Source organism: Comamonas thiooxydans (genome assembly GCF_000964545.1).
Classification (GTDB): domain Bacteria; phylum Pseudomonadota; class Gammaproteobacteria; order Burkholderiales; family Burkholderiaceae_C; genus Comamonas; species Comamonas thiooxydans.
The window spans coordinates 1-52,389 of the sequence record NZ_BBVD01000022.1; the positions used below are offsets into that span (position 1 = coordinate 1).

Annotated in this window: 43 protein-coding genes and 1 pseudogene; 33 read left to right on the forward strand and 11 right to left on the reverse strand. The window is 62.7% G+C overall.

Going from position 1 to position 52,389, the window contains the following annotated elements:
* The coding region (locus Cth01_RS22155; protein ID WP_045840437.1) for a diguanylate cyclase domain-containing protein at positions 1–301 on the forward strand (301 nt) is incomplete at its 5' end.
* Positions 302–859: 558 nt separating this feature from the next.
* Here Cth01_RS22155 and Cth01_RS22160 read toward each other — a convergent pair.
* The 4 genes from Cth01_RS22160 to Cth01_RS22175 all read right to left on the reverse strand — a co-directional run bounded on the left by Cth01_RS22160 (position 860) and on the right by Cth01_RS22175 (position 8,972).
* Positions 860–1,315, reverse strand: a complete 456-nt coding sequence (locus Cth01_RS22160; protein ID WP_045840465.1) for a DUF5990 family protein — start codon at positions 1,313–1,315, stop codon at positions 860–862.
* Between the two features lie 1,055 nt (positions 1,316–2,370).
* Positions 2,371–5,025 (reverse strand): TrlF family AAA-like ATPase, encoded by a 2,655-nt coding sequence (locus Cth01_RS22165; protein ID WP_045840439.1) that lies wholly within the window; start codon positions 5,023–5,025, stop codon positions 2,371–2,373.
* Between the two features lie 88 nt (positions 5,026–5,113).
* Positions 5,114–8,371 carry an Eco57I restriction-modification methylase domain-containing protein gene (locus Cth01_RS22170; protein WP_045840440.1) on the reverse strand — a complete coding sequence of 1,086 codons (3,258 nt, stop codon included), beginning with the start codon at positions 8,369–8,371 and terminating at the stop codon, positions 5,114–5,116.
* A gap of 16 nt (positions 8,372–8,387) precedes the next feature.
* On the reverse strand, positions 8,388–8,972 hold the full coding sequence (locus tag Cth01_RS22175; protein WP_045840441.1) for a recombinase family protein: 585 nt from the start codon (positions 8,970–8,972) through the stop codon (positions 8,388–8,390).
* Positions 8,973–9,443: 471 nt separating this feature from the next.
* Here Cth01_RS22175 and Cth01_RS22180 point away from each other — a divergent pair, with 471 nt between their 5' ends.
* Positions 9,444–9,722 (forward strand): hypothetical protein, encoded by a 279-nt coding sequence (locus Cth01_RS22180; RefSeq protein WP_045840442.1) that lies wholly within the window; start codon positions 9,444–9,446, stop codon positions 9,720–9,722.
* Between the two features lie 58 nt (positions 9,723–9,780).
* Positions 9,781–10,644: a hypothetical protein gene (locus tag Cth01_RS22185; RefSeq protein WP_045840443.1), complete on the forward strand. Its 864-nt coding sequence runs from the start codon at positions 9,781–9,783 to the stop codon at positions 10,642–10,644.
* A 39-nt stretch (positions 10,645–10,683) separates the two neighbouring features.
* Here Cth01_RS22185 and Cth01_RS22190 read toward each other — a convergent pair whose 3' ends face one another.
* From Cth01_RS22190 to Cth01_RS22200, 3 genes are all read right to left on the reverse strand, one after another.
* Complete coding sequence (locus Cth01_RS22190) at positions 10,684–12,048, reverse strand: DUF3987 domain-containing protein (protein ID WP_055477430.1); 1,365 nt, start codon at positions 12,046–12,048, stop codon at positions 10,684–10,686.
* On the reverse strand, positions 12,045–13,262 hold the full coding sequence (locus Cth01_RS22195) for a YagK/YfjJ domain-containing protein (RefSeq protein ID WP_169749776.1): 1,218 nt from the start codon (positions 13,260–13,262) through the stop codon (positions 12,045–12,047). Before Cth01_RS22195 ends, Cth01_RS22190 begins: the two co-directional genes overlap by 4 nt.
* Before the next feature lie 199 nt (positions 13,263–13,461).
* Positions 13,462–13,842, reverse strand: a complete 381-nt coding sequence (locus tag Cth01_RS22200) for a helix-turn-helix transcriptional regulator (RefSeq protein ID WP_082085704.1) — start codon at positions 13,840–13,842, stop codon at positions 13,462–13,464.
* 516 nt (positions 13,843–14,358) lie between these two features.
* On the opposite strand from Cth01_RS22200, the gene Cth01_RS22205 reads away from it, so the two are divergent.
* The 7 genes from Cth01_RS22205 to Cth01_RS22240 all read left to right on the forward strand — a co-directional run bounded on the left by Cth01_RS22205 (position 14,359) and on the right by Cth01_RS22240 (position 21,406).
* Entirely contained in the window at positions 14,359–14,730 is a 372-nt protein-coding gene (locus Cth01_RS22205) for a membrane protein (protein ID WP_045840444.1), read from the forward strand.
* Positions 14,731–14,821: 91 nt separating this feature from the next.
* Positions 14,822–15,814, forward strand: a complete 993-nt coding sequence (locus Cth01_RS22210; RefSeq protein ID WP_045840445.1) for a DUF932 domain-containing protein — start codon at positions 14,822–14,824, stop codon at positions 15,812–15,814.
* Between the two features lie 137 nt (positions 15,815–15,951).
* On the forward strand, positions 15,952–17,016 hold the full coding sequence (locus tag Cth01_RS22215; protein WP_045840446.1) for a YqaJ viral recombinase family nuclease: 1,065 nt from the start codon (positions 15,952–15,954) through the stop codon (positions 17,014–17,016).
* Between the two features lie 334 nt (positions 17,017–17,350).
* Entirely contained in the window at positions 17,351–18,508 is a 1,158-nt protein-coding gene (locus Cth01_RS24380) for a recombination directionality factor (RefSeq protein ID WP_072248300.1), read from the forward strand.
* A gap of 72 nt (positions 18,509–18,580) precedes the next feature.
* On the forward strand, positions 18,581–18,934 hold the full coding sequence (locus Cth01_RS22230) for a helix-turn-helix domain-containing protein (protein WP_072248299.1): 354 nt from the start codon (positions 18,581–18,583) through the stop codon (positions 18,932–18,934).
* Positions 18,935–19,103: 169 nt separating this feature from the next.
* Positions 19,104–20,417 carry a hypothetical protein gene (locus Cth01_RS22235; RefSeq protein WP_052703443.1) on the forward strand — a complete coding sequence of 438 codons (1,314 nt, stop codon included), beginning with the start codon at positions 19,104–19,106 and terminating at the stop codon, positions 20,415–20,417.
* Positions 20,418–20,635: 218 nt separating this feature from the next.
* Positions 20,636–21,406, forward strand: a complete 771-nt coding sequence (locus tag Cth01_RS22240) for an oxidoreductase (RefSeq protein WP_233425259.1) — start codon at positions 20,636–20,638, stop codon at positions 21,404–21,406.
* Between the two features lie 232 nt (positions 21,407–21,638).
* On the opposite strand, the gene Cth01_RS22245 is transcribed toward Cth01_RS22240, so the two are convergent.
* Positions 21,639–22,538, reverse strand: a complete 900-nt coding sequence (locus Cth01_RS22245) for a LysR family transcriptional regulator (RefSeq protein ID WP_045840447.1) — start codon at positions 22,536–22,538, stop codon at positions 21,639–21,641.
* A 213-nt stretch (positions 22,539–22,751) separates the two neighbouring features.
* Between Cth01_RS22245 and Cth01_RS22250 the strand changes: the two genes are divergently transcribed.
* The 22 genes from Cth01_RS22250 to Cth01_RS22355 all read left to right on the forward strand — a co-directional run bounded on the left by Cth01_RS22250 (position 22,752) and on the right by Cth01_RS22355 (position 50,525).
* Positions 22,752–23,690, forward strand: coding sequence for an alpha/beta hydrolase (locus Cth01_RS22250; RefSeq protein ID WP_082085705.1), 939 nt, complete (start codon positions 22,752–22,754; stop codon positions 23,688–23,690).
* A 289-nt stretch (positions 23,691–23,979) separates the two neighbouring features.
* Positions 23,980–24,792 (forward strand): enoyl-CoA hydratase/isomerase family protein, encoded by an 813-nt coding sequence (locus Cth01_RS22255; protein ID WP_045840472.1) that lies wholly within the window; start codon positions 23,980–23,982, stop codon positions 24,790–24,792.
* 759 nt (positions 24,793–25,551) lie between these two features.
* Positions 25,552–26,658, forward strand: coding sequence for a porin (locus Cth01_RS22260; protein ID WP_045840449.1), 1,107 nt, complete (start codon positions 25,552–25,554; stop codon positions 26,656–26,658).
* A 261-nt stretch (positions 26,659–26,919) separates the two neighbouring features.
* Complete coding sequence (locus tag Cth01_RS22265; protein WP_045840450.1) at positions 26,920–27,888, forward strand: Bug family tripartite tricarboxylate transporter substrate binding protein; 969 nt, start codon at positions 26,920–26,922, stop codon at positions 27,886–27,888.
* Positions 27,889–27,991: 103 nt separating this feature from the next.
* Positions 27,992–29,476 carry an aldehyde dehydrogenase gene (locus tag Cth01_RS22270; RefSeq protein ID WP_045840451.1) on the forward strand — a complete coding sequence of 495 codons (1,485 nt, stop codon included), beginning with the start codon at positions 27,992–27,994 and terminating at the stop codon, positions 29,474–29,476.
* A gap of 12 nt (positions 29,477–29,488) precedes the next feature.
* Positions 29,489–30,970 carry an aldehyde dehydrogenase family protein gene (locus Cth01_RS22275; protein ID WP_045840452.1) on the forward strand — a complete coding sequence of 494 codons (1,482 nt, stop codon included), beginning with the start codon at positions 29,489–29,491 and terminating at the stop codon, positions 30,968–30,970.
* An 86-nt stretch (positions 30,971–31,056) separates the two neighbouring features.
* Complete coding sequence (locus Cth01_RS22280; RefSeq protein WP_045840453.1) at positions 31,057–32,532, forward strand: aldehyde dehydrogenase family protein; 1,476 nt, start codon at positions 31,057–31,059, stop codon at positions 32,530–32,532.
* Entirely contained in the window at positions 32,463–34,034 is a 1,572-nt protein-coding gene (locus tag Cth01_RS22285) for an aldehyde dehydrogenase family protein (RefSeq protein WP_233425260.1), read from the forward strand. The genes Cth01_RS22280 and Cth01_RS22285 overlap by 70 nt, the downstream gene beginning before the upstream one ends.
* A gap of 4 nt (positions 34,035–34,038) precedes the next feature.
* Positions 34,039–35,667 (forward strand): GMC family oxidoreductase, encoded by a 1,629-nt coding sequence (locus tag Cth01_RS22290; RefSeq protein ID WP_045840474.1) that lies wholly within the window; start codon positions 34,039–34,041, stop codon positions 35,665–35,667.
* 38 nt (positions 35,668–35,705) lie between these two features.
* Complete coding sequence (locus Cth01_RS22295) at positions 35,706–36,833, forward strand: ABC transporter substrate-binding protein (RefSeq protein ID WP_045840454.1); 1,128 nt, start codon at positions 35,706–35,708, stop codon at positions 36,831–36,833.
* Between the two features lie 41 nt (positions 36,834–36,874).
* Positions 36,875–37,945, forward strand: coding sequence for a zinc-dependent alcohol dehydrogenase family protein (locus Cth01_RS22300; RefSeq protein ID WP_045840455.1), 1,071 nt, complete (start codon positions 36,875–36,877; stop codon positions 37,943–37,945).
* Positions 37,946–38,018: 73 nt separating this feature from the next.
* Entirely contained in the window at positions 38,019–39,152 is a 1,134-nt protein-coding gene (locus tag Cth01_RS22305) for an ABC transporter substrate-binding protein (RefSeq protein ID WP_045840456.1), read from the forward strand.
* Positions 39,153–39,246: 94 nt separating this feature from the next.
* Positions 39,247–40,140 (forward strand): branched-chain amino acid ABC transporter permease, encoded by an 894-nt coding sequence (locus tag Cth01_RS22310; protein ID WP_045840457.1) that lies wholly within the window; start codon positions 39,247–39,249, stop codon positions 40,138–40,140.
* A gap of 4 nt (positions 40,141–40,144) precedes the next feature.
* Positions 40,145–41,023 (forward strand): branched-chain amino acid ABC transporter permease, encoded by an 879-nt coding sequence (locus tag Cth01_RS22315; RefSeq protein WP_045840458.1) that lies wholly within the window; start codon positions 40,145–40,147, stop codon positions 41,021–41,023.
* On the forward strand, positions 41,020–41,787 hold the full coding sequence (locus Cth01_RS22320; protein ID WP_045840459.1) for an ABC transporter ATP-binding protein: 768 nt from the start codon (positions 41,020–41,022) through the stop codon (positions 41,785–41,787). The genes Cth01_RS22315 and Cth01_RS22320 overlap by 4 nt, the downstream gene beginning before the upstream one ends.
* A gap of 5 nt (positions 41,788–41,792) precedes the next feature.
* Entirely contained in the window at positions 41,793–42,539 is a 747-nt protein-coding gene (locus Cth01_RS22325) for an ABC transporter ATP-binding protein (RefSeq protein ID WP_045840460.1), read from the forward strand.
* A gap of 10 nt (positions 42,540–42,549) precedes the next feature.
* A complete protein-coding gene (locus Cth01_RS22330; protein WP_045840475.1) occupies positions 42,550–44,187 on the forward strand; it encodes a GMC family oxidoreductase in 1,638 nt (545 codons plus the stop codon).
* Between the two features lie 19 nt (positions 44,188–44,206).
* A complete protein-coding gene (locus tag Cth01_RS22335) occupies positions 44,207–45,646 on the forward strand; it encodes an MmgE/PrpD family protein (RefSeq protein ID WP_045840461.1) in 1,440 nt (479 codons plus the stop codon).
* 28 nt (positions 45,647–45,674) lie between these two features.
* On the forward strand, positions 45,675–47,147 hold the full coding sequence (locus Cth01_RS22340; protein WP_045840476.1) for an aldehyde dehydrogenase: 1,473 nt from the start codon (positions 45,675–45,677) through the stop codon (positions 47,145–47,147).
* A 98-nt stretch (positions 47,148–47,245) separates the two neighbouring features.
* Complete coding sequence (locus tag Cth01_RS22345) at positions 47,246–48,661, forward strand: MmgE/PrpD family protein (protein ID WP_045840462.1); 1,416 nt, start codon at positions 47,246–47,248, stop codon at positions 48,659–48,661.
* 17 nt (positions 48,662–48,678) lie between these two features.
* Positions 48,679–49,521, forward strand: a complete 843-nt coding sequence (locus Cth01_RS22350; protein WP_045840463.1) for an acid phosphatase — start codon at positions 48,679–48,681, stop codon at positions 49,519–49,521.
* Positions 49,522–49,544: 23 nt separating this feature from the next.
* Positions 49,545–50,525 (forward strand): Bug family tripartite tricarboxylate transporter substrate binding protein, encoded by a 981-nt coding sequence (locus Cth01_RS22355; RefSeq protein WP_045840464.1) that lies wholly within the window; start codon positions 49,545–49,547, stop codon positions 50,523–50,525.
* A gap of 9 nt (positions 50,526–50,534) precedes the next feature.
* Here Cth01_RS22355 and Cth01_RS22360 read toward each other — a convergent pair whose 3' ends face one another.
* Both Cth01_RS22360 and Cth01_RS24530 read right to left on the reverse strand, forming a co-directional pair.
* Positions 50,535–50,768: a hypothetical protein gene (locus Cth01_RS22360; protein WP_052703445.1), complete on the reverse strand. Its 234-nt coding sequence runs from the start codon at positions 50,766–50,768 to the stop codon at positions 50,535–50,537.
* A gap of 3 nt (positions 50,769–50,771) precedes the next feature.
* Positions 50,772–51,676 (reverse strand): annotated as a pseudogene (locus Cth01_RS24530) (CaiB/BaiF CoA transferase family protein).
* On the opposite strand from Cth01_RS24530, the gene Cth01_RS22375 reads away from it, so the two are divergent.
* Entirely contained in the window at positions 51,567–52,283 is a 717-nt protein-coding gene (locus Cth01_RS22375; protein ID WP_211267699.1) for a LysR substrate-binding domain-containing protein, read from the forward strand. The pseudogene Cth01_RS24530 and the gene Cth01_RS22375 overlap by 110 nt on opposite strands.
* Here the strand turns inward: Cth01_RS22375 and Cth01_RS22380 are convergent.
* Positions 52,268–52,389: 4Fe-4S dicluster domain-containing protein (locus tag Cth01_RS22380; RefSeq protein ID WP_156160286.1), on the reverse strand; the 122-nt coding region annotated here is incomplete at its 5' end. The genes Cth01_RS22375 and Cth01_RS22380 overlap by 16 nt on opposite strands.

Genomic DNA, 52,389 nt, shown 5'->3' on the forward strand with positions numbered 1-52,389 from the left:
CGAAGAATTTGTGCTGCTATTGGCAGACATAACGCCGGAAGATGCAGAACTCATTGCGCAGCGAATCCAGCGTGATCTCGGGTCAAGAAATACCGTTCTTCCAACCGGCCCCAAATTGACCATGAGCTTCGGAATTTCATTGATCACCAGGTCCTTCCAGTTTGAGCAAGCCATGAAGGAAGCCGATCGACTCCTTTACCAAGCCAAGAATGCGGGGCGTGATCGGGTTCATGTATCGGGGTTTTCCTATCCAGACATATCTGTAGAAACTCATCAGCTATGGAACAGGCATGCCGCTTAAAAGACTCAGATAACAAGAGCCGTTCAATTGCCCAACCTAACGCCAGCTACTGAACGGGTCTTGCCAGCTTGCGGGATATCCATAATCAGGCGCTCTTCAAGTCTGCTGCCTATTGCAGCCCCGATTCCACTTTCAAACCCAATGGTGTGGACACACCGCCCATTCAGTAAACGAGTGGGCTCGGCACACCAGTCTCGGGAACTGATGTGATCGCTTGTACGACCTGGATTGGTGCTGCTTGCGCGGCCTCCAAGGACGTAAAAGTGTGCACAGTGATCACTCTGAAGCGCTTCGTGCCGACCTTGCAATCTATCGCCTTCGTCAAGACGAACGTACCAGCCAGCTCGGCACCCTGCTGTCTGACTTCAGTCCACACCTGAAAGCCATCTACTTCACGATTGCCCATCGTCCTCTCCCTAGGCAAGTGCAGCGCACATGAAATAAAGCGCCCGCGTCAACAAACGCACTACTGAAAAATTTCACCACAACACCCCAGCCCGCCACGCGGGCTTTTCTCATAAAGGGAGAAAATATGCATGCAAAGATTGATCCCGAAGGCTAAGCAACATCGTGCGCAATGCCCCAGACGACTGCATGCGGCTTCAGCGAAGCGCAAACAGGGCCGCCGTCTCCCATCGTCCCTTGAACGCGTGCCTCAATGACTCCTCCAGAGGAGAGCGCGGCGTCAACGACTTCCTGGGGAATAGACGCCAGCTTCAGCTTGGCGCGACGAGTCCAGGGCGAGCCTGCCTGCCCCGCAAGGGTGCCGGAATTGATGTAAACGAAACGTTCGGAAGATGGGCCCTGAGCGAACTCACCCAAGAAATTGACTGCACCTGTCGAGAGGGGCAAACCCAGGCGAAGCGAGAACTCGAACCGAAGAGGCTCGTGCTGGCCATCCATTGGATCGAGCAAACCCGACCTGCCGCGTTGCACTGCGAACCGAACATCAAGCGGAGTATTCACCACCAGTATTCGTATACGAACGGACTGTGCGGAGTTGTCTTTGCTCATGACCACAAACTGCTTTCACTGCTGGATTTCAACGGTCTCTGAAGGCTCTCACTGTACATGCGTAAAGACGTAATGCAGCTGCCAGTTCATTCGGCAAACGGCAAAGGCCAGCGACTATGTGGGGACGTCGTTCAGCGCGGCTGAGCGCGAGGCCATCCTCAAGGCCTGCCGCCCCGACGAAAGGCCCATGCTCCAGTTTTGGTTTGAGACGGGCCGGCGCCCAGGCGGGCTGCAGGCGTTGCAGTGGAGCCACATCGATTGGGAACGAGCTATTGCCCGTATAGAACTCAATCAGGTCACAGGCGTAATCAAAGAGCCCAAGACAGCCGCCGGCATCTGAGATGTGGAGCTATCCGCCGAAGCACTCGCAGCGCTGCGCGCCCAGTGCCCTATCTCTGAGCTCAAGGACGAGCGTGTCTGGCTCAACCCTCGCACGGGAGAACCATGGAGCACCGACGCCCAGATCCGCAAGACGCTCTGGCAGCCGGCCTGCAAACGCACCGAGGTGGAGTATCGGAATCCCTATCAGGTCCGTCATACCTATGCCTCGGCCTTGCTGACGGCCGGCGCCAATCCATGGTACGTTGCCAGCCAGGTGGGGCAGAGGAAGTGGAGATGGTGTTCCGGACGTATGGCAAGTTCATCCAGGAGGACTACCAGAAGCCGAAACCGGCCCTGCGAGCTGTCAGCTGAGACCGGTGCATTCCGCGTGCACTTTCCGTGCATTCTTGCGCACCAGCCTGCACCATCTAGACAAAAGAAAACCGCCCTACACCTAGCATTTACTTGGTGTAGGGCGGTGGGCTGGCGTCTATCGAATCATGATCCCCGAACCCCATGGAATAACAATTTTATGAAAAATATCCATGCAATTGTTCCCCATGTTGTTCCCCCGCATAGCCTTAATTAAGCTTGAACTGCTTTGGAAAGAATGATTCAATTCCTAGCTGAATTGAATACTTGTATACATCTGACTACATCGCTTTTCTTTGCATTTAAACAGCTTCTAGGCAAAGAATCGACCTCAGCAATGTGCTGATCCACTTCACGACCACTTAGAACTCGTACTTCTCTTTTCGCTGGACGAAGGCGTCACGGCCGCCTTCCAGAATGCTGGCCACCTGATCTCGAATAACGGGAACGTCAATCGAGCCTTGTGCTTCCTGCCCGAGACAACCTTGGTTCTCAGCGGCCGTGAAAACGCCAATCCACTCGGCATCACCGAACACCGGGATGTTCGCGTTGTGTGTCGCGAACAAGAACTGCCGACTGGTTTTTGCCTCCCTCAACTCGGCGACGATCCGATCTGCGATGAAGGCGTTGTCAAGGTTGTCCTCCGGCTGATCCATGAGAAGGGGATCAACGCTCTCAAGCAATAGCATGTGCAGGATTGCAGTGCACTGCTGGCCCGTAGAAAGCTTGTTGAGCGGCCGGAATACCGCATCGGCTTGGCCGTGCGCGACATTCAAGAAGATGTCCACGCGATGCTCCAGCTCCAAGGCCTCCAACTCCATGAGCTGAGACGACTGGAGCTTGGTGAGTGCGTCGGCCACCATCTCCGTGACGCCCCAATCAAGCTGCACGTCGGCAGACCCTTTCTGAATCGACTGGGCCAGCGACAACGGGCTGATCGTCTCAGCATCCTCAATGAACGCAAGCCGCTTTTCACCTACGCCATCCAACTTGCATCCAAGCAGGAACGCCATCAATGGCGTGCGGTCAGCCTCCGGCACGATTTCCACCTTGAGCTTGCCCTCAAGTCGTCTGTTCAGCTTCTTCCCGGCCTTCTGCAACGCCTGTATGCGTTGCGCACGCAAATCAGACAGCTCGGCCAACAGGTTGCGCCGTTCCTGACGAAAGGTGTCGCGCTGGGACTCGTGCGTAGTCGCCCGCGACTTCATGGGCTTGATGCGCTCGATCTCCCCCATCAACTTCTGATAGGCAACACCGACCTCCTGCCCGCTCTTTCCAGCAGTGGCGGGCAACGTCCGCAGCGCCTTCTCCAACTCAACATCGTGCTCCTGAATCGCCTGCTGCCATGCGCCATGCTGGGTTGTGAGCTGTGCCGCCTTGTCATCAAGCAAGGCCTGCATGGCGGCCAGATGGTCGGTGAACCCCTGCCTGAGAACATCCAGCGCCGTGCGCATGGCGAGCAACTGAGCGGCGTCAGGCAACCCCTCAAGAGCCTCATCGTTGATGAAGTCAAGGTCAGGAACGCTGTCACGCAGGTCTGAAAGGGCGTCGCGAAAGCTCTGTACGCCCTCGGTCACGGTCTTGGCAATCTCTCGCTCGCGCGCGAGCAATGAGGTCTTGGCCAGCTTCTCCTTGATCCCCAGCTCGTCAAAACCGCGAAGCTGCTCTTCCAGCTTGGGCAAGCGCTCAAGCTGCGCATTCAGATCATCAAGATCGCTCAGGGACTTCGTGAGCTTCTGCTGGTTCTCCTTCAAACGCCTATGCACGTCGGAGCTCTTCGCCTCGTATTCCCCGTCTTGAGGAAGAAAGCGATCCAGCAACTGCACTCGGCTGGTTTCATCTTGGGCCAGCTCGTAAATCTCGTTCTGTCCATAAATGTCGATGCCCGGCAGCAAGTCGCGCGGAAGCAGGGTCGAGACGTTGCCATCCATGTCACGCACCATCGGCGGCTCGTTATGACGGCGCGAGATGGTGTACTGCTTGCCGTTCTGTGCAGAGGAAACCACTGTCAGCTCAACCCGGCCGGCCGAACGGCCAAGGTTCTCCTTGATGATCTCTTGGTGGAGCTTCTGCGCCTGTTTGCCTTTGGGTGGCAAGTCCAAGGCGAAGCGCAGACATTCGAGCAAGGTGGACTTACCCGTTCCACGGCCGCCGATCACCGTGTTGAGATGGTCGGAAAAATCCACCCGGATGCCATCCAGGTAGCCACCAGCCACCGTCATGCGTGCCACCTTGCCAATCGGGCTTTGGGCCTGCTGAGAGTTAAGGCGGATTCGCGATCCCGGATCGAGGAAGGCAACCTTGAACGCCGCGAAGTTGGGCCGCGTCATCTTGATAAGGCAAGTGGCACCGGGTTGCTCCAATTCATCCGGCTTTGCGACATCCTTGGCATTGATGACAGCTACGGGCCTCTCGCGCCGGTATGCATCATCCTTGTTCAGCAGCACCCTGCGGTAGAAGTCACTTTCCACTCCCGCCAAGTCATCTATCGACCCAGGAATCTGGGCTGCGCGGAGCTTGTGGAGCTTCCACACATGGTTGAGCCGATTTTTTAGAAGCCCACTGTCCGACGTACAGTGCGCAGCATAGATGAAGCCTCCGAGTTGATCGACCTTCTCAATCAGTTGCTCTGAACTCAATCGAGACGGGCGAACACCGTCTGTTGGATCAAGAAGATCTAGATTACCAAGATAGCGTTCGAGTTGCTGCCCCGTGGTTTCCTCGGAGAACAGACAGACGTAATGGGTCTTGTCGTTCGAGGCGATCTCGAAGCCAGGAAACACCACGATCCCGTGCGGCTGTAGCACCTGACGCAGAGCATCGACGCTGGCCACGCTGCCGTGGTCGGCTAAACCGACAACCTTGATGCCCAGCTTAAGGCACTTTTGGAGCAGCGCTTGGTTGTAGCCGCCCTCATCCAGCCCATGATCGCCTCCCCTGTAGGTGCCGTTGTAGCCAACAGGATTGACCTGTAGCGCGCAGAGCCAAAATCTCGCGTAAGTGTATTGATCGCTCATATTCCTCCCTGATTTCTACAGTTGCGATGCATGGCGACGCGCTACAGGACTATCGGCTGCACCTGCTATTGGTTTTCCGTCATCGAACTCATTGCTGGCGAAGTGCGATTTCAGCTTCAATGATTTCAGCAGCAGCAGCCCTGACCTTGGCAACGATATTGGCCCGCTTCTTAGAGTCATGCTCTTGATGGGCCTGCTTCACTAACTCAGCAAGCGCCTTATGCTCGGGCAAATTAGCGTCATACGCAGGCAGACTCACATGCTTGAAGATGTCGCCCATATTGGTTGCCACGTTGTGCGCCTCGATCATCTCCTTGACGATCTCCGAGTGCAGCAATCCGCACAAATAAAAGGCTGGCTCCGGTTGGTCGAAGTCGGCAAAGTAGAGCTTGTGGTCAGGAACATAAACACGCTGCCCGTAGCCCGGCACAGACCCAGACGCCACGACGGCCGCAGAAAAGTCGCCCGTCATCTCGGCCCAAATCACCTTATAGGGTGCGAAGGTGTAGTCGCCCACGTTGTAGATTGCGAAGAAAGGAGCTCCCTTCATGCGCGTCCTGAAGGTGGAACGCGACTCCAAAAATGACTTGTAGGCCTTGAAAAAATTGAATGTCTTAGGATTCGTGTGACTGCTGTAGCGCGCCGCAGCGCTGTCCAATGAAGCCCGATCAATGCCCTTATTCGGCACGAAAGCATAGAGCGTGTTCTCCGGCAGAAAATAGCATGGATGGAGGTCGCCTGCACCCTTTGCCAGGGGAAACAAGCTCTCAGCCTCAACCCAGAATTCGCGCGGCTGCCCCAAGTCGGTTTTGCCTTCATGTGGCCGAGTTCGCACCTTGACCGTCTTTGTTGCGGGGTTCGAGTCAATGACATCCACAAAATAGACGCCATTCAGGTCAGTCGTGATGCCCTTACGGCCGTTGACCCAAGTAGAGGGGCCAAACATCGGCTGACATGCGGCGAAGTGCCCCGGCTTCATGATGGCCCAAGGAGCCCCCTCCATAGTCTGCGAGACGGGATTGGCCTCCATCTGAATCACATCCACAAGATCAGTCACCTCTGCACGATGTAGACGTGGGTCGATTGCCTTCAAGCGAGCCACTTGACCGCCGCGCCCCTTCTTCGGATTGCCTGCTTTGTCGGTCTTGGGCTTGCCAAGCCAGACCCGGTAGTCCAACGGATAGCGGGTCGTCCCCCCTATCTTCTTCGTGAACATGGCGACAGCCGTTTTATTCGCCGCGTCTGGAAACGGCTTTAGCTCCTTCATGTCATCGATGGAGATAGGCACCAAGCGGTCGGTTGCATTGATACGGAAGCGCCGGAAGCCTTGCGACGAAGGCGACTGGAACACCGTCTGCGTGATGACAAACACCAACCGTCCATCTTCGACCAGCCATTTGTCAGCCGTCGTGTAGGTGATGATGGCGGAAATGTCTAACTCGTTGCCACCGTGGAATTTGGTGTCCGAGAAGATGGCGTACTTTTCGCAGGTCGGCTTAGCTCGGTTCCGGTATGCCTCTGGGAGATTCGACCATCGTACCCAAGGCGGATTACCAACAATGGCATCAAACTGTCCGGCAGTAGCTGACCAAAAGAAGTTGCGCACGATCCTGAACCAAATACCGTTCCAGTTCTGCCGATGCAGTGCGAGCACTTGGTCATAGGTCGTCTTGAGGTGGTCATTCCACTCATCGGCCTGCGCCTTGCTCAGTATCTTGGCTTTCACCAGCGCCTTAGAGACGGGCGGGAATTCAGTGTCGTTTTCAACCTCTTCTCCCATGAACTGGAATACTTTGTCGAGCAACACGCGATCACGCGCCAAGTCAGTAGGTAGAACAACTTGCAGATTTGCTTGCTGGCTGCCAATGCTGTACTCAACCACCTTTTGATCGCCGTCAGGGTGGGGGGCAGGGGAGTACACCGCATCAGCTAAGAGAACGGGAATCTCAACGTCTTTACCCTTGCACTGCTGCAACAAGTCTGCGATAGCGATCAGGAAGTTGACGCGAGAGGATTGCACAGCAAGCGGGTTGAGGTCGAAGCCCCAGACCGTCGTGGTCAGCATGTCCACGGTCTGCTCAGCAGTCCATCCCGCCGTCAGCGCTGCTCGGCGCTTCTGCTCAATAGCTTCCAGCAGGAACGAACCAGACCCACATGTCGGGTCAAGTAGCCGAGCAGCAAGCCACTTGTCTCGCTTGTAGCCGAGCTTTGCCACAGAGTGCTCGACCAACCAGTCCGGCGTGTAGAACTCGCCAAGGCTCTTGCGCAATTCCTCCGGCACCAAGTCCTGATAGAAGTCACGCAGAACATCGCGCGAGCGGCCGGTCTTCTTGATGGTATCGAAGCGATAGACCGAAAGCTGGGCCAGCAAGGTGCGAATCGCCAAGCACATCGACGTGCGAATCGCCTTCTTGGTTGTAGCATCCAGATACCAACTAAAGATGGCTTCTTCGACAAAGCCATGCAAGCCGACTGCGTTGAAGAACCCGCCGTTCTCGATATCCGAGCGTAGTGCCTCAATCAGGGCTTCGTCCGATCCGAGAGCCAGTAACTCATGGATCAGGGAAGTGCTTGACGCCATGCCATGTGCAGCCACGATCTCGGCCGCGATCAGCTTCATCAGCAGAGAATGAAAGGTGTGGGTAACGAAAAGCTTGGCTGGCAAGTCAATGGCAGCCGGGCCTGCGAAGTCAAATCCCAATGACCCATTGATCTTCTTGCGCTGTTGAATGCTGAGGTCAGCGGCCTGCCCATACAAGGTTGCCCATTCCTCGAAGAGCATCTTGATTTTGCGGTTGCCGGGCTGCCCAAGAGCGTCAGCAAGAGCATTGGACAGTTCCTGCATGAACTCGCAGCCTGTCTCGGATAGATGACCAAAGTCCTCGGCTAGGTTCTCCGATGTGATGGCTCGCCGGAAATTTGCTCTCAGCGCATCTACCACCATCTGGAAGGCAATGGTCGAGAACGGCATCAGTGGCTGGTGAACGATCTTTCCGCCTTGGACTTGGGCAAAGCCCACATGATCGCCGTCGATGGCAATACCGATGTAGTCCTTCTCATCCAGCCCTTGCTCAGCAGCCAAGCGGGGGATGTATTTCAAGAGGCGACCATCGGTCGCCTCAATGAACTTCGGACTTGTCTCACTCCCCTTGAAGAGACCGGGGCCTTTGAACTCGATGACGACGTTGTTGTAGCTAGAGTCGCGCTTGGCTCTCTCCGCGTCCAAGTCGATCTGCAAGGCCTCTTCAAGCCCCTTCATCCATGCGTGGCGTACTTCTTCCTCGTTGACCCACTGCTTGCGGCGGCGATTGATTAGGTCGTAGCCCCTCTTGGTATTGGTGTCCATCGTTGTCCTTCTGTTTTCAGTTCTGCCGCTTCGGCTCGGGCCGCCCAATAGGAGCTACCTTGTAAATTGTGGTTCGCGAGACACCGTACAGCTCGGCGATTCGACCTATGGGGAGCTTCTGCGCGTCCACCATCTCGTTGATCTCTTTGATCTGGGCCTCGGTGAGCTTCGGCTTCCGCCCGCCGGCGCGGCCCCTGGCGCGGGCTGCGGCAAGGCCTGCGCGGGTGCGCTCGCGGATCAGGTCACGCTCCATCTCGGCGAACATGCCGAACATCGCGTACATGGCCTTACCCATCGTCGAATCGTCGAACACGACTCGCGGCTGCAACAGCTCGATATACACGCCAGCAGCACGCAGCCTGTCGGCGATCTGCACAAGGTCGGAGAGAGAACGGCCCAGCCGGTCGAGCTTCCAGACCACCAAGGTGTCGCCACGCCGTAAGCGCCGCAGGCACTCGGCGAGCTGCGGCCGGTCAGCGTTCTTGCCACTGGCCGTTTCCTCGTACACGTCGTCGCACCCGGCTTGCCTGAGAGCATCCCTCTGCAAGTCCGGGTTCTGGTCACTTGTCGAGACACGCGCGTATCCGATGCGCTGCTCCATTGGCCGTCCCCGCCCTCAAGGCACAAAAAATGTCCAGCAAAGGTGTGTTTGCTGGACGTTGATAAGTTGACGCTGATTTTAACAGCCGGGCAGCACTTTGGACGGGCAAAAGCTCTCCTTGCGGCAACTGTCCAACAAACTACCGTTTTATGAACAACGATTTGACGTCGATCAGGGCATGGATGCCGCCTGGCTTTCCCACAGCCGTCGGTAAGCCACCTCATCGTCGGTCGGTTCGCGGTTGAGCTGCTCCAGCAGCCAGGCTGCGCCGGCGAAGTGCCCACGCGATAGATGATGGCGCCCTTCTTCGTGATGTTGTCGATCACCGGGACACGCGCGAGATTCGTCACGTCCTCGCCCTGAAGGGTAGCTGACAAAGCCGAGGAGCAAGACTGTTGAAAAGCGACAGTTGAAATTGGGAGATACTTATCATCCTGTTTTTTCTGCAGCTTTTAGAGCGACCAAACTGCGATGTCTGAAAACCTGAATAAATTCGAAGATGGTAGCGCCGAGAGCGAACGCTGGTACACACTTACAAACGCAACTGGACAAGCCTTCGGTTTCGCACTTGCTTACGCGTTTAACAACAGGCACCTTTTTAAACAAGAAAACGGCGCAAAGGAGTTTAGTGAAGCTCTCTACGACACATTCACTGACCACCTCCCAGTGCCACTGAGCAATGAATCGATCGCCGTTTTGCATGGCATCGTTGAAGGTATGACGAAAGCCAGTATTGCTGAGGATGAGTGATCTCTTGACTTGCTCCCGCGGATAGTTCCATTTCTGATGGATACAAACCCAGACTGCTATGTCCGCTGCAAAGCCAATCGAAAACGCGTTGGATTTCAAAGCGAACCTCGCCACTTCAGCCATGTACACCAGCCCAGGCACCCTTCTTGGCAAGCTCAAGGCCATTTGGATGCTGGCAGCTGATTTAGCTAGTGAGGCAGAAACCAAGCACAGCAAACTTATCAAGCTGCTTTGGGGGCCTTGTGCACATGAAAACTCTTCACTTGCACTCAAAGCACAATCGCTGCCCAAGCAGGAAAGCAAGCCAAAAAACACCCTGGTCCAAACCTATGCTGAATTGCTGCGCGAGGTAGCAGCAATCCACGATCGTGCCGTGCGTCTTCAACTTGATGCAAACACAGAAGGGTTCCAACTGCCTTTGGAAGATGCTGCGTTTATCACGACTCTTCTGACCTCAGAAAACCTCCGCTCCGAGTCGTTCCTGAACAAGGTTGTGCCGCATTTTTTTGCGCTGCAATTGCATTGCTACCGTCTCTACCAGATGCTGGACAGCCCACTGGGTGCACCTGCTGACCCTATCGCTAGACAAGGCAGAGCAAGCAAGGGAGGCAAGGCTAAAGCCGTTGGCGAAGATGTTCTGAAGTCTTGCTTCTCTGACTTTCTGGCATCCAAAGCTGGCAGTACATTCCCTTCATATATAGATTTTTTTGACAAATGTGAGACGCAGTTGGAAAGCACCCTAAAGGCATACCAGCGCGATCACCTCGGCAAACATCACCCGACCATCGGTCGAAAAATTGCCTCTGGCAAGGGACTGACAGTCGATGGTTTGGAGCGCAAGTTCCTAGAATGGAGGCGGAGCGACCCTACCTTCAAAGAAAGGTGGGAGAAGCTGGTTCCGCCCAAGAAAAAAGCCTCCTGACGCAGCGAGCATCTAGGAGGCTTGATCGGGTGTCTGTGACTAAGGGGTAAGGGGCCGTCCGAACTTCGAACCATTCAGGAAATCAGTGAGTTTTCGGCCAGGTACCGGTTGTACAGGTATCGCTTGTGCAGTTAAGTCAGGCGTCAGATTGAGGATCAACTGCTTGCGTGATCCTGGAGGGTTTGCCACCACTTTGCCATCCTGCAAAAGCTGGTCAGTAGCTAAGTTCAGGTTGGCAGCGTTACGGGTAGAAGCAGGACCATTGCACAGCAGATGCCCGCGCATAAAAGCGCCCTGCCCGAGCTCCTTGAATTTCCGCAGCATATAGGCGTAGAGTTCGTCGGCATAGCTCATTTGAAGAGCCGTTTCCGACTGCTCGCCAAACCCCATCAACGCCTGCTCCAAATGCCAGTCCATCAGTGTCAGTGCAGACTGCATATAGGGCTGGCCAATCACAGGTTGAGGGGCAGTGAACCACTGCAAAATAGCAGCGATGCGCATGGCATGCTCGCCTGCGCGTTGCACAAAGGGCTCCATGCCCACCCAAGCATCATCAGCGCCAGGCAATGCCTTCCAGTACTTGTCAGCCTGACGCCAAAGCTTCTCCGCCTCAGAAGACAAGCGGATCTGCGCCCTCTGCCCCGAAGTCTGCAGGATCGCACGGTAGTCATTCATCAGCTCCCGGACACGGTCGTGGAAACGATGAAGATTGGGATTCTGTGCTGCCTTGCCGAAGCTGATGTGCTGGACGGAATCTGTGGCGTACGACAGCAGCATGCGAGGCATCAGCCCAGAAGGGACCATCAACGCACCCTGCTTGCCTTTGAGCAACTGATCAAAAACAGCATCCTGGACCGTCATGCAAAAGGTGGTGCGCGTGTCACGTATCTGGATCATCTCGTGCTTACGCAAAAAGCGCAGATCATCCCCGTCGTAACGCTTGCACATGCCAGGAAGGTCGAGATGTTTTGCCAGCGCTCCACCTTCGTCCAGAACCATTGCCATCGCCTTGGCTCCACTGCCAAACAGCGCAATCACTCCACTTTCGGAAGCATCGTCCAAACGGTAAGGATGGCCCTGACTCGGATCAAAGCCTTCCTTGCCTGCAAAGCGTCCTTCGCAACCAGCCTCAAAGTCACGGAAGCCGTGGTATGCGCAGTTAACGCTTGCCGACTTGCCAAGACCAGAACCAGCGATCACGGACACATAGAGGCTGGTGGGCATCACCCGGTGGGTCGGGGTGTAGATGTCGAGCACGCCATGCACTGCCGATGCCATTGCGGAGAGCACCACAGGACCCACCAGCGCATCTTTCGTCTCCACGGTGCGGGCCACACAACTCGCAAAATCACCACCCAGTTCATGCAGGCAGTCAAGAGGATAGAGAGGAGGAATCCAGTTCATGCCTTGTACTCCTTCCACCCCATCTCTTCACTGAGTTCCTTCAACGGACGACGCACAGCCAACATATCCAGCTTGGGCATCTTCTTGCTACGCTTGGGTCCCTTTTTGGACGCGGTGATCTTCTTGAGTTTGGTGCAGCCAAAGCTGCGCATCTTGCCCGGAGCCCTGAAGCGGGTCAGGTAATCGACCTTGGTCAGGTAGTCGGAATAGCCACCCATGATCCGCCACAGCAGCGGATCGCTGTAGTTGATCACGCGCAGGATGGCCTCTTCGTGCTTTTGGCGAGTGCTCTGATTGCGAGTATATGCACCATCTGCCCTGGGCTTCTCATCCCACTTATGCGCGATCATGCGCGCAACGTTGATACGGTCCTGATACTTGGCTCCGTTGAGACCAATCAACCAATGAATGTGCAAACCCTTGATGGGAGCACATTCGATCTTCCAGGCAAAGAAAATAAGATCGTCCTTGAATATTTTGCGAAGAATCTTGAGCATTTTTTCTCGAACCTCACTGACCTGTTTAAAGCGCGCTTCATAGTCTTGCTGAGATGCAAACCTTGCACGCATATCCGGAACCCTGTAAGGCTCTCCCCAATCCAAACGGATCAGAAGTATCGAGTTATGCAGCTTCCATGACTGCTCACCCACCAGCATTAACTGCTTATAGCACTCCGTTGAGTTGCGTTTGAAACTGTGAAGTAGACCGTTCCCGCCAGCCTGCATCAAATTCTTATGCAAGAACAATGACAGGTCGTTGACTGCCTTTTTGATTTCCAGTTGAACGTCATCCGACTGTATGCGAAACTCGTCGAATGTCATCTCAAAAATCAGATGCATCACCCACTCATTCACTTTTTTATTCTTGGCTGTCAGCCACTCCTTCGTTCCTTCGAGCACTACCAACGCAGCGGGATTGATCTCTACATAGCATTCTGAAGAAATGTCGATATTTCTTCCAACAAGAGAGCTGACTTCATAGATCAGCTCAAAAATAGACTTCTGATAGACAACTATTTCATACTTATATTTTTGTTTGTTAATTTCCAGATTAAAAGGATAAACATGCGGTGTTCTCAGAGTCCATTCCACAACATTCTGAATCATGGAATTCAAAACCACACCATCAGCACCACGCATATACACAGGAGCTTCATCATCTTCTGTTGATGCACTCACATCAAGAGAAGAAGCTGATACATCCAGCTTCTTCATCATCATTCTCCTAGACAGTTGTTTACTGATATATTCAGATTCTTATACTCATCTATATATTCAGTTATTTAATTTCGAGATAAATAGGAGTATTTCAAGACAAAAATCAGCTGAGATCTTCGGGATATGGATGATTTCATCTCCCGTCTCAGGCAGGTATTTTTATTTCTCCAATATTCAGATATTTAGTACCCCGGAATTAAGCAATTTCTGCTTGATTGCGCAAATGCTCTATGTATGCGTGGACGTCCTCCAGAACCCATCCCTTCGCCTTCATGCCGAGGGGGATGGACTTGGGGAACATCGGGTCGTAGTACTTGGACTGCGGGTTGATACGCAGGTACACCGTGGAGCGAGACACACCCAGCATTTCCAGCAAGGTCTTTAAACGGATGACGCACTTGGGATCGCAAAGTGCACGCTCCAGCGCGGTCTTCGGCTGAGAGGTCTGCTCCTGGGCCTGTTTCGACAAAATTTGCTTGATCTCGGTATCCACCGGAACGCTGGTGGATTTCACATTCTTCGACTCACGAACATCGTTCTCGCTGGAACGATCAGGGGTGGCAAAAGATTGGTACATGGCGGCTTCGTGCCTGTGTTGAAAACAAGCCCATTGAACCGAAAGCACGCCAGAACAGCCACGCAGCTGCTAACCGCGACATCTCACGTTAAGCAGCTACGTTGACTAGATGCATGTTTTTTGATAGCTGCCTGACGCCGGATTTGGGCATACACAAAGGCTTGTTCTGCAATCCATGCGAACGTGCTAAAAGTCCGAACATTTAGTTCCACGCCCGAATGAAATCCACCTCCAGCAGCGTCATGCGAATCGGAAGCTTTTAGCACGCTCGATCATGCAAACGCGTGGCTCGATGACCTGGCAGCCGAGGTGCCCTCAAGCGGCCGATTGAGACGCTGACAGCCAAATTCGCAGAAAAGCAACAAGGCAAGGCAGCACTGCGAGCTGCGATCCACTTTTTTTCAACCACATATCACCGACCTGAGCAGACACCGGTCTGCCGTCCAGGTCGTGGTGATGCGCCTACCTCACGGCGCTCCAGCACCTGGCTTCTTGTCTTTCTTCCAAGGAGCTCTGATGCCTTTTTCCTCCATCCCTCCCACCTGCCCGCTGTGCCATAGCCCACGGGTCGTCTCCCGCAACTGGGCACGCAAGACTGCAGGTGCCATCGGCTGCGCTGCCGGTGCCACCGGTGGCTTTGTCGGCGCCCTGCGCGGGGCGCAGATTGGTATTGCCTCGGGCCTGATGACCGGCCCTGCGGGCTCAACCCTCGGTGGCATTGCAGGCGCGGTTTTGGGTGGCCTGGCTGGCACGGCCATTGGCTGCGAAGTCGGCACGTCGGTGGGTAAAACGATTGATGCCCGAATGCTGGACAACTTCAAGTGCCTGGAATGCAGGCATGTATTTGCCCGCCTGGAATCGACCTCCGGCTATGTCGATTCCGATTGAGCGATTCACCCGGCTCATTCGCATTCATTTCCCTCTTCCCCCTTATCTCTCCCTTTGGGTTTTTCGCTTCTCTTACTGAAGGAGTTTTCTCATGGCACATCTCATAGAAACCATGGCCTATGCCGGCCAAACCCCCTGGCATGAACTGGGCCACGCCCTGCCTGCCAAACAGAGCATCGATATTTGGGCACAAGCGGCCGGCATGGATTGGCGTATCCAGGAAACGCCGGTGCGTTATCTGGCGTCCCATGGTGCGTCGGGTTCTTCCGGGCTGTCCGGCCTGTATGCCGAGCCCAAGGAGTTTCCCGAACAGAAGGTGCTGTACCGCAGTGATAGCCAGGCCGCGCTGTCGGTGGTGGGTAGCCGCTACCAGGTAGTCCAGCCCCGTGAGGTGCTGGAGTTCTATCGGGACTTGACCGAAGTCGCCGGTTACGAGCTGGAGACGGCGGGCGTGCTCAAGGCCGGGCGCAAGTTCTGGGCCCTGGCCCGCACCGGCAAGTCCGCTGCCCTCAAGGGCAAGGATGTGGTCAACGGCTATTTGCTGTTGGCCACCTCCTGCGATGGGACTCTCGCCACGGTGGCCATGCCGACGACAGTGCGGGTGGTGTGCAACAACACCCTGACCATTGCGCTGCGCGATGGCGTGGGCGCCGTCAAGGTGCCGCACAGCACGGCCTTCGATGCCCAGGCAGTCAAGCGTCAGCTGGGCGTGGCCGTGGGCCAGTGGGACAGCTTCATGTACCGCATGAAGACCCTGGCCGAGCGCAAGATCAAGACCCATGAGGCGATGAACTATTTCCTCAAGGTGATCTGCAACACGGACCAGCATTCCGATCCCACGGTGGGCCTGACCAATGAACGGGCGCTCAAGAAGGTGCAGATGCTCTACGAGGGCCACGGCCGAGGTGCCGAGATGCAGGCGGCCAAGGACACGGCCTGGGGCCTGCTGTGCGCCGTCACGGAGTTCGTGGACCATGAGAAGCAGGCCCGCAGCCAGGACAACCGCCTGGACAGTGCCTGGTTCGGCCAGGGCGCGGTGATCAAGCAGCGAGCCTTGGACCATGCGTTGCAACTGGTGGCCTAAACCAGTGGCCTGATCGTGCTTGACCATTGGCTTTCTTGTCCGTCTTTGGACGGTTCCCTACTCTTCTTCCTCCACCACAGACCGCTCATTGAGGCGGTTTTTTTATGCCCGCATTTTTGCGGGCCAAGGAGTTCTGTATGTCTTTGCAATTGGTGAGCCCTTCGAGGCCTGCTGCTCCTACAGTTTGCTCTAGCTCTGCCCCATCCCGTACTCCCCGCAAGGGAGTCGCCCTGCGCCTGGTATCCACCAAGGATCTGGAGCGCGAAGATTGGCTGGAGGTGCGCCGTACCGGCATCGGCAGCTCGGATGCGGCAGCGGCCATCGGCCTCAATCCCTATCAGTCGCAGCTGGAGCTGTGGATGCAAAAAACTGGCAAAGGTGATCTGCTGCCGGCCGTGGATCCCACGGACGACACCAGCCCCATGTTCTGGGGCACGCTGCTGGAGCCCATTGTGGCGGCCCATTACACCAAGCGCACAGGTCGCAAGGTGCGGCGCGTGAATGCGGTGCTGCAGCATCCCGAGCATCCCTGGATGCTGGCCAATGTGGATCGGGAGGTGATCGGAGCCCCCGATGTGCAACTGCTGGAATGCAAGACGGCGGGCATCCATGGCGCCCGCCTGTGGCGCGATGGCGTGCCCGAGTATGTGCAGATCCAAGTCATGCACCAGCTAGCCGTGACGGGCCAGCGCGCCGCCGATGTGGTGGTGCTGGTGGGCGGCCAGGAGTTGCGTATCTTCCGCATCGAGCGGGACGATGCACTGATTGCGCGCTTGATTGCGCTGGAGAAGGAGTTCTGGGACATGGTCCAAAGCGGTATCGCACCGGCCGGCGACGGTTCGGACAGTGCCGAGCAGGCCTTGCGCTGCCTCTACCCCGGCGACACTGGTGATCAGGTGGATCTGAGCGAGGACCAGGAGCTCAACACCACCTTCGAGGAACTGTTGCAGGCCCGCAGCGATCTGGACGCTGCGCAGAAACGGGAGGCTCGTCTGCGCCAACGCATTCAGATGCACATGGGCGAGGCCAGCAAGGCCCTGTTTTCCTGCGGCGGCTCCGTCACCTGGAAGCGCAGCAAGGACGGGCAGGCCTTCAACAGCAGCCAGTTCGTGCAGGAGCATCCCACGCTGGCCCAGCGCTATCTGAGTCCACGGGCCGGGTCACGGCGGTTTTGCGTCTATGAACCGGAAGCCGAGGCGTGAGCCGGGGAAGGTTCTCACTCCCTTGAGGGAAGTTAGACACCGGCCTCGTCAAATATCCGGCGCAAGACCTGCATCGGCAAGAACCGGACTCGGCGTCGCTTGAGCTCGCGCCTGAACAGGCGCCCTCTCTCAATGAAGTTGATCCTGGGTTGCATCTCGATTGGGTGAGTTTCCAACCCATCCAATCTAGCAGCAAAAAACAGGCGGTTTGTGACATCGCAGCCGGCCCAGGGATCTCCCTCCCCTCCGTTTTTTTCCTCTTTCCTGTTCCCCTTTACCTCCCCTCTGTCCTTCCTTGGCCTAGCCCTGGAGGACTTTTTTATTGGAGCCTTCCATGATCAAAGGTTTGATGATCACGCCCCCGGTGATCGGCCGCATTGCCATCGGCAAGGTGGTGGAGCGCAACGGCAAACGCCTGCCCGAGAAGGATGACGAGTTCACCATCACCACCCAGGTACAGACCCGCGGGCAGTGGATCCTGCATCCGCTGGACGAGGCCCTGCGACAGACACAGTCCAACGGCATAAAAGAAGGCCCTAAGCCTTCCCTGTCTGATGGTAATGAAGAAGGTGACGGCAGCCTGCAGCCCACTGCATCCGTCCAGCCTTCGCCGCGCACTGGCAGGCGTTCGCTCAGGGAAAAGATGGGGGTGGTCACAGACGCTCAGCAGGCAACCGATTCCCAGGCTCAGCCTGCAGCGGCGGCGACCACGGCAACCACATCCACCCGGCGCAAGCTGCGCAGCATCCCCGTGCGGGTGCTGTTCAACGATCCAGATCTGAATCTGCGTGCCCACTACACCTTGTTTGACCGCAGCACGGCCAGGCCTGTGTGTGTGGGTGACGGTGAGAGCAGCAAGCGGGTCACGAGCCAGGGACTGGCCTCCATGTCCTGCCCGGGACCTGATGCCTGCGCCTTCGGCCAGGACGGCTGCAAGCCCTATGGGCGACTGAACCTGGTGATTGGCGACAGCGACGAACTGGGCAGCTTTGTGTTCCGTACCACGGGCTTCAACAGTATCCGCACCTTGACCGCCCGGCTGCAGTACTTCGCTGCCGTGTCGGGTGGGCATCTGGCCGGCATGCCGCTGGAGCTCAAGCTGCGGGGCAAGTCCACGACGCAGTCGCATCGCTCGGCGATCTACTACGCGGATCTGGTCGTTCGCAGTGGCTTGACGTTAAACGAAGCCATTGCCCAGGCCCAGGAATTGGCGACACAACGCCAGGCTGCGGGATTTGATCAGCAGGCTTTGGATGAGGCGGCGAAGCTGGGCTATGCCAACGGCAGCTTTGAGGACTCGCCTGAAGAAGCTGCGGACATTGCGGAGGAGTTCTATCCCGAGAGCACCTTGCCTGAAAGCCTTGCAAAACCGGCAACGCATGCGGAGACCCCGCACCCGGCATCACCTCCTGCGCCATTTACTGGCTCGCAAACCAAGCCCCAAGGAATGCGTCGCCAGGGTGTCAATGGTACGCATAGGCCGTATGCGTAAAGGCCGTGGACGTGGAAACCGTGGGCGCATGGTCTGTAGCCAAGTTTGTGCGCTCTTGTAACCATAGCAACTATGGACAAAAAAGCATCCCAGCCGGGCCCCGAGCCGCAAAGACTCCCCGTGCTGGTGGCCTTCGGGAGGGTCGTTCGGCATTTGCGCAGGGAGCAGGGTTTCTCGCAGGAGACCTTTGCGCAGTACTGCGGCCTGGACCGCAGCTATCTGGGCGGCGTGGAGCGTGGCGAGAGAAACATCACCCTGGCCAACATGGAACGCATCATCTGCGCCCTGCATCTGAAGCCGTCGGAGTTCTTTGCGGCCCTGGATGAGGATTTCGCGAACCTGGCCCAGCAGGGCCATGTGATTCAGTTACGCGCCTTTGCCCCCAGAGCCCGCGCCCTGCGTACACAGGGCAAGCAGTCTTCATGAACCTGCACCCGTTGTAGCCCTCTGCCCCAAACAGGCCACGGGCTCCAAGGCTGTGCCACACCGTTTTTGAATGGAGATCCACCCCGCCCCATCCATCCTTACTCCGCCCCATGGCCCGCCTCCCGTGGGCTTTCACATTCAAGACATATCCATAAAGAAGAGGGAAACCATGAAGAAGATTTCGAACCAAGGTATGGCTCAGTTGGCTCTGAGCGTTGTCACGGCCGCGGTGCTGACCGCCTGCGGCGGCGGCGGTGGCGCTAGCAGCAGCGAAGCTCCTGCCTCCAACTCGGCCTCGGCCAGTGGCGTGGCAGCCGTGGGCTCGCCCATTGCCGGCGGCGCCGTGACGCTGAAGTGCGCCTCCGGTGCTTCTGCCGCGGCCACGACCGGCACGGACGGCTCCTGGTCGGCCTCGCTCAAGGGCAGCGACTTTCCTTGCGTGATCCGTGTTGCCGGCGGCCAGGCCAATGGTCAAGCCCTGACCACGCCTTTACATTCCATGGTGGCAGCATCGGGTCTGGCCAATATCACGCCGTTGACCGATTTGATGGTCAGCATCGTGAGCGGCCAAAAGCCCGATGCCTGGTTCGATTCGGCCACCAATGGGAGCTTGAGCGGTGCGATCCATGCCGGCGCTTTGGCAACGGCTCAGGACAAGCTCAAGGCGGTTCTGTCCAGCCTGCCGGGCAAGCCGTCCTTGCCGGCTGGCTTCGATCCGCTGACCAGCCAGTTCCAGGCGCAAAAGGGGGATGCGGGGGATGATTTTCTGGAAAGCTATGGCGCGGCGCTGACTTCTGCAGGCCTGACGCAGTCGGAAGCGGCTGGCAGCGTGGCGGCTGGCGAGACTCTGACCCAGGCAGCCTTTGCCGGTACGGCTTTCACGACACCCAGCATGACCATGTTCCGCGCGGGTGCCGCAAAGACCAAGGCGGGCGATTTCGTTCTGTCGATGCCCGATCCCCAGCGCGGTCTGCTGACATCGAAGGCTTCCTTGGACATGGATGGCAATGTGAACCAGGTCGGCCTGCCCTTTGTGGCGGTGACCAGCCTGCTGGGCAATCGCATCGCGCAGTACTGCACGCCAGGCGCCGGCGCCTTTGGCTCCAGCCAGCACGGGCAGTACGCCTATCTGTCTGAGGACTGGGTGCCCGTCACCAATACCAGCGAGTTGCACGGCAAGGTGTTTAACGAATACGAGGACTGCAGCGCCACCGGCACGCTGGAATTCCGGGCCGACGATTCCGTGGTGTTCACCGAAAACGGTGGCGTTCCCGACGCCCCCAACTTCGGCTTCTCCAAGGCCTTGACCGGCGAGGGCATGGAGGACATTGCAGAAAACTCCATCACGCATGCCAAGGTCTACAAGATCACCTTGGACGGCAAGACGACCTATGCCTATGTCGGTGTCTCGACCCAGAAGGGCCTGACCACACCGGTCATCGACGGCAAGGCCAACTACGTGACCATAGGCATTTCCCAGTAAGCGTTGCCCGATCAACCTGCCTCTGCCGCCCAGCGGCCTCATCAAGCGATGCGTTCCATTGGAGCGCATCGCTTCTTGCTTTGTAGTTCCGAATCCCATGGGCACAGCCTTTGGCCCAGAAGCCCAGCCATCCTGGCTCACAGCTCACAGAGCCCAGCAGGCTTGGTACTGCCGTGCCTGGCCCTGCCCCACTTCACATTGACCGGAGAACTCTCTCGATGAAAAAGCAACTCCTTCTTTTCACCGCCCTGGCCCTGGCTGGCTGCAGCTCTGCCCCCAGTGACAGCGATCTCGAAAAATTCCTGGAGCCCCAGTTCGCTGCCTGCGAAAACGTCAAGGTGACGCACGTCAAAAAGACCAACGGCTATGAAGAAGATGGCCATTACCGTGTCGAATTCACGTACGACATCGAACTCAAGGACCCCGATACCTTGAAGCGCATGCGCCAGACCTACCAGGAGGAGCGCGACCGCGTGAAAGCCTGGGAGGACGCTGGAAAGGCCGATCAACAGCAAATTGCGACACTCAAGACTGAGATCCTGGCGTTACGCAAGGAACACAACAGCAGCGCACCCCGCCGAGAGGACTTCAACTTCAACAATCCGCCGGGAATGGGTTTCCTGGAAGAAGACGCATATCGGAAAGCGCTGATCCAGTGGGAAAACGAGCATCCGCTGCCGGACAGCCTGCGCCAGAAGATGCAGGCGCTCGATGCGATGGAGCAGGAAGCACGGCAAAAGCAAGAGCGCGACCAGCCCAAGAACACCATCTACAACAAGGTGACAGACAGCGTCTGGTCCATGTACGTTGCGGGATGCCCGCATGGAGGCTCCACCAAGCTCTTATATCCTGCGCTGCTTCAGATCCGCAACGAAGCCGCCAAGGCACAGGACGTCCTGCACTGGCTGCAAGAGCAGCAGCTTCAGATGAAGGGCAAGATCACCATGCGCAAGACCGAGAACGGTTGGCGAGCACTGAGCGAAGGATGATTTACGACAAGCGATGACCCATGCAGCCTGGCGCCTGGTGCGCTGGGCCCCATGTCATCGGACCTTGTTTTTTGCCCTGAGAACGACTTGATTGCTTTGTGCAAGGGCAATAAGGTTGACGCTGCGGCCAGCAGACAAGGAGTTGCCGCACAACACTTTGCTGTGTAGACCGCTCCGGACTCCGAACGGTGCTTTGACGAAATCAGCCAGAAACTGCTTTTACACAAGGCTGTCATTCTTGTGAGGAATGGCGCAAAGCATCGACCAATAGCGAGAACGCAGGCGAAGTGTGGCGACGGCTCGGGTAGTAGAGATGGTAAGGCTCGAAGGTCTTTCGCCAGTTAGCAAGAACTTCGACCAGGTCTCCGGTTTCCAGGGCTCCACGAACGTACGCCTGGGGAAGGTAGCTCAGGCCGAGGCCGGCCAAGGCGGCATCGCGTACCGAGGAAATGCTGTTGCTGACCAGTTGCCCTTCCACCTTCACGCGATACTCCTTTCCCCCATGGGCGAACAGCCAGGCAAAGTGCTCGCCATGCGTCGGCAGGCGCAGATTGATGCAGGCATGGTCCGTGAGATCGTGCGGATGCTTCGGCGCAGGCTTTCGAGCGAAGTAGGCTGGCGAACCGACCACAGCCATCGGATGCGAGTCGCTAATACGCACTGCAATCATGTCGTTTGCCACGAGGCGACCACGACGGACGCCAGCATCGAAGCGTCCGCTCACGATGTCTGCGAGGCCATAGTCAATGGCCAGCTCGACCCGAATGTCTGGATACATGGGCAAGAACTGCGCAAGCGTAGGCTGCAGCACGCAGTGAACGGCGTATTCGTCGGCCGTGAGCCGGATTGATCCAGCGGGCTTGTCGCGCAAAGCGGTGATCTGTTCGAGCCCAGATGCGATCTGGCTCATGGAGGGGCCGACCAATGCCAGCAACCGCTCGCCGGCTGCTGTCGGCGAGACGCTGCGCGTGGTGCGGGCGAAAAGCCGCAGCCCCAGCCGCGCCTCCAGCCCCCGGATGACCTGGCTCAAGGCCGATTGAGAAACCCCGAGGCGTGCTGCCGCACGAGTGAAGCTGGCTTCCTCGGCCACGGCAATGAAAGCAATCAGGTCCTGCAGGTGACGCCCGTCCATTGATAAGCCTTGCTAATGATAGAAAGCTGATTTTGACGGATTATCAAAAGCACATGCAACTCCTACAGTTGCTCCTAAGCCGGTTGCTGCTGAGCCTCCCTGAATGAGCAACCCTTGAGATGGCTGGTGAAGTTTGGCGTTTAACAGCGCCAAGCTGGCTCCGTTCTTCAGCACCCGTCCTGATACCTACCCTCAACCGCGAAGGATTCAATCATGACCCACATGAAAACCGTCACTTTCAAGAACCGCAACTGGGACGTCGCAGCGGTGTTGCGCCTGCCCGAGGACTTCGATGCTGGCAAGAAGTACCCCGCCATTGTTTGCGCCCACCCCATCAGTAGCTGCAAGGAACAAACATCCGGGGCGGTCTATGGCGATGCGTTGACCAAGGCAGGCTTTATCACCCTCGCTTTCGACGCCTCCACGCAAGGCGCAAGCGGCGGCGAACCCCGTTTCAGCGAGGACCCTGCCACTCGCGTCGAGGATTTCCGCTGCGCAGTTGACTACCTCGTCACGCAACCCTTCGTGGACGAAGCCCGCATTGGCGTACTGGGTGTATGCGGTGGTGGTGGCTATGCCATCAGCGCGGCGACAACCGACCACCGTTTCAGGGCAGTAGGCACTGTAGTCGCCGCCAACTACGGCCGCCTGATGCGCGAAGGAGACATGTCGCCCGACGCGCCCCTCAAGACTCTGGCCGCAATTGCCCAGCAACGTACGGCTGAAGCGAAGGGTGCAGCCCCCCTGATCGCCGGCTATATCCCGAACTCCGTTGAAGAGCGTGTGAAGGCCGGCATCACCGACATCGACATCAAGGAAGCCGTCGAATATTACCGGACGCCCCGGGGTCAGCAAGCCGGCTCTCCAAACAAGCTGCGCTTCACCAGCACTGGTCCGGCCATGAGCTGGGATGCGTTCGCCTTCACTGAGGAATTCCTGATCCAGCCGCTGCACATCGTGATCGGCTCTGTCCCAGGGGGCTTTGGCTCGTATCGCGATGGTTTCGAGCTGTACCGGCGTGCGCGGTCATCTCAGAAGGCACTTCAAGTCGTGCAAGGTGCCAGTCACTATGATCTGTATGACCAACCCGAGGTTACGGGTAAGGCGCTGGAACAACTGATCCCGTTCTACAAAAAGCACCTCGGGTCATAAGTGGCCTAGCATGTAAGCTCCGAACATCGACTGTCTCCGACGGTCCTGTACGTTGTCCGCAACGGTACTCTGCTCGCCTTGGTCCTCGGCCCCCACACCGAGACGAGCATGAGAGCCGACTGCTCAATCCGTTGCCGACAACCCCGGCCTATCTGGCTGGCGCAGCGTACCTTCAGCAAGCCGTGTGAACCTGTCTAAACCAAAGTACGGAACAACTGCCTGTCATTCATTGCTCAGCGAAAGCTCAGCCGGCTCAATCATTCCACGATCCATTTAGATTCAGATGACCATGCTTTATGAAGATTTCCAGTTTCTCCAGTTTGATCGGCAAAACGACGGTGTGCTGCTCATCACCCTCAATCGGCCCGAAGTGATGAATGCCACCAATAACCGTATGCACTGGGAGCTGACGCAGATTTGGGACGTAGTCCACAACGATTCCACCGTCAAGGCAGTCGTGGTTACCGGGGCAGGAGATCGCGCTTTTTCGGCCGGGGGCGACTTGTCCGTGGTGGAAGAAATGTCCAATAGCCACGAACACACCATGCGTGTGATGAAAGAGGCATCGGACCTCGTCTACAACATGCTCGCCTGCGACAAGCCTATCATTTCGGCAATCAACGGCACGGCCGTAGGTGCCGGACTGACCGTTGCACTGATGGCCGACATCAGCATCATGGCCGAGGATGCCAAGCTTACGGACGGCCACGCGCGTCTGGGCGTGTCGGCTGGCGACCATGCAGCCATCATCTGGCCCCTGCTGTGTGGCATGTCCAAAGCCAAGTACTACTTGATGACCGCCGACTTCGTCGATGGCAGGGAAGCCGAGCGCATTGGCCTCGTTACCTTCTGCACTCCGCGTGCCGAGGTGCTGCCCCGCGCGCTGGCCATCGCCGCCAAGCTGGCTGCCGGCAGTCAGGCTGCCATACGGGCAACCAAAAAAACACTCAACAACTGGATGCGCCAAGCCGGCCCGATTTTCGACAATTCACTCGCGATGGAAATGCTGTGCTTCCTCGGCCCGGATGTGAAGGAAGGGCTAGCCGCGCTGCGCGAGAAGCGCCAACCCGACTTCCCCTCGGCGAAGCTGCCCTGCCGCTAATCCCATTGTCCCCATTGCCTTCGCCAACCGCGCCAGTCTGCCAAGTCCGGTCCCACGCCTGAGGGCAGGCCTGCTGGCAGGCCACCTCGGCTGCACCGGCGTGCACGCAATTACATGTGTTGTTGGCAAGCAACCTTCATGCCGTATTCACCTTCCTGCAATTCCATGCAGCCCGGCACAGGCTTGCGCATGGCCGGAGTTGCACGGGCATAGGTTGGCCACACGGGCAAGCGCCACCTGCCCATCCACCTCCTCCCGGTCACAGCAGCTGCCATGACCTGGAGATTGGCTCCTCCACCAGACGCAAGTCCCATCAGCCTAGCCGGAGCGACTCCAGGCCTTTGCATCGTGGCGGAGCGCAGCCGAAATCCGCCTCGTCATAGCGCAACTGCCCGCGGTTCATGGCCTGGATCGCTCCTGGCTTCAGTTGCGTGCGCGGAAGATATGCGTGCAGCGGCAGAACACCCGCCCCAATAGCCATCCGGTTCACAGAAGCTCAGCCGGCTCGGCAGGCGCCTTTTCCTGATCCCATTTTCTTTTTCGTTCGACACGGATGCGGCGTACGCCAGGCAAGACGCACATGCGGCTGACGGCCATTCGGCAAGCGCTCAGGAACCTCCTAAAACTGAAGTACGGAACATTCCGCAGGAAGCCATTGCACCCTTCTTCATGGCTCGCAGAAACTGGCTCACTACTGGCCAAGCCCGGCTACGCCAAGGAATAAGCATTTCCCCACCGCCCCAAAGAGGAGACATCTGCATGAAGAAAACCACCAAACTCGCCAGTGGCGTGTTGGGCCTGATCGGCCTGGCCGGACTGTCGCCTGCCGCGTTCGCGCAGCAAAGCAACGTGACGCTGTACGGCCTGATGGATCTGGGCCTTGCCCACACCAGCAACAAAGCCTCGGCCCCTACGGCCCAGGCACCAAATCCCGCCGGCTCCAGTTCCACGGAACTGCGCAGCGGCAGTTCTCTGACCTCGCGCTTCGGCCTGCGCGGCACCGAAGACCTGGGTGGCGGGCTGAGCGCCATCTTCAACCTCGAATCGGGCATCTGGGCCGACACCGGCGAGATCCAGGGCGGGTTCTTCCAGCGCCAGTCTTGGGTGGGCCTGCGCTCGGCCAGTTTCGGCCAGGTGACCGCAGGCCGTCAGTTGCCTGTCATCAGCGACATCCTCATCTCATCCACCCAGGCCCCCTACCTGGGCAACGCCACAGCCACCATCGACGGTGCAGCCACCGCCGGCGCGTCCGCGCGCTTCAACAACATGGTGGGCACGCGCGTGGATAACGCCGTCAAGTATTCGACCCCCAGCCTCTCCGGTTTCAAGGTGCATGCCATGTTAGCGTTCGGCGAGGTCGCGGGCTCCAACTCGGCAGGCCGCGTGCTCTCGCTCGGCGGCAGCTACGCCAGCGACAGCATCGAAGGTGGCCTGGCCTATCACGAGACAGAGTGCAAAACGGCAGGCGGGTGCGCCCCGGGCAGCGCCAAGGACAAGATCTTCGGCGTAGGCGGCTCCTACAAGCTGGCCGGCGCCCGCTACGGCATGGTCTATACGCGCCAGGAAAACGCCAAGAACATTGCGGGCATGGATGCCGACGTACTCACCTTGTTCGCGCGCGTTCCGCTGGGCCCACAATGGATTGTCATGGGCGGACTCCAGTTCCAGAACGACCGCTCCCCTGCCAACCAGGACGTACACCAAGTCAACCTGGGCGCCAACTACTTGCTGAGCAAGCGCACTTTCCTGTATGCGCTGTATTCGCACCAGAAGGTAAAGAGTGGCGGCAAGGCCGGCATGTACTCCGTCTGGTCTGACCGCGACAATCAAAACCAATTCAGCACCGGCATCGTCCATACCTTCTGAACCCCTTTGCGTTTACTCCCCAAGGTTGGGGCACGGCCATGCCGTGCCCCTTTTTTCGTCTAGGAGCCAGGACAGCGGCTGCACGCGCTACGCGTCGTTTGAATGAGCCTGGCTCATGCCCGCGCTAAAAGACCACTGTGTCGGCCACCCGGCTCCTAGCCAATGACCCAGCCCAATGTACGGAACAGATGCCATCCCTTCATTGTGTGCCCCCTTCCCCGCAGACAAACTAATGTTAGCTAGAAAAAAAGGAGACATCACATGATTGGCAAGCGCCATTTCCTGGCCGCATGCGCCGTCGCGGCATGCGGCATCCAGCCCGCCCTGGCGGACACCTATCCCAGCCGCCCCATCCGCATCATCGTCCACTCGTCCGCCGGAGCGTTGCTGGACGTGACCACACGTGTCGTTGCCCAGGAAATGTCCAAGGATCTGGGGCAGCCCATCATCATCGAGAACCGCCCTGGCGGAGACGGAATGCTGGGTATCCGGGCCGTCAAGGGAGCGCCCGCCGACGGGTATACGCTGCTGGCTGCGGCCAACACGGTGGCGCAACTGCCCGCCTTCAAGAAAGCGCCAGGTTACGACCTTGACAGGGACTTCACCGGCATCGGCATGATGAACCGCGCCCCCTTCCTGTTCGTGGGCGCACCCGGCCAGGAGAGCAAAACTCTGGCCGAACTCATCGCCAATGCCAAGGCTCATCCCGGCAACCTGATCATGGCCCATGCGGGCAAGGGCACGAGCGTACACATGGCCGCTGCGCTGTTCTTCCAGCAAAGCGGCACCAAGTTCCTGGACGTGCCCTACAAGGGTGCCGCGGCAGCGCTGCCCGACGTGGTGGGCGGGCGCGCCAACGTCATGTTCGATGGCGCCAACTCCTCCGGCCCGCTGATCAAGGACGGCAAGCTGCGCGCCTTCGGCATCACCTCGGCCACACGCTCGCCGGTCTTTCCTGACATCCCTACCCTGGCGGAACAGGGGCTGCCCCAATACAGCTTCTATGCCTATCTGGGCTTGCTGGCCCCCTCTGGCGTACCCAAGGATGTGGTCACCCGCCTGGCCAAGGCCCTGCGCACCGCTCTGAACAGCGAAACCGTGAAGGAACGCTTTCGCGCCGACGCAGCCGAGCCCGGCCGCATGAGCCCGGAGGAATTCACGCAGTTCCTCAAGGAAGATGCCGCGCGCACCCAGAAGGTGGCGACCGCCCTGGGCTACAGCAAGGAATGAGCCGTCCCGCCCGAAACGGGCTGGCCCCCCGCCCCGGCAGCCATGCCGTGGACCGGAGGGCGTCGCGGCCGCGCGCAATCAGCAAACACCTAGAGGCACCGGCATGAGCACCACCAACATTCTCAAGCGCTACGAGCACCTGTACATCGGCGGCGAATGGGTCTCTCCCCTCGACGGCGAACTCATCGAGAGCATCGACCCGGCCACCGGCCAGCCTTGGGCCATTGCGCCCATGGGCGGCGTGCAGGACATTGACCGCGCCGTCGCCGCCGCGCGCGCGGCCTTCCCGGCCTGGAGCCGCAAGCCCGGCCATGAGCGCGCCGCCCTGCTGCGCCGCTTCGCCGACCTGTTTGCCGCCGCCATCCCCCAGCTCGCGGTGATCGAGTCCCACGACAACGGCAACCTCGTGCGCGAGCACCGCGCGAGCCTGGCGGCCCAGGTGCAGTGGTACCAGTGGTTCGCCTCGCTGGCCGACAAGGCCCAGGGCGCCACCATCCCCATCGACGACAGCGTGCATGCCTTCACCACGCGCGTGCCCGTGGGCGTGGTCGGCGCCATCATTCCGTGGAATGCGCCGCTGCTGGCCACCTGCCTGAAGGTGGGCGCCGCGTTGGCCGCCGGCTGCACGCTGGTGGTCAAGCCCGCCGAATCCACACCGGTTTCCGCGCTGGAGCTGGCGCGCCTGTTCCACGAGGCGGGACTGCCACCCGGCGTGTTCAACGTGGTGCCCGGCCATGGCCGCACGGCGGGCCAGCGGCTGGTGGAGCACCCGGATGTCAACAAGATTTCCTTCACCGGATCGACGGCCACCGCCAAGCGCATGGTGCAAAGCGGCTCGGACAACCTGAAGCGCTTCACCTTCGAGCTGGGCGGCAAGGCGCCGCACATCCTCTTCGCCGATGCCGACATCGACAATGCCATCAATGCGGCCACGGCCTCCGCCTGGCGCCTGACGGGGCAAAGCTGCGCGCTGGGCTCGCGCGTGCTGGTCGAGCGCAGCATCTACGACCGCGTGGTCGAAGCCTTCCGCGAGCGCGCCAAGGCAGTGCGTGTGGGCCTGCCCACCATCGACACCAACCACATGGGACCGCAGGCGCACCAACAGCAACTGGACAAGACGCTGTCGTACATCCAGTACGGCAAGGACGAGGGCGCCGAACTGATCGCGGGCGGGCGCCGCATCGACACGCCCGAGTTGGCGCCCGGCTACTTCGTCGAGCCCACGGTGTTCGCGGGCGTGAACAACCAGATGCGCATCGCGCGTGATGAGATCTTTGGCCCCGTGGCCTCGCTGATCCCGTTCGACGGCGAGGACGAAGCCATCACCATCGCCAACGACACGCCCTACGGTCTCACCGCCGGCCTGTGGACGCGCGACGTGGGCCGCGCGCACCGGGTATCGAGCCGCATCGAGGCGGGCATGGTCTGGGTCAACACCTACTCGTTCCTGCGCTGGTCCACGCCCTACGGCGGCTTCAAGGCCAGCGGCTGGGGGCGCGAGAACGGCATCGACGCGCTCGACCCCTACCTCGAAACCCGTACCACCGTCATCAGCACCACCGGGCAGTTCCCCAACCTGTACGCCTGACCAGGAGCCACCATGACAAACGCAACACAAGCCGCCCGCGCCAAGGCGCTCGCCTGGATCACCCAAGGACCGAAGCGCCTGCTAATCGGCGGGCAATGGGTCAATGCCGCGTCGGGCAAGACCTTCGAGGTCATCAACCCCGCCACCGAGCAACTGCTGTGCCACGTGGCCGAGGCCGACAGCGCCGACATCGATGCCGCGGTGCTCGCGGCGCGCAAGGCCTTCGAGGCGCCCTCGTGGGCCACCCTGTCGCCCCATGCCCGCACACGCGCGCTGCTGAAGATCGCCGACAAGATCGAGCAGCACATTGACGAGCTGGCCGCCATCGAGTCGCTGGACAACGGCATGCCGCTGTGGTTCGCCCAGGGCGCCGCGACGGCCACCGTGGACATCTTCCGCTATTACGCGGGCTGGTGCTCCAAGGTGCTGGGCACCACCATTCCGTCGGACGGCAGCACGCTCATCTACACGCTGCGCGAACCGCTGGGCGTGTGCGGCCAGATCATCCCGTGGAACGTGCCTGTACTTATGGCCGCCATCAAGTTCGCCAATGCGCTGTGCTGCGGCAACACCGTGATCCTCAAGCCTGCCGAGCTCGCCTGCCTCACGTCGCTGCGCCTGGCCGAGCTGATTCAGGAGACCGACCTGCCCCCGGGCGTCATCAACGTGCTGTCCGGCTTCGGTCCCACGGCGGGCGCCGCGCTGGCGCAGCACCTGGGCGTGGACAAGATCGCCTTCACCGGCTCCACGGCCGTGGGCAAGCAGATCGTGCGCGACGCCACCTCCAACCTCAAGAAGGTGACGCTGGAGCTCGGCGGCAAGGCGCCCAACGTGGTGTTCGCCGATGCCGACATCGAGAAGGCCGTGCAGGCCGCCGTCAAGACCTTCTGCGGCAATTCGGGCCAGGTGTGCTCGGCCGGCACGCGATTGTTCGCGCAGGAGAGCATCCACGACCAGGTGTCCGAGCGCGTGGCGCAGCTGGCCGCCACCTGGAAGGTGGGCGACCCCTTTGCCGCCGACACCAGGCTGGGGCCGCTGATTTCCGCGAAGCAGCGCGACCGCGTGTGGTCGTACATCGGCCTGGGCCAGGAAGGCGGCGCCACGCTGCGCCTGGGCGGCCAGGCCTGGAACGGCCCCGGCTACTTCGTCGAGCCCACGGTGTTCGACGGCGTGAAGAACGGCATGCGCATCGCGCAGGAAGAAATCTTCGGCCCCGTGCTGTCCATCATCCCCTTCAAGGACGAGGACGACGCCGTGCTGCAGGGCAACGACACCACCTACGGCCTCTCGGCCGCCGTGTGGACAAAGGACGTGTCGCGCGCGCACAAGGTGGTCAAGGCGCTCAAGGCCGGGCGGCTGTGGATCAACACCTTCGGCGAATCCGATCCGGCCATGGCCTTCGGCGGCTACAAGCAGTCGGGCTGGGGACGCGAATTCGGCGCCGAGTCCATCGAGGCGTACACGCAGACCAAGTCGGTCATGGTGCGCTTCTAGGCACACCCGCTACTCATTCGATAGCTTTCAGCGCTTGACCAACAAGCACTGGAGGCCAAAAAGACAAAAAAACCAAGGAGATAAGCATGAACCAGCCGGCAACGCCCGCCTTCATCCAGGGCACCAAGCAACTGCTGATCGGCGGCCAATGGGTGGATTCCGCCTCGGGCCAGACCATGGCCGCGATCAACCCCGCCACGGGCGAGCTGCTGTGCCGCTTCGCCCAGGGCAACGCGCAGGACGTGGACCGCGCGGTGGCCGCGGCGCGCAAGGCGTTCAACGGGCCGTGGAGCCGCTTCACCGCGCACGAGCGGCGCAAGCTGCTGCTCAAGGTGCACGACGTGATCCTCGACAACTTCGAGGAACTGGCGCTCATCGAGACCATGGACATGGGCGCGCCGCTGGCGCGTACGCGCGGCTACAAGGAATGGCTGTCGCAGCTGCTGCAGTTCTATGCCTCGCAGACCGGGCTGTCGGGCTCGGCCACCGGCTCGCCCATGTCCATCGCGCCGAATTTCATGGCGCTCAAGCACCTGGTGCCGCAGGGCGTGGTGGGCGGCATCATCCCGTGGAACGGGCCGCTGATGGGCCTGTGGTGGATCTACGGCCCGGCGCTGGCCACCGGCTGCACGGCGGTGCTCAAACCCGCCGAGGATGCCTCGCTGTCGTCGCTGCGCGTGTCCGAGCTGCTAATGGAGGCAGGCGTGCCCGACGGCGTGATCAACGTGGTCACGGGCTACGGCAAGGACGTGGGCCAGGCCATGTCCGAGCACATGGACATCGACCGCATCGCCTTCACCGGCTCGGTGGCCACGGCCCAGGCCATCACGCGCGCCTCGGCCAGCAACGTCAAGCGCCTACAGATGGAGCTCGGCGGCAAGTCGCCCGACATCGTGCTGGCCGACGCTGACCTGGACAAGGCCGTGCCCGGCGCGGCCATGGGCGTGTTCACCAACACCGGCCAGGTCTGCGTGGCAGGCACGCGCATCCTGGTGCAGCGCGAGGTGCATGACGAGTTCGTGGAGCGCCTGGCCGCCTTCGCCAAGACCATCAAGATCGGCGACGGCCGCGCCGAGGGCACGCAGATCGGTCCGCTGATCTCCGAGCGGCAGTTGCAGCGCGTGATGCACTACATGGACATCGGCAGCAGCGAAGCGAAGCTGGCCGCCGGCGGCGGCCGCCTGGGCGGCGAGCTGGCGGGCGGCTTCTTCGTCGAGCCCACGGTGTTCGCCAACGTGCGCAACGACATGACCATCGCGCGCGAGGAAATCTTCGGCCCCGTGGCCTCGGTGATCCAGTTCGACACGGTGGAAGAAGCGCTCGCCATCGCCAACGACACGCCCTACGGCCTGGCCGGCGGCGTGTGGACGCAAAACCTCGCCAGCGCGCACCAGGTGTCGCAGGGCATACGCGCGGGCACCGTCTGGGTCAACTGCTACGGCGTGATCGACCCCGCCGTCGGCTTTGGCGGCACCAAGATGAGCGGCTACGGATGGAAGGGCGGCAAGGAGCATGTGGAGAGCTTTCTGTACCCCAAGGCCACCTACTTCAACCTGGGATGAACCATATGCTGACCCTACTTCCCCAGCGCGACCGACTCGGCGTACGCCCCGGCCGCCTGTTCATCAACGGCCGGTGGCTCGATGGCACCGGCGAACGCTTCGACCAGCTCCATCCCTCCACCAACGAGGTAATGACGAGCTTTGCCGAGGCCGGCGCGCACGGCGTCGACCTGGCCGTGGCTGCGGCGCGCCAGGCCTTCGACGCAGGCCCGTGGCCCCGCATGCGCGCGCAGGACCGCAAGCGCCTGCTGCAGCCCATCGTCGAGCGCCTGTATGCGGCCGAGGAGGAAATCGCCGGGCTGCAGACGCTGGACAACGGCATCCCCTTCACCTTCAGCCGCAACTCGCGCGTGTCGGCCAAGGCGGCGGCGGACATATTCGACCATTTCCTCGGCTGGATCGACAAGATCAACGGCGAGACGATGCCGCTGTTCTCCAGCGCATCGAACCTGCAATACATGAGCTTCCGCGACCCGGTGGGCGTGGTGGCAGCCATCCTGCCCTACAACGGGCCAGTGATGACCTTTGCCATGAAGGTGGCCCCGGCGCTGGCCTGCGGCTGCACTGTGGTGGTCAAGCCGTCGGAGCTGACCAACCTGGCGGTGACTCGCATGGCGCAGATCGTGGCCGAAAGCGACCTGCCACCCGGCGTTTTCAACCTCGTCACCGGCGGCGCGGACACGGGCACGGCCCTCACCAGCCACCCCGGCGTGGACAAGGTGACGTTTACTGGCAGCCCCGTGGTGGGCGAGAAGATCATGGTGGCCGCCGCACCGACGATGAAGCGCCTGTCTCTGGAGCTGGGCGGCAAGAGCGCGGCCCTGGTGTTCCCCGACACGCGCAGCGTGGAGACCGCGGCCCACACGCTGATGGGCCTGTGCTCCACGTTCCTCTCGGGCCAGGTCTGCACCACGCCGTCGCGGGCGGTGGTGCATGTCTCAGTGATGGACGAGTTCCTGCACCATGCTCAGCAGCAGCTTCAGAAAGTGCGCTTCGGCGATCCGTTCGACCCGGCCACCACCTCCGCGCCCCTGATCTCTCGGCGCCAGCAGGCGCGCGTGCTGGACTTCGTGCAAAGCGGCCAGGATGAAGGCGCCACGCTGCTGGCGGGCGGCACGGCGGCAGGCGGCGAATTCGCAGGCGGCAACTGGGTCCACCCCACGCTGTTCGCCAACGTGCGCAACGACATGCGCATCGCACAGGAGGAAGTCTTCGGCCCGCTCCTCTCGGTGATCCCGTTCGAGACGGAGGAAGAAGCCATCCGCATCGCCAACGACAGCGCCTACGGCCTGGCCGGCTGCGTGTTCACCACCGACGTGAGCCGGGCTTTTCGCGTGGCGCGCACCGTCAGGAGCGGCGCCATCGGCGTCAACGGCTTCGCCAGCACGCCCAACGCGCCCTTCGGCGGCATCAAGCGCTCGGGCGTGGGCCGCGAAGGCGGCTGGTCGACGATCGAGGCCTTCACCGAGCTGAAGACCATCAACTTCAATCTGGATGCCTGAAATCATGAGCGAAACCTTTGACTACGTGGTCGTGGGTGCCGGCAGCGGCGGCAGCGTGCTGGCCGGACGGCTGGCCGAGGCAGGCCACACCGTGTGCGTGCTGGAAGCCGGCCCCGCCGACACCAGTCCCTACATCCACATCCCGGCGGGCTACATCAAGAACCTGTTCAACCCCCGACTGATCTGGGACTTCAAGAGCGAACCCAATCCCGCCACCGCCAACCGGCAGCTCAGCCTCACGCAAGGGCGCGTGCTGGGCGGATCGGGCTCGATCAACGGCATGGTGTTCAGCCGTGGCCAGCACGCCGACTTCGATGGCTGGGCCGAGCGCGGCAATCCCGGCTGGAGCTACGACGAGGTGCTGCCCTTCTTCAAGAAGGCCGAAACGCGCATCGGCCCCGGCGACGACGGCTACCGGGGCCGCAGCGGTCCCATGCCGGTAAGCGATCCGGTACGCTCCAGCCCGCTGTGCGACCTGTTTGTGCAGGCCGTGCAAAGCCTGGGCTACCCCAGCGTACCCGACCACAACGGCGCTGTTCAAGATGGCGTGGGCCCCTGGCAGTTCATCATTGACCCGCGCGGCCACCTGATGCGGCGCAAGAGCGCGGCGCAGGCCTACCTGCACCCGGCCCGCCGCAGCGGCCGCCTGGACGTTCGCACCGACAGCCCCGCCACGCGCGTGCTGCTGGAGGGCCGCCGCGCCGTGGGCGTGCGCTACCGCGCCGGCGGTACCGGCGCGCCCGAGCGGGAAGTGCGCGCGCAGCGCGAGGTCATCGTTTCGGCCGGCGCGCTCAACACGCCGCGGCTGCTGCAGATCTCGGGCATCGGTCCGGCGGATCTTCTGCGCTCCATTGGCGTCAAGCCGCTGGCCGACCTGCCCGGCGTGGGTGCCAATCTCGTGGATCACTACAACCTGCGCGTCGCCGTCAAGGTCAAGGGCATTTCCACCATCAACGAGCGCGGCCGCGGCCTGCCGCTCGCGTGGGAAATCGCCAAGTACTTCATGGGCCGGCCCAGCATCCTCGCCATGGGGCCGGTGCCCATGCGCTTTTTCTTCCGCTCCGAAGCCTCGCTGCCCCGGCCCGACCTGCAGGTCTCGTTCACGCCCGGCAGCTACCAGGAAGGGCTGCCGGGCCTGCTCGACCACTATCCCGGCATGACGCTGGGCGGCCACAAGCAGCGGCCCGACGCCCGGGGGTACGTGCGCGCACGCTCCACGAACATCGACGACGCGCCGCTCATCAACCCCAACCACCTGGGCGTGGAGTCGGATCAGAAGGCCATGATCGCCGTGGTCAAGATGGCACGCGCCGTGCTGCAGGCCAAGCCCTTCGCGCCCTACTACGTGGACGAGGTCTTTCCCGGCAACGACGTGCGCACCGACGACGAGATCCTGGACTTCGCGCGCCAGCGTGGCGGCACCGTCTACCACCACAACGGCACGGCCCGCATGGGGCCCCAGGACGATCCCATGGCGGTGGTCGATGCCCGACTGCGCGTGCACGGCATCGAGGGCCTGCGCGTGGCCGACGCCTCCATCATGCCCGCGCCCATCTCGGGCCCCACCAACGCGGCCACCATCATGATCGGCGAGAAGGCCGCCGACATGGTGCTTGCGGACGCGAAACACTGAACCGCATCCCTTCCACAACGAGCCATCAGGAGACAACCATGCCCACCCTTCGCTCCAAAAAATCGGCAGGTGCACTACTGCTCGCCTGCGCAGCCTTCGCTGCCCACGCGGCGGACGACATCACCGTGGTGTCCATCCAGGCCATGACCGGCCCGGCCTCGTTCGCCGGCGCCGTGTTCCAGCAGGCCATCCAGTTGGCCGTGGACGAGGCCAACGCCAAAGGCGGCATCCACGGCAGCAAGGTCAACGTGATCGAACGCGACAACGCAGGCGACAAAGGACAGGCCATCAACCTGGCCAACCAGGCCATCGGCCGTGACCGCGCCCTGCTCGTGCTTGGCCCCACCACCACGGCAGACACCTTGGCGGCTGCGCCGGTCTTCAACGAGAAGCGCACACCCTTCATCGGCTTCGCCGGCTCGGACGCCATCCTCAAGGCGGGTCCCTGGACTCTGAAATTCCGCCAAGGCACCGATGTGGACGGCCCCCTGCTCGCCAAGCATGTGCTGGAAAAAACACCTGCACGCAAGGTGGCGCTGGTGTTCGACCGCACCAACGAGGCGTTGATCGAGTTCAAGAACGTTTTCCGCGACGCCTTCAAGGCTGGCGGCGGCACCGTGGTGGCCGAGGAGGCCGTGGTCAGCAGCGACTCCAACTTCCTGCCCCTAGCCACCAAGCTCAAGGCCATGGACGTAGACGCGGTCTACCTGACCAGCTACGCCGAGCAGTCCGCCAACATCGTGCGCCAGCTGCGCCAGGCCGGCCTGCCCGAGAAGGTGCGCATCCTGGGCTCGCTGGCCGTCGTCTCGCCCAAGTTCCTCAGCGTCGCGGGCAAGGCGGCCGAAGGAGTGATCGCCATCTCGGACTACGTGCCCGGCATGGAGCGCCCACTCAACAAGTCCTTCGACGCCGCCTGGCGCGCCCGCTACAAGAGCGAGCCCGACAGCTACGCCGCCACCGGCTATTCGCAGGCCCAAGTGGTGCTGGCCACGCTGAAAGAAGCCGGCCCCAACCCCACCCGCGAGAAGGTGCGCGATGCCTACATGCGCCTGCGCGACGTTCCCGTAGTGGTGGGCAGCGGCAGCTGGACGCACACGGACCGCCATCCGCGCTACGGCGCGCTGGTGCTGGTGGTCAAGGACGGCAAGTTCACCCTCGCCCCCTGAACGCCCCTTCCATCCACCTGAACCGAAACCAGGAGACCACCATGCAAGGCGTAGTTTTCAGAGGCAACCGAAAGCTCGAAATCCTCGACTTCCCCGACCCCACCCCCGGCCCGGGCGATGCCATCATCGAGATGAAGGCTTCCGGCATGTGCGGCAGCGACCTGCACTTCTACCGCAACAAGCCCGCCGACGTGCTCAAGTCGCTGGGCTTCAAGGACCTGGCCTCGCGCGGCATGGCCGAGGACACGCCCATCATCGGCGGCCACGAGCCCTGCGGCCAGATCGTCGCGCTGGGCAGTGCCGTCGATCCGCGCTCGTACAAGGTGGGCGACCGCGTGACGGTGTTCCACTACGAGGGCTGCATGCACTGCGACCACTGCCGCGGCGGCTGGACGCAGATGTGCAGCCACGGCGCGGACATCCACGGCGTCATCAAGAACGGCGGCCATGCGCACTACATGAAGGTGCCCGTCACGTCGCTGGTGCACCTGCCCGACGAAGTCTCCTACGCCACCGGCGCGGCCGTGTCGTGCGGCACGGGCACGGCCTGGGGTGCGCTGCTGCGCCTTTCCATCAGCGCGCGCGACACGCTGGCCGTGTTCGGCCTGGGGCCCGTGGGCCTGTCGGCGGTGCAGCTGGCCGCCGCCATGGGCGTGGAAGTGATCGGCGTGGACATCGCCCCCGAGCGCGTGGCCAACGCCCGCAACTTCGGCGCGGCCCACGCCCTCAACGGCAGCCAGTGCGACCCCGTCGAGGAAATCCTCAAGCTCACCGGCGGCAAGGGCGTGACCTGCGCCATGGATTGCGCGGGCGGGGACGTGCCCAAGCAGCAGGCCGTGCGCTGCACCGCGCCGTGGGGCCGCATCGCCCTGGTGGCCGTGGGCGGCAACCTCAACGTGGACGGCATGAAGGACGTGATCGGCAAGCAGCGCACCATCGTCGGCTCCTACACCTTCTCGGAGCCCAGCATGAAGGAATGCGTGACCTTCATCGCCAACCACGGCGTGGAGGTGGACCGGATCTTCACCGACCGCTGGAAGCTGGAACAGGCCGAGGAAGCCTACCGCCTGTTCGACGGCCAGTCCGGCGGCAAGGGCGTTTTCGTGTTTTAAGCCATATCAGCCTCCAGCGCTTTCCATACAAGCGATGGCAGCTCTATTTTCAATAGCAATCAAGGAGACAGACATGCACCGCATTCCCTTCACCGCCCGCACCGCCCTGGCCGGCGCCGCGCTGGCCGCGCACTGCGCCACGGGCGCCCTGGCCCAGGACATTCCCGTGGTGTCCATCCAGGCCGTGACTGGCGCCGCCGCCTTCGCAGGCAACAACTACCAGCGCGCGATCCGCCTGGCGGTGGAGCAGGCCAACAGCCAGGGCGGCATCAATGGCAGGAAGATCAACCTGATCGAGCGCGACAACGCCAGCGACAAGGGCCAGGCCATCAACCTGGCCAACCAGGCCGTTGACCGCGACCACGCGGTGCTGGTGCTGGGTCCCTCCTCCACGGCCGACGCCATGGCCGTGGCGCCCATCTTCAACGACAGGAAGACGCCCAATCTGAGCTTCGCCACGTCGGACGCTATCCTCAAGGCCGGTACCTGGAGCATGAAGTTCCAGCAGTCGCCCGCCGTCATCACGCCGCTGGTGGCCAAGTACGTGCTGGAAAAGACACCCGTGCGCAAGGTGGCCCTGGTCTACGACCGCACCAACGAGGCGCTGATCGACTCAAAGAACATCTTCCGCGATGCCTTCAAGGCCGGCGGTGGCACCGTCGTGGCCGAGGAGGCCATCGTCGCCACCGACGCCAACTTCCAGCCGCTGGGCACCAAACTCAAGTCCATGGACGTGGATGCGGTCTATGTGTCCGCCCTCACCGAGCAGTCGGCCAACGTCGTGGTGCAGCTGCGCCAGGCGGGCCTGGGAGAGAAGGTGCGCTTCATCGGCTCGCTGGCCCTGGCCTCGCCCAAGTTCATCGCCATGGCGGGCAAGGTGGCCGAGGGCACCATCGCCGTGACCGACCACATCATCGGCGTGGACCGCCCCGTGAACAAGGCTTTCGAGGCCGCCTGGAAGGCGCGCTGGGGCGCCGAACCCGACAGTTGGGCGGCCATCGGCTATTCGCTGGCCCAGGTGGGCCTGGCCGCGCTCAAGGAAGCCGGCCCCGCGCCGACGCGCGAAAAGGTGCACGAAGCCTTCTACCGCCTGCGCGACGTGCCCATCGTCGGTGGCTCCGGTGCCTGGAACCAGACCGACCGCAAGCCCCATTTCGGCGCCATGGTGCTGGTGCTGAAAGACGGCCAGTTCGTCGTCGCCCCCTGACACGCCTTCGCGCGGCAAGAAACTCCTAAAAAGATAGCCTCTAGCGCTTGCCTAGCGTGCGCTACAGCCTCTTTTGACCACAAGGACATCTCTTATGCTGATCCAACAGATCCTCAACGGCCTGGTCGTGGGCGGCACCTTCGCCGTCTTCGCGCTGGGCTTCACCCTGCTGTTCGGCGTCAACCACATCCTGAACATGGCCTACGGCTCGGTGTTCATGTGGGGCGCCTTCGCGGGCCTGTACGCGGCCACGGCGTTCCAGGCGCCGTTCATCGTCGCGCTGCTGGCCGGCATGCTCGCCGGCGGCGTGCTGTCGGTGCTGCTCGACTTCGTGGCATTTCGTCCGCTGCGGCGGCGCAACGCACCCGAGTTCTCGTACATCCTGACCTCCATCGGCGCCAGCATCGCGCTGGTGGCGCTGGCGCAAAAAGCCTCGAACACGGCAGTGTGGCAGTTCCCGGCGGACACCTTCCCGGTAGTGATCTACGAATTCGCTGGCCTGCAGTTGCAATTGCTGCAGCTCATCATAGTGGCCTCGGCGCTGGTACTGGTGGGTGCGCTGATTTACGCGCTGTACTACACGGGTATGGGCCGGCGCATCCGCTGCGTGGCGCATTCCGAGGGCACGGCGCAGCTGTTGGGCATCAACGCCGAGTGGGTCAACATCCAGGTGTTCTTCATCTCCGGCGCGCTGGCGGGCTTCGCGGGCGTGCTGATCGGGCTGGCCTTCAACTCCGTGCACTTCCTGATGGGAGAGCCCTTCCTGATGCGCGCCTTCGTCATCATCATCCTGGGCGGCCTGGGCTCCATCGCGGGCTCGCTGGTGGGCGGCGTGATCATCGGCGTGGTGCAAACGCTGGCCTATGCCTACATCTCCTCGGCAGCGGCGGACGCCATCGCCTTCGTCATCCTCTTCGTCATCATCCTGATCCGCCCGACCGGCCTGTTCGGCAAGCCGGGCGCGGTCATGCGCGTGCAAAGGCAGTAAACCCATGATCGACTACCTGCTTTCCTACAGCTCGGTCCTCGACCACGTGCTGATCTACACCCTGCTGGCAATGAGCCAGGCCGTAGTGCTGCGCGCGGGCACCTTCTCCATTGGCTCGGCGGCCTATGCCGCCGTCGGCGCCTATACCGCCGCCATCCTCACGGTGAACTACGCCTGGCCTGCGCCGCTGGCCATTGCCAGCGGCATGTTGCTGGCGGGCGTGCTGAGCCTGCTGATGGCGTTTCCGCTGTCACGCCTGCGCGGCGTGTTCCAGGCACTGGCCACGCTGGCCCTTGTACAGGTGATGGTGACCGTGGCCCAGAACTGGGACAGCGTGACCAACGGCGTGCTGGGCATCTCGGGCATTCCCAAGGTGGCGACCACCGGCTGGCTGCTCCTGATCGTGGCCGTGTGCATAGTGCTGACCTGGCGCATGGGCAAGTTCGGCCTCGGCCGCGCCATGGACGTGATCCGCGCCGACGAAACCGTGGCCGTGTCGCTGGGCATCCGCGTGGCTTGGCACCAGCGGCTGGCGATGACGCTATCGGGCCTGCTGGCCGGGCTGGCGGGCGCGCTGCATGCGTGCAACTCCTACGCCATCAACCCCGATGAATTCGGCTTCCATATGCTGGTGACGGCGCTGGCCTCGGCCGTGCTGGGCGGCGCCACCTCGATCTGGGGACCGCTGGTGGGCGCGGGCGTGCTGACCACGCTGCCCGAGTTCGTGCGCTTCTTCGCCGACTACCGCGGTGTGGTGCAAGGCGCGCTGCTGATGCTGATCATCATCTACCTGCCCCACGGCATCGCCGACACGCTGCGCGCGTGGCGGCACGACCGCCGCATCCAGCGCGAAATCGCGGCGTGTGAAGGAGCAAAGGCATGAACCAAAAAATCCCCACCCTACAGCTCGACAACGTGGGCAAGCGCTTCGGTGGCCTGCCCGCCGTAGACGGCCTGAGCCTGTCGGCGCCTGCCGGTGCCATCACCGGCCTGATCGGCCCCAATGGCGCGGGCAAGACGACGGCGATCAACCTCATCATGGGCATCCTGAAGCTTACGTCGGGCCGCATCCTGTTCAACGGCAAGGATGTCTCCACGCTGGAGGCCGCCGACCTGGCGCGCCTGGGCATGGCGCGCACCTTCCAGAACATCCGCCTGGTGGCCGATGGCACGGTGCTGGACAACGTGCTCTCGGGCTTCCACATCCACCAGCGGACGGGCTTCTGGGCCAACCTGCTGGGCCTGCCTTATGCGCATACCGAGCAGGCCCAGCACCGCGCCCAGGCGCAGGCCCTGCTGGAGCAGTTCGGCATGGCGCACCTGGCCGGGCACCGCGCAGGCACGCTGTCCTACGGCCACCAGCGGCGCATCGAGATGATGCGCGCGCTGGCGATGAAGCCGCAGCTTCTGCTGCTCGACGAGCCCGTGGCCGGCATGAACGACACCGAGGCGGCCGAGCTGGGCCATATCTTCAGCCAGGTGGCCGCCAGCGGCGTGGCGATCTTGCTGGTGGAGCACAACATGCGCTTCGTCACGCAGATCTGCTCACGCCTGTATGTCTCGGCCTCAGGCCGTCTGATCGCCCAGGGCACGCCCGAGACGGTGCTGGCCAACCCGGTGGTGATCGAAGCCTACCTGGGGAGCTAATCCACATGAACCATCCCATCAACCTGTCTGGCGCCCATGCCCTGTCCATCGACAAGCTGGAGGTGCACTACCAGGGCATCACAGCGCTGCGCGGCGTATCACTGCAAATCAAGCAGGGCGAGATCTTCACGCTGATCGGCCCCAATGGCGCAGGCAAATCGAGCCTAGTCAATGCCGTGACGGGCATCGTGCCCTCCACTGGCACCATCGAGTTCGGGGAGCGCGAGTTCAACGCCCTGCCCTCGTACCAGCGCGCACGCCTGGGCGTGATCCAGGTGCCCGAGGGCCGCCGCGTGATCGCACCGCTGTCGGTGCTGGAAAACCTGATGCTCGGCCGCGAGGCCCTGGGCGCGCGCAAGGGCGACGTGCAGGCCGACCTGGACCGCGTGTTCGCGCTGTTCCCCATCCTGGCCGAGCGGCGCTCGCAGCTCTCGGGCACGCTGTCCGGCGGCCAGCAGCAGATGCTGGCAATCGGCCGCGCACTCATGGCCCATCCGCGCGTGCTGCTGCTCGACGAGCCCAGCCTGGGGCTGGCGCCCGTGATCATCGCCGACGTGTTCCGTGCCATCCGCCAGCTCAACCAGGAAGGGATGACCATCTTCCTGGTGGAGCAGAACGCACGCCTGGCGCTGGAGACGGCGCATCGTGCAGCCGTGCTGGAGCAGGGCTGCATCGTCAAGCATGGCGACGCCGACGCGCTGGCCAGCGACCCCGAGGTCGAGGAGCACTACTTCGGCCAGGCCTCGCATTGAGTTGGTGGCCATGCAGACCTATGACTACATCGTCGTCGGCGCGGGCTCCTCGGGCTGCGTGGTAGCCAGCCGGCTGTCGGAAGACCCCGCCGTGCGGGTGCTGCTGATCGAGGCCGGCGGCGGCATGGACGACCTCTGGGTCCATACCCCCGCCGGCATGGCCAAGCTGTTCGCCAGCGAAAAGCTCAACTGGCGCTTCAGGACCGAGGCCGTGCCCACACTGGGCGGGCGCCAGGTGCAGTGGGACCGCGGCAAGGGTCTGGGCGGCAGCAGTTCCATCAACGGCATGATCTACATGCGCGGCCAGCCCGAAGACTACGACCAGTGGGCGCGCCAGGGCAACACCGGCTGGGGGTGGAACGATGTGCTGCCCTATTTCAAGCGCTCGGAGTACAACGCGCGCGGCGCCGATGCCTTCCACGGCAGCGAGGGGCCGCTCAGCGTGACGGATCCTGCGGAAGTCCACCCCGCGGTCGAGGATTTCATCGCCGCCTGCGCCAACGCGGGCATCCCGCGATCCAGCGACCTGAACGCCCCGCCCCACCCCGCCGTGGGGCTGCGCCAGTACACCATCCGCCACGGGCGGCGCCACTCCGCCTACAACGCCTTCATCGAACCTGTGCGCCGGCGCGCCAACCTCTCCATCCTGACCGGCGCCCACGCCACGCGCGTGCTGTTCGAGGGCGGGGACGCCATGGAGGCCACCGGCGTGGAGGTGCAGCAGGGCTGCCAGCGGCGCAGCATCGCGGCCGCGCGCGAGGTGATCCTGAGCGCGGGCGCGCTGGTCTCGCCGCAATTGCTGATGCTCTCGGGCATCGGCGACGCGGCGCAGCTGCAGCGCCACGGCATCGCCGTGCGGCATGTCCTGCCGGGCGTGGGGCGCAACCTGCAGGACCACTGGTACGCCCCGTTCGCGTGGCGCGCCACGCCGGGCAGCTCGGTCAACCACCGGCTCAGCGGCCTGCGCAAATACCTCGAAGGCGCGCGCTACGTGTTCACCCACACCGGCTACCTCGCGCTGGGCGCGGCGCCGGTCACGGCCTACGTGAACAGCGAGCCCGGCGGCCGGGCCGACATCCAGCTCTCGTTCAACCCCATGAGCTTTTCGGCCACCGCCTCGGGCGAGGTGGCGGCCGACGGCTACCCGGGCATGTCGGCCTCGGTGGTGCTGCTCACGCCCGAATCGCGCGGCCATGTCGAGCTGGCCAGCGCCGACCCTTTGCGGCCGCCGCTGTTCCACCCCAACTACCTGAGCAGCGAGAGCGACATCCGCCGCCACGTCGCGGGCATGCGCCGGCTGCGCCAGATCATGCATACGCCGCCGCTGGGCGCGCGCGTGGTCGAGGAGGTCAAGCCCGGCGCCGGCGCCGAGAGCGACGCGCAGCTGCTGGACTACCTCCGGCGCTGCGGCGGCACCGGCTGGCACCAGGTCGGCACCTGCAAGATGGGCAGCGACGGCAAGGCCGTGGTCGATGCGCGGCTGCGCGTGCACGGCGTGCGCCGCCTGCGCGTGATCGACGCCTCGGTCATGCCCCTGATTCCCACCGGCAACACCAGCGCGCCCTGCATCATGATCGGCGAAAAGGGCGCCGACATGGTCCGCGAGGACGCCTGGCCCGTGCGCACCGCACAGGCCACCACTGTCTGATTCCTACTGGAGAACCCCCATGAGCACACCCACCCTCGTCGAACAGCTGGCCCGCTTCGCGGCCAACGTGGACATGGCCCGACTGCCCGAGAACGTCGTGCAGGAATGCAAGCGCGAGGTGCTCGACTCCCTCGGCGTCGCGCTGGCGGGCATCGACCACCCGCGCAGCCGCATCGCCATCGAGATGGCCCGCCGCATCGGCGGCGGCAGCGGCCCCGCGACCGTCATCGGCACCGGCGAGCGCACCACCCCCTACGGCGCGGCCTTCGCCAACGCCGAAATGCTCAACGCGCTGGATGCAGACTCGGTGCTGCTGCCCGGCCATGTAAGCCCCTACGTGCTGCCCGGCGCCTTCGCCACGGCCGAGGCGCTGCGGCGCTCCGGCAAGGACGTGATCGCCGCCATCGCCGTGTCGCACGAGATCAGCTACCGCTTCGGCGCCGCCATGCCCGGCTACCGGGACACCAAGGACGGCAAGCTCGCCAACCCGGCGTCGGTCGTCGGCTACAGCAACACCGTGTTCGGCGCCACCGCGTCGGCGGGCAAGCTCAAGCGCCTGTCGGCCGGGCAGCTGGCCAACGCGCTGGGCCTGGCCGCGGCCTCGGCACCCGTCAATGCGCAGCGCGCCTGGTTCACGCATGCGCCCACGGCCACCATCAAGTACCAGCTGGCCGGCGGGCTGACCAACATCGCGCTCGCCGCCGCCGACATGGGTGAGCTGGGCCACCGGGGCGACCTGCGCATCCTGGACGACGAGGTCAACGGCTGGGCCAGCTTCATCGGCACCGACCGCTGGCTGCCGGACGCCATCACCGACGGCCTGGGCCAGGACTGGCGCTTCCCCGCCTTCCAAATGTTCAAGCCCTACCCGCACTGCCGCGTCATGCACGCGCCGCTGGACCTGCTGATCGACATCGTGACCGCCAACGACCTGAAGCCCGACGAGATCGAGGGCATCACCTCGTATGGCGAAGGCTGGGCCTACGTGCTGCCCTGCTTCACCAGCCGGGAGATCCTGCAGGTGCACGATGCGCAGTTCTGCTTCGCGCACGGCCTGGCCGTGGCGGCGCACCGCATCCCGCCCGGCCCCAGGTGGCAGGACCCGGCGGTGGTGTTCGACCCCTCCGTCATGGCGCTGATGAACCGCGTGTCGCTGGAAACCCACCCGAGCTATTTCCAGTCCGTGTCGGCCGACATCTCCAGCCGCCCCTCGCGCGTGGAAGTGCGCGCGCGCGGCCAGGTCTTCGCAGGAGAAAAGATGTTCCCCAAGGGCACGCCGACCTCGGACCCCTCCACCTACATGACCACCGACGAGCTGGTCGGCAAGTTCCGCGGCTTCGTAGACGGCCTGCTGCCCGCCACCGCCATCGACCGCGCGGTGGACACGGTGCTGAACCTCGAAAAGGTCGAGGACTTCGGCACCGTCATCCGCCAGTTCGTGCGCCCGCAGCAGCCATGAACACCCGCCAGGCCCCCAGGAGACCATGATGAGCACCCCAGTCCTGAACGTACCCCATGCCGATCGCCTCTTCATCGGGGGCCAGTGGGCCGCCCCTTCCACCAGCGAGACTTTCCCGGTGCTGAACTGCGCCACCGAGGAAGTCGTGGCCCGCGTGGCCCAGGCCACCGAAGCCGACGTGGCCGCCGCCGTGCAGGCAGCGCGCCGGGCCTTCGACACGGGCCCCTGGCCACGCATGACACCGCAGGAACGCGCCGTCTACCTCGAAAAAATCGCCCAGCGCGTCGAGGCGCTCAACGACGAGTTCGCGCGCGGCTGGACCGTGGAATCCGGCGTGCTCTACAAGATCTCCCAGCCGCGCGTCGGCCAGTACCTGAGCGGGGCCTTCCGCGCCTACACCGCGATGGCGGACACCTACCCGTTCGTCAGACCCGCGCGGTCCACCAGCGGCCACCAGGGCTACGTGGTGCAGGAGTCCGTGGGCGTGGTCGCGGCCATCGTGCCCTGGAACGGCCCGGCCGGGCTCATCGCCTACAAGGTCGCGCCCGCGCTGCTGGCCGGCTGCACCGTCATCATCAAATGCTCGCCCGAGGCGCCCATCGCCGGCCACTTGTTCGCGCGCATCTGTGAGGAGGTGGGCCTGCCGCCCGGCGTGGTCAACATGTTCACGGCCGACCGCGACGTGTCCGCCACGCTGGTGGCCAACCCCGGCGTGGACAAGATCACCTTCACCGGCTCCACCGCCGCGGGCCGCGCCATCGGCGCCGTGGCCGCGCAGCGCATGGCGCGCTGCACCTTCGAGCTGGGCGGCAAATCGCCCGCCGTCGTCCTGGACGACTACGACATCGAGGCCGCCGCCCAGGTCTTGGGCCCGCCGTACTTCAGCTACCTGACGGGCCAGGTCTGCGCCAGCCTCACCCGCATCATCGTGCCGCGCGCCAAGCATGACGCCATGGTCGAGGCGCTGGCCGCCGCCGCGCGCGGCATGGTGCTGGGCGATCCCATGGATGCCGCAACCACCATGGGCCCGCTGGCCTCGGCGCGCCAGCGGGCCGCAGTCGAGCAAAAAATGGCGCAAAGCATCGCCGAGGGCGCCCGGGTGGCGGTCGGCGGCGGGCGGCCCCGGCAGATGGAGCGCGGCTTCTTCTTCGAGCCCACGGTGCTGGCCCATGTGGACAACCGCTCCTTCGCGGCCCAGAACGAATTCTTCGGGCCGGTGCTGTCTGTGATCCCGGCCGACAGCGAGGAGCACGCCATTGCCATGGCCAACGACACCATCTATGGCCTGAACGCCGCGGTGTTCACCCACGATGCCGAACGTGCCATGCAGGTGGCGCGCCAGCTGCGCTCCGGCACGGTGGGGCACAACGCCTCGCGCTACGACTTCGCGATCGGCTTCGGCGGCTTCAAGCAATCGGGCATCGGCCGCGAGGGCAGCGTGGGCGGGCTCGAAGCCTTCCTCGAATCCAAGACCGTGGTGCTCGACCAGGCCGCTGCCTGAACGCACCAGCGGCCGCAGGAATGCAAATTACCAATGAAATTCGGCTTTAGCTCTTATCCATCAAGCGCTAGCAGCTATTTTTTACACAGCAATAAAGCATGACCACATCCACCATCCCCGCCCACTGCCCACCCCTGGAACAAGCGCTGGTGCGCTTCGTGCAGGAACTGAAATACGAAGATATCACTCCCGAGGCCCACGCGGGCGTGAACCGCCTGATGCGCGATCAGCTCGCGCTGCAGGTCGGCATCTCGCAAATGCCGTGGTCGCAGCAGTTGCTGAACTACGCCACCGCCCAGCAGCGCCCCGGCAAGAGCCGCGTGAGCGCCTCGCCACTGACCATGAGCGCGCTGGACGCGGCCTTCGTCAACGGCTCCTACGGCCATGGCTTCGAGTACGACGACGCCCACGGCCCCAGCTACAGCCATCCGGGCAGTTGCGTGATCCCGGCCGCGCTGGCGATTGGCGAAGAACTGGGCTCCACGCTCGAAGAAGTCGTCACCGCCATGGTGGCGGGCTACGAGGTCTACACGCGCATCGGCCTGCTGGCCTCGCCCGAGCTGCTGCAGCGCGGCTACCACCCGCACGGCACGCTGTCCAACTTCGGCGCCGCCGCCGTGGCGGCCAAGCTGCGCGGCTTCGACGCCGAGACCACGCTGCATGCGCTGGCGATTGCGCTGAGCCATGTCTCGGGCACCACCGAATACTCGTCCACCGGCGGCTCCATCAAGCGCATCCACGCCGGCATCGGCACCCGCAACGGCATGGCGGCGGTCGACATGGCGCGCGCCGGCATCACCGGGCCGCGCGCCTTCCTGAGCGGCAACAAGGGCTTCTTCAAGACCTTCCTGCAGCGCGGCGCGGGAGACGGCGCGGAGCAGCGCTTCGCCCCCGGTCGGCCCTTCCAGATGGCGACAGTATGGCTCAAGGCCTACTGCGCTTGCTACTGCACGCATGCCTACATCGACGCACTGCGCCCCTTCGCCGCGCGCCGTGCCCAGATCGCCGACGTGCACCTGAAGATCACGCCGCATTTCAACGTCATCGTGGGCACGGCCAACGCCAATGCCTATACGCCGCAGAACATCGAGCACGTGCAGTTCAGCCTGCCCATCCAGGCGGCCTTCACGCTGCTGGGCCTGGGCAACGGCTATGCCATCCACCGCGACTACCTGGCGGGCAAGGTGGACATGGCACCCGTCATCGCCATGGCGCGCGGCATCCGCATCACCGAGGAGCCGCAGCTCGAAAAGCAGTATCCGGGCAAGTTCGTGGCCGACGTCACCGTCACCTTCAAGGACGGCACGAACGAACACGTCTTCGTCGCCGACCCCATCGGCACCGACACCAACCCCATGCCCGAAGCCGAGCAGGACGCCAAGTTCATGGAGCTGACCACCGACGCGCTGGGCGCCGGCCGCGCCCGCACGCTGCTGGCCGCGCTGCGGGCCATGGATCCGAAGATGCGGGCCGCCGACCTCACGGCCCTGTGCGTGCCGCCCAATAACCGATAAGGCACCAGGAGACTCCCATGCGTCCCCTTGCCTCCGCCATCGCCTGCGCCCTGCTGGCCAGCGCCTGCACCACCACGCCCACCCCGCCCGTCACCCTGGCCGAGGTGGGAGAAACGAAGCTCGGCTCCTCCACCTTTGCCAAGGGCTACCTGGCACGCGAGGAACAGCCCGACAGCGCAGCCCTGCTGCCCGCGCCGCCCGCCGCGGGCTCCAGCGCGCAGGCCGACGATGACGAGGCCTTCCGCATCCTGACGCAACTGCGCGACGGGCCGCGCGGCGCGCTGGCGGCCCGGGACGCCGAGCTTCACTTCCCGGCAGCCGCCTCGGCCTTCGCCTGCGCGCTGAACGTGCGCATCTCGGAGCAGGCCACGCCGCACCTGGCCATGCTGCTGCGCCGCACCTTGACGGATGCGGGCGATGCCACCCAGAAGGCAAAGAACCTGTACCAGCGCCCCCGCCCCTTCGTGGCGTTCAACGCGCCCACCTGCACGCCGCAGGATGAGCCCGCCTTGCGCAGGAGCGGCTCCTACCCCTCCGGCCACTCGGCCATCGGCTGGCTCTGGGCCGAGGCGCTGGCAGAGGTCGCCCCCGAGCGCGCAGACACCTTGCTGCAGCGCGGCCGTGCTTTCGGCCAAAGCCGCGGCGTGTGCGGCGTGCACTGGAAGAGCGACATCGAGGCCGGCCGCCTGATCGGCTCCGCCACCGCGGCCCGGCTGCGTGCCAACCCGGTATTCAACGCCCAGGTAGCCGCCGCCAGAGCCGAGGTGGCGCAGGCCCGGGCAGCAGGCCAGTTGCCACCGACTGCCGATTGCGCCGCCGAGGCACAAGCCCTGGCTGCGACCTCGCGCCTCGCCCCCTGACCCATCACCTCCAAGGAGACACCATGATTTCACGCCGCCATCTCCTGCAATCCCTTCCCGCCATTCCCACGGCCCTTGGCTCGTCCCTTGCCATCGCGCAACCCGGCGGCCTGGTCGCAGGCAAGCCCATCACCCTGCTCGTCGCCGCGTCCGCCGGCACGACGGTGGACGCGGCCGCCCGCTTCGTCTCCGAGCCGCTGTCCAAGATGATGGGCGTGCCCGTGGTCGTGGACAACCGCCCCGGCGCGGGCGGCGCCCTGGGCAGCGTGGCCGTTGCCAAGGCCCCGCCTGACGGCCACACGCTACTGATGACCGGCGTGACGCATTTCTCGGCGCGCTATTCGGGCGAGGCCGCGGCCACCTACGACCCGGTCAAGGACTTCAAGGGCGTGGCGCGCGTGTGCAGCGCCGCGCTGGCCGTCGTCGTGCCCACCAATTCGCCCTACAAGACCCTGGCCGATCTGCTCGCCGCCATGAAGGCCAGGCCTGGCGAGATCGACTACGGCTCGGGCGGCGTAGGCAGCACCTCGCACCTGTGCACCGTGATCATGAACGACCTGACCAAGACCTCGGCCAAGCACATCCCCTACAAGGGCAACACGCAGGCCGTGACCGACACGGTGGGCGGCGTGGTGGCCTTCACCTGCCAGGGCTCGGGCGGTGTGATGCCGCTGATCAAGGCCGGCCGCCTGCGCGCGCTGGCCGTGACCAGCAAGGCCCGCTGGGATGCGCTGCCCGACGTACCCACGGGCATCGAGAGCGGCATTCCGGGCTTCGAGGTGGCCTCGTGGATGGCCGTGATGGCGCCCGCCAAGACGCCCGACCCCACGGTCGCCCAGATCTCCGACGGCCTCGCCAGGATCGCGCGCTCGCCCGAGTTCAAGGCTTTTTGCGACAAGCAGTCAATGTACGTGGAGCTGGTGGAGCACCGCGAATTCCAGGCCAGCATGCCCGAGGAAGACAAGCGCTGGCGGCACGTGGCGGAACTGGTCAAGCGCTCCTGAAACAACGCATCAGGTCACCCCGGCCTCCCGCCAGGCCGCCAGGGTTTGCGCATCGGCCCCCAGCCAATCGCCGTAGATGGCCGCGTTGGGCTCCCCCAGGCGTGGAGCCGCGGCGCCGTGGCCGTACTCTGTGCGCAGCAGGCGCACCGGCAGGCCCATGGTCTTCAATCCCTGGACGGAACCCAGGTCCGGGTGCAGCACGTCCAGCACCTCGCGCCGCTGGCCAAGCAGCGGCTCCTGCACCGCCTACGCAGGCCTGCGAACCCGCGCGACCGGCACGCCCGCATCGAGCAGCACGCGCTCAACCTCCTCGGCCCCGCGCGGCGCGCACCAGGCGCTGAACAGGCCGTTGATTTCCTCATGCCGCTTGCAGCGCTCCGGCAGCGTGGCGTAGCGCGGGTCGGCGCACATCTCGGGCTTGCCCATGATGCGAAACAGCGCATGGGCGAACGGATCGCGGGCGCCGGCGCCGATGGCGATATCGCCATCCCGGCAGGAAAACAGCCCGAACGGCGTGGCCCGCCGCAGGTGGTTGCCGGTGCGCGTAGCCGCGCCGAGCTGCTCGGTGGCCTGCCAGTCTTCCGCCGCCAGCATCGCCGTCAGACTGCCCAGCATGGAGATGTCGATGTACTCCCCCTCGCCGCTCGCGTGGCGTCGGTGCAGCGCCGCGCTGATGCCCATCACGGCAAACAGCGGTGCAATCGAATCGGCGATGGGCATGCCCACCCGGAAGGGGGGCTATCGGCCTCGCCGCTGGCCAGGGTGATGCCGCTCATGGCCTGGATGACCACGTCCAGCGCCTTGCGGCTGCCCATGCCCTCGCTGCCGAAGCCGCTGAGCGAGCAATAAATGATGCGCGGGTTGATCGCGCGCGTGGCCTCGTAGCCGATGCCGATGCGGTCGGCCGTGCCGCTGGCGAAGTTCTCCACCACCACATCGGCACGGCGGGCCAGTTCGCGGTAGATGGCGCCGGCCTGAGGCGATTTCAGGTTCAGGGTGATGCTGTGCCTGCCCCGACTGCGGTTGAGGATGGGCAGCGACATGGCATCGGGGTGCTTGCTCGCGCGGGTGCTGCCTGCGCTAGAGGAGATCCGCCTAGGTATCGCGCAGTTGGGGGCCCTGCGCGAGCGGCCTGCGGGCACGATACGCATCTCGGCAGATGAATACGCCTTGCACAGCGTGCTGCAGCCAGCCATTGCCCGCTTCCTGCCCGCCTACCCCGAAATACGCATCGAGGTCACTACCGATTACGGTCTGACGGACATCGTCAGTTGCAGCTTCGACGCTGGTGTTCGCCGCGCCGGGTTGGTAGCCAGGGACATGGTGGCGGTTCCCATCGGCCCAGAGATCCCCCTTGCCGTGGTCGCTACCCCGACCTATTTCGAGCGGCACGGCCAGCCGGCGCGGCCGCCTGACCTCGTCACGCACAACTGCCTGAACCTGCGCCTGCCCAACGGCGAGTTCCTGCCATGGTCCTTCGTGCGGGAGGGCAAGGAGCAGCGTGTCAAGGTCGGCGGCTCGCTGGTGTTCAGCAGTGTCGCTCCGATCCGCGACGCCGCGCTGGCGGGCCTGGGCCTGGCTTACCTGCCTCGGGACTACGTGGGCGATGCCATCGTGTCAGGGCAACTGGTGGAGGTACTGGGCGACTGGCGCAAGGTGTTCGAGGGCTACCACCTGTATTACGCCAACCGCAGCCACGCCTCGGCAGCGTTCACGCTGTTCGCGCAGGCGCTGCGGCTGGGTCACATTCCGGAATAGTTCGGGCCGCCGCCGCCTTCGGGTGTCACCCAGACGATGTTCTGCGTGGGGTCCTTGATGTCGCAGGTCTTGCAGTGCACGCAGTTTTGCGAGTTGATCTGCAGCC

What these genes read in the sequence shown, in the direction of transcription:
- Cth01_RS22305 (WP_045840456.1), top strand. Translation starts at nt 38,019, where the DNA reads ATGCACCGCATTCCCTTCACCGCCCGCACCGCCCTGGCCGGCGCCGCG.
- Cth01_RS22280 (WP_045840453.1), top strand. Translation starts at nt 31,057, where the DNA reads ATGAACCAGCCGGCAACGCCCGCCTTCATCCAGGGCACCAAGCAACTG.
- Cth01_RS22275 (WP_045840452.1), top strand. Translation starts at nt 29,489, where the DNA reads ATGACAAACGCAACACAAGCCGCCCGCGCCAAGGCGCTCGCCTGGATC.
- Cth01_RS22340 (WP_045840476.1), top strand. Translation starts at nt 45,675, where the DNA reads ATGAGCACCCCAGTCCTGAACGTACCCCATGCCGATCGCCTCTTCATC.
- Cth01_RS22190 (WP_055477430.1), bottom strand. Translation starts at nt 12,048, where the DNA reads ATGAACTGGATTCCTCCTCTCTATCCTCTTGACTGCCTGCATGAACTG.
- Cth01_RS22375 (WP_211267699.1), top strand. Translation starts at nt 51,567, where the DNA reads ATGGCATCGGGGTGCTTGCTCGCGCGGGTGCTGCCTGCGCTAGAGGAG.
- Cth01_RS22245 (WP_045840447.1), bottom strand. Translation starts at nt 22,538, where the DNA reads ATGGACGGGCGTCACCTGCAGGACCTGATTGCTTTCATTGCCGTGGCC.
- Cth01_RS22335 (WP_045840461.1), top strand. Translation starts at nt 44,207, where the DNA reads ATGAGCACACCCACCCTCGTCGAACAGCTGGCCCGCTTCGCGGCCAAC.
- Cth01_RS22200 (WP_082085704.1), bottom strand. Translation starts at nt 13,842, where the DNA reads ATGTACCAATCTTTTGCCACCCCTGATCGTTCCAGCGAGAACGATGTT.
- Cth01_RS22235 (WP_052703443.1), top strand. Translation starts at nt 19,104, where the DNA reads ATGAAGAAGATTTCGAACCAAGGTATGGCTCAGTTGGCTCTGAGCGTT.
- Cth01_RS22345 (WP_045840462.1), top strand. Translation starts at nt 47,246, where the DNA reads ATGACCACATCCACCATCCCCGCCCACTGCCCACCCCTGGAACAAGCG.
- Cth01_RS22160 (WP_045840465.1), bottom strand. Translation starts at nt 1,315, where the DNA reads ATGAGCAAAGACAACTCCGCACAGTCCGTTCGTATACGAATACTGGTG.
- Cth01_RS24380 (WP_072248300.1), top strand. Translation starts at nt 17,351, where the DNA reads ATGATCAAAGGTTTGATGATCACGCCCCCGGTGATCGGCCGCATTGCC.
- Cth01_RS22320 (WP_045840459.1), top strand. Translation starts at nt 41,020, where the DNA reads ATGAACCAAAAAATCCCCACCCTACAGCTCGACAACGTGGGCAAGCGC.
- Cth01_RS22215 (WP_045840446.1), top strand. Translation starts at nt 15,952, where the DNA reads ATGTCTTTGCAATTGGTGAGCCCTTCGAGGCCTGCTGCTCCTACAGTT.
- Cth01_RS22270 (WP_045840451.1), top strand. Translation starts at nt 27,992, where the DNA reads ATGAGCACCACCAACATTCTCAAGCGCTACGAGCACCTGTACATCGGC.
- Cth01_RS22265 (WP_045840450.1), top strand. Translation starts at nt 26,920, where the DNA reads ATGATTGGCAAGCGCCATTTCCTGGCCGCATGCGCCGTCGCGGCATGC.
- Cth01_RS22250 (WP_082085705.1), top strand. Translation starts at nt 22,752, where the DNA reads ATGACCCACATGAAAACCGTCACTTTCAAGAACCGCAACTGGGACGTC.
- Cth01_RS22230 (WP_072248299.1), top strand. Translation starts at nt 18,581, where the DNA reads ATGGACAAAAAAGCATCCCAGCCGGGCCCCGAGCCGCAAAGACTCCCC.
- Cth01_RS22315 (WP_045840458.1), top strand. Translation starts at nt 40,145, where the DNA reads ATGATCGACTACCTGCTTTCCTACAGCTCGGTCCTCGACCACGTGCTG.
- Cth01_RS22240 (WP_233425259.1), top strand. Translation starts at nt 20,636, where the DNA reads ATGAAAAAGCAACTCCTTCTTTTCACCGCCCTGGCCCTGGCTGGCTGC.
- Cth01_RS22170 (WP_045840440.1), bottom strand. Translation starts at nt 8,371, where the DNA reads ATGGACACCAATACCAAGAGGGGCTACGACCTAATCAATCGCCGCCGC.
- Cth01_RS22325 (WP_045840460.1), top strand. Translation starts at nt 41,793, where the DNA reads ATGAACCATCCCATCAACCTGTCTGGCGCCCATGCCCTGTCCATCGAC.
- Cth01_RS22310 (WP_045840457.1), top strand. Translation starts at nt 39,247, where the DNA reads ATGCTGATCCAACAGATCCTCAACGGCCTGGTCGTGGGCGGCACCTTC.
- Cth01_RS22205 (WP_045840444.1), top strand. Translation starts at nt 14,359, where the DNA reads ATGCCTTTTTCCTCCATCCCTCCCACCTGCCCGCTGTGCCATAGCCCA.
- Cth01_RS22175 (WP_045840441.1), bottom strand. Translation starts at nt 8,972, where the DNA reads ATGGAGCAGCGCATCGGATACGCGCGTGTCTCGACAAGTGACCAGAAC.
- Cth01_RS22355 (WP_045840464.1), top strand. Translation starts at nt 49,545, where the DNA reads ATGATTTCACGCCGCCATCTCCTGCAATCCCTTCCCGCCATTCCCACG.
- Cth01_RS22180 (WP_045840442.1), top strand. Translation starts at nt 9,444, where the DNA reads ATGTCTGAAAACCTGAATAAATTCGAAGATGGTAGCGCCGAGAGCGAA.
- Cth01_RS22255 (WP_045840472.1), top strand. Translation starts at nt 23,980, where the DNA reads ATGCTTTATGAAGATTTCCAGTTTCTCCAGTTTGATCGGCAAAACGAC.
- Cth01_RS22300 (WP_045840455.1), top strand. Translation starts at nt 36,875, where the DNA reads ATGCAAGGCGTAGTTTTCAGAGGCAACCGAAAGCTCGAAATCCTCGAC.
- Cth01_RS22285 (WP_233425260.1), top strand. Translation starts at nt 32,463, where the DNA reads ATGGAAGGGCGGCAAGGAGCATGTGGAGAGCTTTCTGTACCCCAAGGC.
- Cth01_RS22350 (WP_045840463.1), top strand. Translation starts at nt 48,679, where the DNA reads ATGCGTCCCCTTGCCTCCGCCATCGCCTGCGCCCTGCTGGCCAGCGCC.
- Cth01_RS22210 (WP_045840445.1), top strand. Translation starts at nt 14,822, where the DNA reads ATGGCACATCTCATAGAAACCATGGCCTATGCCGGCCAAACCCCCTGG.
- Cth01_RS22290 (WP_045840474.1), top strand. Translation starts at nt 34,039, where the DNA reads ATGAGCGAAACCTTTGACTACGTGGTCGTGGGTGCCGGCAGCGGCGGC.
- Cth01_RS22295 (WP_045840454.1), top strand. Translation starts at nt 35,706, where the DNA reads ATGCCCACCCTTCGCTCCAAAAAATCGGCAGGTGCACTACTGCTCGCC.
- Cth01_RS22165 (WP_045840439.1), bottom strand. Translation starts at nt 5,025, where the DNA reads ATGAGCGATCAATACACTTACGCGAGATTTTGGCTCTGCGCGCTACAG.
- Cth01_RS22195 (WP_169749776.1), bottom strand. Translation starts at nt 13,262, where the DNA reads ATGAAGAAGCTGGATGTATCAGCTTCTTCTCTTGATGTGAGTGCATCA.
- Cth01_RS22330 (WP_045840475.1), top strand. Translation starts at nt 42,550, where the DNA reads ATGCAGACCTATGACTACATCGTCGTCGGCGCGGGCTCCTCGGGCTGC.
- Cth01_RS22185 (WP_045840443.1), top strand. Translation starts at nt 9,781, where the DNA reads ATGTCCGCTGCAAAGCCAATCGAAAACGCGTTGGATTTCAAAGCGAAC.
- Cth01_RS22260 (WP_045840449.1), top strand. Translation starts at nt 25,552, where the DNA reads ATGAAGAAAACCACCAAACTCGCCAGTGGCGTGTTGGGCCTGATCGGC.